Genomic DNA, 40,468 nt, shown 5'->3' on the forward strand with positions numbered 1-40,468 from the left:
GGATGGCCGCGAGTTGGACACTCATCACATCTGGAAGATCGCCCCACTGACCAGTATCCACGGCGGAATCGAACCGGGCCGCGCCTTCCGATGCCCACCACTGCCAGAACCCTGCAATCGGATGCACCGGGACCGGAGCGACCCTGCGCTTGAAGAATCCCATTTCTCCCCCTTTTCGGCGCTCTATGTGCGCCTCGCATGAATCTACCCGAGGCCCGCAAGAGGATCCTCGACCTGCCAAGGCATTTCTGGCCAAGCGATGAACGTCGACGGGGATGGTGATCCTTATTGGGCCGGCGGCACCCGCGCGTTCAGGGACTCATTCACGGGGGCGAAGGCGACCCGATCCAGGACGAGTTCGATCTCACGGATCTTGTCTGCGTTGATGGTCAGTAGCTCGATGCACCTCACGGCACCAGCAGCCGTATCGGTGATGAAGTCGTACACGACGCAGGCACGGTCCTGCGCGGTGAAGACCTCCCGGATCTCGTTGTGCACCAGCACCGGGAGAAGGCGCTTGAGCGCCGTGGTCCACCCAGCCTTGTCGAGAGTCGTGCCGACGAAGGTCGCCACGAGATCCTCACCGAGCAAGTTTTCAAGGGCGTCCATGTCGTGGGAGCCAACGGCCTGAATGTAGGAGCGTGCGATCCCTTCGACGCTGGAGTCCGACATGAGAGATCCTTTCTGGAGCAGCGGAGTGCCCGGCAGGGAGCCACGGGCAAGCCGAAAACTCGCGGGTGGTCACATCGTTTTCCCGAAGCCTAGCGGCCGGGGACAGGGACGGGAAGCTCCGCACATGACCGCGGGCGACCACTCGCCGGCCGTGTCACAGTCCGCCACCCGGCTGCTTTAGTGACAGATCGCGCTAAAGTGTCCGTATGCCCAGGATTTCGGCCGCGAGCAACGCCGCCCAACGTGCCGAGACCCAGCGCCGCATCCTGACCGCGTTCGGGGAACTCCTCTTCACCCACGGGCTTCCCGGCCTGACCATGACAGACGTCGCGCGCCACGCCCAGATCGGCCGGACCGCCGTCTACAACTACTACGCGGACATCGAAGAGCTCCTCATCGCCTACGCCCTGGATGAGACCGAGCGGTTCCTGCTCGACCTGCGCGAATCCCTCGACGCACTGGAGAACCCGGTGGAGCGGCTGGCAGTCTACGTCCGGGCCCAGGTGGAGGACCTGAGCCGGCGCCACCTGCCGCCGGGCCCGGCCATGGCGGCCGTGCTCTCGCCGTCGTCGTTCGCCAAACTCGCGGACCATGTGGGTGAGCTCAGCGTGCTCCTGCGGGGAATCCTGCGCGACGGCATGGCCCAGGGCTACCTGCCCGAGTCGGACATCGCCCAGCTCGCCCAGCTCATCCACGGCACGCTCTCCTCGAGCGCCGCCCGGGGCGACGGCGCGGGCCAGGATGCCGAGGCTGAGGCACGGCTCGCCCGGACAGTGCGGTTTGTCCAGCTGGGTGCCGGGGCCAGGTTTGACGACGCCGGCCAGCCGGTCCGCGCCATCAGATAGGCCGCGGCGCCACGACTGCGTGCGCCGAAGTGCGGCGCCCCAGCTACGGTGCCACGCCCGCCGTCGTCGTGGCCGTCGGCAGGATGGGCAACGTGGCCTCCTCCACGATGCGCCGGGTCTCGCGGGGGCAGCTGAGCTGGCCCGGCGTCTGGTCCACGAGTTCCGGCTTGGCCAGTTCCTTGAAGTCGCCCGTAATGATCACGTCCACGCTCGGGTCCGTGCGGCCGTCCTGGACATAGTCCGAGCCGGGCACGTTGCGCTGGACGCTGAAGGCGGCCGACTGGCCGGCGGCGCCGGAGACGACCAGCGCCACGCCGCGGTAGCTCGACGTCGTGTTCCCCACGCCACCCACCAGGAACTTCCGGGCAGCAAGCTGGTCGGCCACGCTCCGGGCCAGGCCCGGCCGGCTCGTGGAGTTGTAGATGTTGACGTGGACCTTATCCGGCGGTGTGTAGTCGTAGGTGGCCGCCGGGCACACCGATACTGCCGCCGCCCTGCTCCGCTCCGCCCCGGGAATCTTGATCTGGCCGTTCATGATGGCGAGGGCCACCGCGATCGCCGCCACGATCAGGCCGACAAGCATCACCAGGACAACGCCGTGCAGGATCCTGCGCCGCAGCCGGATGGGGTTCTCTGCCGTATCGTCCTGCTCCACGAACGTGGCCCGCAGCTCTGAGCCACTGATAACGCGGTGCCCGTGCAGGACTCTGACGTCTGGCGGCTTCCTAGCCATTTATCACGAGGACCCGCGCGTGGATTGCGGTGCGCTGGTGCAGCGCGGTGCGGACTGCCCGGTGCAGGCCGTCTTCAAGGTAGAGCACGCCGCGGTACTCCACCACGTGCGGAAAGAGGTCGCCGAAAAACGTGGAGTCCTCGGCCAGCAGGGCTTCAAGGTCCAGCGTGCGCTTGGTGGTCACCAGCTCATCAAGCCGGACCGGACGCGGCGGCAGGGCCGCCCAGTCCTTGGGCGTGGTGTAACCATGGTCGGGGTACGGGCGTCCCTCGCCCACAGCTTTGAATATCACCATGCCAGCCTAGGGAACTTGGGCGCCCGAAGGAATGAAAGTCCCCGGGCGGCGTCAGGTTGTGGCCAAACGGTAACCATTTGTCACACGACGCCCTGCCGTCTGTCACATCCAGCGCCGGGCCGTCGATCTGCTGCACGGTTCATGCAAACGTCCCGTGCGGCTGACAGAATGGCCGTATGACTTCACCCGAGACTGTCCCTGTTCCGTCGCCGTCGGCCCCGGTGCTGGCGCTGCTGCTCGACGTCGACGGTCCGGTCGCGAGCCCGGTCACCCGCGAGGTGCAGCCCGGCATCATCGCCGATCTGGTGGCCCTGGCCGCCGCCGGTGTGCCCGTCATCTTCAATACCGGCCGGTCGGACGCGTTCATCCGCGAGCAGGTCATGGAACCGATGATCGCCGCCGGGATGCCCGCCGGCACCGTCATCCACGCCATCTGCGAGAAGGGCGCCGTCTGGTTCAGCTACACCGCGGAAGGCCCCGGCCCCGTCCACGTGGACCATCAGCTCGCCATTCCGCAGGCCTTCGGCGACGACGTCCGCCGCCTGGTGGCCGAGGACTACTCCGCCCACATGTTCTATGACGAAACCAAGCGGGCCATCGTCTCCGTGGAGCAGCACATTGCCGTCGCCAACCCTGACTACCGGGCCGAGCAGGAACTCTTCGACGCCGACGCCATGGACATCATGGCCCGACACGGGCTCGGCGTGGTCCGGCTGGACCACCACGTCCCCGATTCGGACGACCAGATCGACTTCCGCGTCGATCCGACCATCATTTCCACCGATATCGAATCGGTCCGGCTCGGCAAGGACCTGGGCGCGAGCCGTGCGGTGGAGTTCCTGGCCGCGCACGGCATCACGCCGCAGGCCTGGCGCACGGTGGGCGATTCCCGCACGGACTACGCCATGGCCGACTGGCTGCACCACAACGACCACGCCGTGAAACACGTGGACGTCCGGCCCGCGGACGGCATCCCGGTCAAACCCTACGAGGTTCTCACCGCCGCCGATCTGGGGCTCGGCGAGGACGTGATCCACGACGACGCCGGTGCCGCCTTCCTGCACCACTGGCTGGCCGTCGTCACCGGCTGAGGCCCGTTCCGCCTGAGGCCCGTTCCGTCGTCACATTCCGTCGTCTTGCACGCTGCGCGCCGGCCGGTTTTTCGCGGCAATTTTGAGGCCCGCGTTATCATGCAAGTAGAAGCCAACGCACTCAAAGAAGCCGGAGATCAGACATTACCGAAGCAGCGATCCAAGACGAGATTTACTATGGCAGCCAGGCATCCGCGGACGCCCACGCCGAGATCACGTCGGCGGCCGCCGTCGCCAGATTCCGGACCCGCTCCGATGTTGTCCGCCGCCGCGGCCGCTATGCGCTGATCAACGAGAACCGCACGCCGTACCAGGCCATGGTCGAGGACCTGATGTTCCTGCGTTCCGTCCTGGCCGGGGCCGGCATCAGCTACCTGCTGGTCCGCGGCAACAACCACCGCCCGGTCGTCGCAGTCGACTGGAAAGACCGCAAGGAACTCCGCGACGCCCTCGTGGAGGCGTGCCGCGACGAGCCGTTCTACTCCATGAGCGTGGACGCCAAGAAGAAGTCCTCCGTGCTGGTGGCCGACGGCGAGCTTTCGCCCAACCGCCAGTCCCGGATATTCCGGCTGTACCGGCCCAGGGTGGAGCCGGAGGGCGGCTTTGAATTCGGTGCTTCCGCCGGCGTCCAGCTGGAGCTCTGGAGCTTCGAAGGCGACCAGCTGATCCTGCCGATCGAGAACTCCCTGACCCGCCGCACCATGCTGGCCCAGGACGCAGTGCGCGGCACCGTGGAACGCTACGGCCACACTTGGCCCACCATCGAGAACATGTTCGCGGACCATGCCAGCGACATCAGCTTCGACATCGACCTGGTGTTCTCATGGGTTGACGGCAGCTCCCCCGAGTACATCGCGGCCCGCCGCGCCCGCATGGCCGGCGTGGTTGTGGGCGAGGGAGATGACCACGAGGCCCGCTTCCGCCAGATCGATGAACTCAAGTACGCCCTGCGTTCGGTCTACATGTTTGCGCCGTGGATCCGCCGAATTTTCATCGCCACGGACTCCCCCACGCCGTCATGGCTGGCAGACCACCCCGCCGTGACGGTCGTCCGCAGCGAAGAGTTTTTCGCCGACACCTCGGTTCTGCCCACGCACAATTCCCAGGCCGTGGAGTGCCAACTGCACCACATCGAGGGGCTCTCCGAGCACTTCCTGTATTCGAACGACGACATGTTCTTCGGCCGCGCCGTGGGACCGGACATGTTCTTCACCCCCGGCGGCATCACGAAGTTCATCGAGGCCGAGACCCGGATCGGGCTGGGCGACAACGACGCCGAGCGCAGTGGCTTTGAGAACGCCGCCCGGGTGAACCGCAAGCTGCTCTGGAACCGCTTCGGCCGCATCACCACCCGGCACCTGGAGCACACGGCGGCCCCGCTGCGGCGCAGCGTGGTCGAGCAGATGGAGCAGGAGTTCCCGGCCGAGTTTGCCAAGACTGCCGCGAGCACGTTCCGGGCCGCGGACAACATCTCCGTGACCAACTCGTTCTACCACTACTACGCGCTGCTCACAGGCCGGGCCGTGACCCAGACGGCTGCCAGGGTGAGATATGTGGACACCACGGCGCGGGCCGGCCTGAACTACCTGCCCAAGCTCCTGGCCAAGCGGAACATGGACTTCTTCTGCCTCAACGACGGCAGCTTCCCGGAGGTCCCGGCCGAAGAGCGGGCCGAGCTCGTCACGGATTTCCTGGAGAAGTTCTACCCCATCAAGGCGCCCTGGGAGAAGTAACGAACCGTGACCAAAGCGGGCGCCGCCTCGGTCAGGGAGTGGATCAGTTCAGGGTGGTGAACCTGCGGTGCGCCGGCGTCTGGGCCGGGGCCTCGCGCTTGGCCTGCTCCGGGATGGAAATCCCTGCGGCCGCGATCCGGCGCTGGGCTTCCTCCGGAGAGACAAGCTCGCCGACGGCCGGGGTGTCGCCGAGCAGCGCCACGGAGTGCACAATTGTGTGTTCGTAGACGTGGACCAGGTTGAACGCCTGCCCGCCGTCGCGTCCGCGGGTGCCGCCCACAGGAACGTTCAGATCCTGGGTGTAGCACGTCGCTGAGGCCACGGACACGGGGATGCCCGCGAATGTTGCGGTGGTCGAGTAGTGCAGGTGGCCGCCCAGGATGGCACGGACATCGGAGTTGCGCAGGACGCCGGCAAGCGCCGACTGGCCCCGGAGCTCCACGAGCACGGCAAGATCCAGCACGGACGGCACCGGCGGGTGGTGCAGGGCCAGGATGGTCCCGTCCGGGGCCGGGGTGGCCAGTTCAGCAGCGAGCCATTCCAGCTGGTCGTGGCTCAATTCGCCATGGTGGAAGCCGGGCACGGAGGTGTCCAGGGTGATGATCCGGAGCCCGTTGACGAAGTAGCTGTGGTCCACCGGCGCGTCATTGTCGGCCTGGTCCAGGAGCCCGGCCCGGAAATTGGCCCGGTTGTCGTGGTTGCCCATCGCCCAAATGACCTTCGCCCCCAAGGCTTTGCACGCCGGATCCACGATTGCGCGGAGCTTGGCGTAGGCTTCCGGTTCGCCGAGATCAGCGAGGTCGCCAGTGAAGATCACGGCTTCGGGGCGTGCACCCGAGGCGTGGACCTCCTCGAAGAGCTGCCTGAGCAGGGCTTCGCTGTCCACGACGCCGTGCAAGGGTTGCGGACCCCCCAGCAAGTGGGGGTCACTCAGGTGAAGTAGGAAATGACGTGGCCGGGGGTGCTCGGCCTCCATGCGCTCCATTGCTGCCTTCTTGGTTGGGTGGAAGCGGTGCCTCCAGTGTCCCTCTCAGTAAGAACTATCCAACCAGACATTAGGCAAACAATGTAAAAACTGGGACAGGCATATTGGAAAATCGCGCGTTAACAGGTGGCGGACCCTCATATGCTCCTGCAGGCATATGCGGGGCGCGGCCGCCCGGCGGCACGCCCGGAACCGCAGGTCAGCGGGGCGGGACGGGCAGTGCCGCCGGGTTCGGGTTTTCCGCTAGCTCAGGTAGCCGTTCGGGTTGAGCACGAACTTCGTCGCCGCGCCGGCGTCGAATTCGGCGTACCCCCTCGGCGCGTCCTCCAGGGCAATGGCCTTCGCGTTGACGTTCTTGGCGATGTGTACCTTGTCGTGCAGGATTGCCATCATCAGCTGCCGGTTGTATTTCATGACCGGACACTGTCCTGTGGTGAAGCTGAGCGACTTCGCCCAGCCCGTTCCGAGGCTGAGCGAAAGCGAGCCTTTCTGTGCTGCCTCGTCCACGCCGCCCGGATCCCCCGTGACGTAGAGCCCGGGGATGCCCAGGGCGCCGCCGGCGGCCGTCACTTCCATGAGGGAGTTCAGGACGGTTKCCGGGGCTTCCTGGGCTCCGGCACCGTGACCCTTTGCCTCGAAGCCCACCGCATCAACGCCGCAATCGACTTCCGGGACGCCGAGGAGCTGCTCGATCTGCTCCGCCGGGCCGCCCTTGCTCAAGTCGACGGTCTCGCAGCCAAAGCTGCGAGCCTGGGCCAACCGGTCCGCGTTCAGGTCCCCCACAATCACGACGGCGGCACCCAGCAGTTGCGCGCTGGTCGCCGCGGCCAGGCCTACGGGGCCGGCCCCGGCGACGTAGACGGTGGAGCCGACGCCGACGCCCGCAGTGACCGCGCCATGGAACCCGGTCGGGAAGATGTCCGAGAGCATGGCCAGGTCCATGATTTTTTCAAGGGCCCGGTCCTTGTCCGGGAACTTCAACAGGTTCCAATCGGCGTACGGCACCAGGACGTAGTTGGCCTGGCCGCCTACCCAGCCGCCCATGTCCACATAGCCGTAGGCGCTGCCTGGCCGGTCGGGGTTGACGTTCAGGCAGATGCCCGTCTTGCGTTCCTTGCAGTTCCGGCAGCGCCCGCAGGCGATGTTGAACGGGACGGAACAGATGTCCCCCACTTTGATGAATTCAACGTCCGGCCCCACTTCCACCACTTCGCCGGTGATCTCGTGCCCAAGCACCAGGTCAGTGGGGGCCGTGGTGCGCCCGCGGACCATGTGCTGGTCCGAGCCGCAGATGTTCGTGGCAACGGTTTTGATGATGGCGCCGTGGCGCACTTGCCGGCCCACGTTGGCGGGGTTGACCCCCGGACCGTCCTTGAGTTCAAAAGTGGGGTAGTCAATGTCTATCAGTTCGACTTTTCCCGGCCCCTTGTAGGCAACGGCTTTGTTCCCTGTCATCTCATTCCTCCTGCGTTCACGGACCCGCACGGGCCCTGCTGTGATTGACGAAGTTGTTTGATGCGCCCTCCGCAGGGACACCTTGACCGCACTGCTGCAGGGCGGTCGTCAGGGACGACTGCGCAGGGTGTGCCCGCAATGCTGGAGGGTTCGGTCAGTCTAGGCGGGAAGCATGCTTAGGGGTAGAGGCTGCGGGTTCGGAAAGCCGCGCGGGCAGGTTTAGGCCAGTGCGGACTGAACGGCTTCGATGATCTCCGGCGCGTCCGGCTCCACGGTGGGCGCAAAGCGGGCGATGACCTCGCCGTCACGGTTCACGAGGAACTTCTCGAAGTTCCACTTCACCAGGCCGGGCAGGATTCCGTTCTTGAACTTGGTGAGCTCGGCATAGAGCGGGTGCTGGTTCTTTCCCCGGACCTTGGTCTTGGCCGTAAGCGGGAAGGTCACGCCGAAATTGCGCTGGCAGAACTCGACAATCTCGGTGTCGCCGCCGGGCTCCTGCCCGCCGAACTGGTTGCAGGGGACGCCGAGGATCTGGAAGCCTTGGCCGCGGAATTTGTTGTGCAGCGCCTCGAGCCCTGCGTACTGGGGCGTGAAACCGCACTCGGACGCCACGTTGACCACCAGAACCACCTCACCCTTGAAACGGCCAAAATCGGTCTCGGTCCCGTCGATGAGGGTCAGGGGAATGGAGTGCAGAGCAGTCATGGGGCGCGTCCTCGCGATGTCGGTGGTCCGGAGCAGGGAATCCGAACTGGTCACTCCCCTATTCTGCACCCCGGGGCGTCCGGGTGTTCTGCACCCGGGGCGTGCGGGCATGGGTGGGCCTCCCGGACAGGCCGCCGGACCGGTGGCCTGTCCGCCGCGGGGGCTAGCGGCTCGGCGTCGCCGTGGGCGTCGCTGTGGGTTTTGTTGTCACTGCTTTGGTGGCCGACTGCGTGGCCGCCGTTGGCTTCGGCGTATTGACCGGCGCGGTGACCGGGTCCGGCTCCACAGTCAAGATCGGGGCCGGCGCCAGGGGTTGGCGCGAAGGCGTCGGGGTGGCCGTCCTGCCGGCAGCCTCCGTCGCGGTCGCGGAGGCAGACGCAGGCGCGGAGGGCGGCGGTGCCACCGGAGGCGGGACCGACAACGGTGCTGACGGCTTGGCGGAGGCTGTTCCCGACGGGGTTGGCGTGGGCGTCGGCGTCGCGGTGGCAGTTGCCGACGGGGTTGGCGTCGGCGTGGCGGTGGCAGTTGCCGACGGCGTCGGCGCCGGCGCGGCAGGTGTGGTTGTCGATGCACTGCCGGTCGGCGTCGGCGTCGCGGAGGCGGTCCCGGTCGGCGACGGCGTCGCGGAGGCAGTCCCGGTCGGCGACGGCGTCCCGGAGGCATGGCCGGTCGGCGTCGGGGTCGCGGAGGGGGTGCCGGAAGGCGTTGCCGACGGTTTGTCGGCGGCGGCTTCGGTGGCCGCAGGTGAGGCACTCGCTGACGGCTTGGCGGCCACAGCGGCGGGCTGTTCCTGAACGCCGCCGGCCACCACGTGGGTCAGGTCCTCCCGGACAGGAATCGCCCAGCCAATCCCGGTATTGGATGGCTTGCCGGCGTCGGGTGCGTAGCTGGTCATCTCTATCGGGCCGAGTTGATCCGTTTGCTTGATGGGGATGAACTTCCAGCCCAGGGGATCGGTGTGGGAGCCGTTGAGGATGGTTTCGAAATGAAGGTGGCAGCCGGTGGAGGATCCGGTGGTACCCACGCGGGCAATGACCTCCCCCACCCGCACGGAATCGCCCTTCTTGACCGCGATCGCCTCCAGGTGGTTGTACGTGGTGATAAGACCGTTGCCGTGGTCGATTTCCACCCGGTTGCCGCCGCCCCACGGATGCCACCCGACGGCGCGCACCACACCGGCGTCCGCGGCGTAGACCCGGGTGCCGCAGGGTGCCGCGAAGTCCTGGCCCCAGTGGAATTCGCCCGCGAATCCCGTCAGGGGGCTGGTGCGCAGCCCGAACGGGGACGAAGGCACGAGCGATTCCAGCGGGGCCATGAGGAAACCCGCAGCGGGACGGCTCAGGGACGCCGAAGCCACATTCAGCTCGCCATGAACTCCCGCCCGGGTGGCCGTGTCCACCGTGCTCCGGCTGAAGGCCAGGAGCGCCTGGGCGTCGGCGGTGACGGCGCCGGGAGTCGCCGAAGGCGCCGTCGCGGTGGAGTGGGCCAGCGGGTCCAGGGCTTCAGGTCCCACGTCGCCGGAGGGCGGCATGGCGGCCGTCGGGACGGCGGTGGGCGCCCCGTAGGTCGCGAAGGCGCTCAGTCCCTGAAAGCCACCGAATGCCAGAACGGCCAAGGACAGGCACAGGCCTCCGGACACGCAGCGCACGGCAATGGTCCGCGCCCTCTCTGACTGCTCACTCGATGAGTTTCCCCAGTGTTTTCCCACGATGTGACTCCCGCAATATGTCCGCCAGACCCCAATCTTCACGAACTTACCTCCCTATGTGACCACAGACGGCCGGGTCTGTGAACCGTCAGCGCGCTCATTTTGTGGGACCAATCGGAGATCCACGGATGTCCCCAGTAGCTTGCCGGTGGCGGCCCAGTAGTTCTCCGCGGAGTTGCAGGTGCCGGGCGCCGCCGGGCCGGGTAAGAATAAAGGATGCGCAATGTCCTCAGGGAATGGCAGGCCGAACTCAAGCAAACATTCACGGGGACGCGTGATTCCGTGCCCGAGTGGGTGCCAAGCCTGGCCGAGGGGGACGACGCCGGTTACCACTTGCCCGGCTCGGCAGTGTGGGCCGTGCACGGGGACATGCCAACCATCGTGGCGGGAATCCGGGCACTGCTGATGCAGGCGCTCCATCCCGGCGCGTTGGCCGGAGTCCACGATCATTCCCGTTTCCGCGAAGACCCGCTGGGCCGGTTGGCGGGCACGATCCGCTGGATCTTTACCGTGACGTATGGCTCCACGGACACGGCCAAGGCGGCGTCGGACTGGGTGCTTCGGCTTCACCGGACGGTGCGGGGAGAATTCGTGGACGGCCATGGCATCCGGCGCAGTTACGCGGCCAACGATCCCGAACTGCTCCGCTGGGTTCACATTGCCTTCACTGACGCGTTCCTCTCCGCCCACAAACTGTGGGGACGGCCGATTCCCGGCGGACCCGATGCCTACGTCCGGGAGTGGGCCCAGGCCGGCCGGCTGATGGGCGTCGAGGCCCCTCCGCTGAGCGAAGCGGAAATGCGGCAGCAGTTGGACCGCTGGTACGACGACGGCGAGCTCCGCTGTGACGAACGGGTCACCGAAACGGTGGCATTCATCCGCGACCCGCCCCTCCACCCCGCGCTCAGGCCTGGCTACCGGGTGCTGTTCGCGGCCGCCGTGGCAAGCCTCGAGCCCAAGTACCGCGAGCTTCTGGGCCTGCGGACCGCGCGGCTGGGCCCGATTCCGCTGCCGATAACCCTGGCCACCCGGGTCACGCTCGGCGTGGTGCATCTTGCCCTGGGCCGGATGGGTCCGAGCGAGCAGGCTGCCCGGACCAGGCTGCGCCGGCTGGGCTACAGGGCCTGAGGCTGGGGTGGGGCTGGGGTGGGCCGAGCTCGGGTGGAGCTGGGGCGGGCCGGGCGCGCGCGCACTCTCTGGGAATAACCTTCCGAGGATACAAAGGCCCGGGGACGCAAAAAGGCCCCGGTCCGAGGACCGGGGCCAACCGCGGAGAATGGGGGATTTGAACCCCCGAGGGCGTTAACCCAACACGCGTTCCAGGCGTGCGCCATAGGCCGCTAGGCGAATTCTCCAGTTGCTTCTGAAGCAGATACTAGAATACCTGAACTTTCCAGCTTCGCCCAATTGGCCCTCCCCGCCCCGGCCTGCGGCTCCTCGGAGGGACATGCCCCACGGCCTGCACGAAGGCTGGACATAGGCCCAATGCGCCCACTCCTCCCCGCGAAAAATGGGCATGCCCCACGTTGCCCACGCCCACCACCGGACATGCCCCGCGGCCCGCACGAGCGCCGGACATAGGCCCAACGTGCCCACTCCTCCCCGCAAAAAACGGGCATGCCCCACGCTGCCACGCCCACCACCGGACATGCCCCCCCGCTGCCCATGCCCACCACCGGACATGCCCCACGGCCCGCCCGAGCGCTGCACATAGGCCCAACGTGCCCACTCCTGCCCGCGAAAAATGGGCATGTCCCACCGGGGATGAAGGGCCAAACCGGGCCAATTCGAGGCACACCCAATCGTCAGGTAAACTTGCTGACGGCCCCTCATGTGGCGTCATCCTGTTGAACTCCCCCAGGACCGGAAGGTAGCAAGGGTAAGCGGGCTCTGGCGGGTGCATGAGGGGTCTTTTATGTCTGTGCCGATTGGTAGGGTTTATCTGTGACTGTTACTACCGCCCTCTACCGTCGATACCGCCCTGATTCTTTCGCGGACGTTATCGGGCAGGAACACGTCACCGACCCTCTCATGACGGCCCTGCGCAAGAACCGCGTCAACCACGCCTACCTCTTCTCCGGCCCCCGCGGCTGTGGCAAAACCACTTCGGCCCGCATCCTGGCCCGCTGCCTGAACTGCGCCGAGGGCCCCACGGACACCCCCTGCGGCAAGTGCCCCAGCTGCGTGGAACTCGCCCGCGGCGGCTCGGGCTCCCTGGATGTCATCGAGATCGACGCCGCCAGCCACGGCGGCGTGGACGACGCCCGCGACCTCCGCGAACGGGCCACCTACGCCCCGGTCCGGGACCGCTACAAAATCTTCATCATCGACGAGGCCCACATGGTCACGTCGGCCGGATTCAACGCCCTGCTCAAGATCGTCGAAGAACCGCCGGAACACATCAAGTTCATCTTCGCCACCACGGAACCGGACAAGGTCATCGGCACCATCCGCTCCCGGACGCACCACTACCCCTTCCGGCTGGTGCCGCCGGAGCCTCTCATGGCGTATCTGGAGCTGCTCTGCACCCAGGAGAACGTCCCCGTGGCGCCCGGCGTGCTCTCGCTCGTCATCCGCGCGGGCGGCGGTTCGGTTCGCGACTCCCTCTCCGTGCTGGACCAGCTCATGGCTGGCGCCGGACCCAACGGCCTGGACTACGAACTCGCGGTCGCCCTGCTGGGCTACACGCACGCCTCCCTGCTCGATGACGTCGTCGAGGCCGTCGCCGCGTCGGATTCCGCCACGGTGTTCCGCGCTGTGGACCGCGTCATCCAGACCGGGCACGATCCGCGGCGCTTCGTCGAAGACCTGCTGGAACGCTTCCGCGACCTCATCATCGTCCAGGCCATGCCCGAAAGCGCCCAGTCCATCCTCCGCGGCATGCCCGCAGACCAGATTGCGCGGCTGCAGAACCAGGCGCACAACCTCGGGGCGGCCGAACTCTCCCGCGCCGCGGACGTCACCAATACCGCTCTCACCGAGATGACCGGGGCCACCTCGCCGCGCCTGCACCTGGAACTGCTGTGCGCCCGCATCCTGCTGCCCAGCTCCGAACAGACCGAGCGCGGCATCGCGGCCCGGATCGACCGCGTCGAGCGGCGTTTGAACTATGCCGGGAACGACGTCGGAACTCCCCTTACCGGTGCCCCCGCAGCTGCCGCCGTTCCGCCTGCGCGCCCAGAACAGATGGCTTCTCCACAGGCGGCTTCGCCCCAGCTGCCTGCCGCACAAGTACCCGCCGCGCCGTCGCACGCGGCCCCGGCTGCCGCAACCGCCAACGTCCCATCCACCCGGCCCCAGGCCGATCAGCCGCCGGCCACAGCCCCCGCGCCCCCTCGGCGGGACGAGCCGGTCCGGGAACCGCTGACGGCACCGCGGGTAAGCACCAGCGACTGGCCGGTGGACGAATCCACTGCGGCCAGCCGGTCCGCGCCCACCCCGGTTCCCTCCGCCGCGCCTCCGTCCCTGCCGGCTTCAGAGACCGCCCCGGTGGCTGCCGCCCCGTCAGCGGAGCCCGCACCGGTGGCCGCGCCCGAGGCTGCCCCTGCGCCGTCCACTCCCGCACCGTCCACCCCTGCGCGCCCCGAGCAGGCCGAGGCCGGAAGGGCGCCCGCCGTGGTATCCAGCCCCGCTCCCGGCACCGCCGCCGGCCCCGGAGCGGGAACCGGAGCCGACGTGGAGGTTTTGCGCCGTGCATGGCCCGAAATCCTGCAAACACTCACCAAGATCAAACGCAGCACCTGGGCACTGGTGGAACCCAACGCCCAAGTCGGCCATTTCGAAGACCACGTCCTGACCCTCGCGTTCACCACCACGGGGCTGGCGGGGGCCTTCGGCCGGGCCGACCACGCCGAGAACCTCCGGCAGGCGATCCACAAGACGATCGGCATCGATTGCCAGATCCGGGCCGTGGCCGGCAGCAGCAGCAACAGCAACAGCCCAGCGAGCTCTGAGCCAAACCCAAAAGCGCCGCCGGCTAGCCCGGAGACCCCGGCATCGTCTGCAACCCAGGCGTCGTCGGCCGACGTCGCCTGGGGCCTGAGCCCGGCTCCCCAGCCGCCCACATCTCCCGCCCACGAAACTGCTGAAGCCATCCCCGCGGGGATAGCCGAGGCGCAAGTTCCCGCTGCCTCCACGCCGGTTGCGCAACCTGCACCGCCCGCCACGGGAGACGCGCCGGCCATCACGGTCGAGGCGTCCGCCGCCACCGCCGCGCCGGCAGCGGAACCCCAGGCGCCTGCCCCCGCGATCCAGACTCAGGCCCGCGGGGCCGAGCCGGCAGCCGAATCGGACGGCCCTTCGGAGCCTTCCGGGTCCTACGCCGACCCCGAAGACGACTGGGGACCGCCCCGGGACGAGGACGCCCCTCCGCTGGACGAGGAGCCACCCCTGGATTGGGACCCGTCGCCCGCCGCCGCGACGCGGCGCCCCGAGCCCGCGCCCGCGGCGACCGCTCCGGCCCGCAAGTCCCCTGCCGCGCCGGCATCCAAGACCGTCGGCTCCCCGGCCGGGACACCGAACGCAGACCAGGACGCGTCGGCTGACGCGTGGGCCCGCGCCGTCGAGCAGTCACCCGGCGTCTGGACGGTCGGCGCAGACTCAAACCTCGGCCGGTACACGAGTCCCGATGTCGAGCCCGCGGCACCCGAGCCCGAGCCGAAGCCTGTGCACTACGAGCCGGCGGCGGCACAGATCCCGGAGTACGCGGGCGTCGTCTCCGCACCGTCCGGGCTGAACGTGGACCACCCTGCCCGTGCCGAAGCGGCTCCGGCGCCGGCCGTTGCGAAGTCTGTTGCGCCGCGTGTGGCCGCCGCTGCCGCCGCTGCCGTTGCGGAGGCTGTTGCGGTGGCCGCCGTTCCGGAGGCTGATGCCCCGACGGGCCGGCAAAGCCTGTACCAGCGGCTGTCGAACAGTCCCGAGGCCGAGGCCGGACGGGCCAAGGCCCCCGCCCGAGCTGCTGCCGCGACCACCGTCTACGTACAGGACATCCCCAGCGCCGACGACGAAACGATCGAGGAGTCGGGCGTCTTCGGCCGGGCCGCCGTCGAGCGTATTCTGGGCGGGAAACTGGTGGAAGAGCGCTCCCTGGATGGAAGCCCGCTGCCGCCCCGCTTCTAGCAAACCCCCTGCCGGCTGGCCCCGGCCCCATTCCAAACGAACGAGGACATTGTGTACGAAGGCGCAGTTCAAGAGCTGATCGACGAGCTCGGACGCCTTCCCGGAGTCGGGCCCAAGTCAGCCCAGCGGCTGGCGTTCCACATCCTCGAGGCGGATCCGCAGGACATGAAACGGCTCGTCGATGCCATCACCACAGTGAAGGAACGGGTCAAGTTCTGCACGGTTTGCGGCAACGTCACGGAGCAGGAACTGTGCAACATCTGCCGCGACCCGCGCCGGGACCCCTCAGTGATCTGCGTGGTCGAAGAATCCAAGGACGTCCTGGCGGTGGAGCGCACGCGGTCCTTCCGGGGCAGATACCACGTGCTGGGTGGCGCGATTAACCCAATCGCCGGGATCGGTCCGGAACAGCTCCGGATCCGTGAGCTGCTGACCCGGCTCAACGATGGCGCCATCCAGGAAATCATCATCGCCACCGACCCCAACCTGGAGGGCGAGGCGACGGCGACGTATCTGGCCCGGATGCTCAAATCGATCGGCATCGCCGTCACCCGGCTCGCGTCCGGCCTGCCCGTGGGCGGGGACCTGGAATACGCCGACGAAGTCACGCTCGGCCGGGCCTTCGAGGGCCGCCGCAACGCGCTGAGCTGAGCTGACGGATTCGTGGCGGCCACCGGCAGCGGCACCCCGGACCCGCTCCTCACCGAGCGCTTGCTGTTGCGTCCGTTGACAGCGGACGACGCCGGCGCCCTGCTCCGGTTCCGGGCCCATCCAGCGGCCACGCGGTACCTGTCCCATGGTCCGCTCACCCCCGCGCAGAACAGCGCCCGGCTCGAGCAGACGCTGTCCGCGGCGGCATCCTCCACGGCCGAGTGGTTTCACTTCGGCTGGGCGATCGAGCTCCGGGCCACCGGTGAAGTCGTTGGGGACGCCCGGACCTGGAACACGCAGGATCCCCCGGCGCCCGGCCGGATTCCTGCAGACTCAGCCAGCCTGGGCTACATTCTTCACCCGGACCACCACGGGCTAGGGCTCGGCCGGGAGGCGGCCGGCGCCCTGGTCGACTGGCTTTTCGACGCCCGCGGCAGCGCGACCATTTTCGCGGGGGTCTACGAGCCCAATCTCCCGTCCCGCAAACTGCTCGAGGGCCTGGGCTTCCGGAAGGACCGCTTCTTCCCCGTCGCCGAGGATACAGCGGGAAAACAGCTCCCGTCCTGGCGCTACCGGCTGGACCGCGGCTAACGGACATGCCCCGCGCCCACACCCAGGAATGGACACAATGCCCTCATGCACACTCCCGCCCGGCAAGAATGAGCATGTCCCGCGGAACCGGTGAACATGTCCACTCCTGGCCCGCGCTCTCCCAGCAGACCCAGCGGACATGCCCCGCGCCCATGCCCAGGAATGGACACAATGCCCTCATGCACACTCTCGCCCGCGAAGAATGAGCATGTCCCGCGGAACCGGTGAACATGTCCGCTCCTGGCCCGCGCTCCCCCACCATGCCCAGCGGACATGCCCCTCGCCCATGCCCAGGCATGGACACCATGCCCTCATGCACACTCTCGCCCGCGAAGAATGAGCATGTCCCGCGGAACCGGTGAACATGTCCGCTCCTGGCCCGCGCTCCCCCACCAGGCCCAACGGACATGCCCCGCGCCCATGCCGAGGAATGGACACAATGCCCTCATGCCCACTCCCGCCCGCCAAGAATGAGCATGTCCCACGGAACCGGTGAACATGCCGACTCCTGGCCGGCAGCACGGGGCATGTCCGGTGGAGAGAGGCACCGCGTGTCTGCCATTCGGTCATAATTCAACGGCGCGGGCGGCACGGCGATAAACTGGGGTGAGAAGTTACGCCGTCGCGCCGTTTGGTTGCTTGGCCCAGAACCCCGATGATCCAGTGAGGGTGCGCGAATGAGTTTGCCCACTACCGAAGTCCAGCCCGGATCGCAGCCGCAGACGCTGCCCGCCTCGGCCGCCGCCACCAAGCACCTTGTCGTGAAGAAATTTGGCGGTTCCTCGGTGGCGGACGCAGAAGGCATCAAGCGCGTCGCCCGGAGGGTCGTGGACGCCCAGAACGCCGGCGACGAGGTGGTTGTGGTGGTTTCCGCCATGGGCGACACCACCGACGAACTCCTTGACCTCGCCGGCCAGGTGACCGATTCCGCCCCCGCCCGTGAGATGGACATGCTCCTCTCGGCCGGCGAACGAATCTCCATGGCGCTGCTGGCCATGGCCATCAACAAGTTCGGCGCCTCGGCCCAGTCGTTCACCGGGTCCCAGGCCGGCATGATCACCGACGGCATCCACGGCAAGGCCCGGATCATCGACGTCGACCCGCACCGCATCCGCACCGCCCTGGACAAGGGACACATCGCGATTGTGGCCGGGTTCCAGGGCATGAGCCACACGACGAACGAGATCACCACGCTCGGGCGCGGCGGTTCGGACACGACGGCGGTGGCCCTCGCCGCGGCGCTCGACGCTGATGTGTGCGAGATCTTCACCGACGTCGACGGCGTCTACACGGCCGATCCGCGCGTGGTCGCGTCGGCCCGGAAGATCGACCGCATCTCCAGCGAGGAAATGCTGGAGCTGGCCGCTTCCGGCGCTAAGATTCTGCACCTGCGCTGTGTCGAATACGCCCGCCGCTTTGGGGTGCCCCTGCACGTCCGTTCCTCATTCAGCCAGAACGAAGGCACCTGGGTCCTGCCCGGCGCCGACGACAAGATCACGACTCAAGAGGGAGTTGCCTTGGAGCAGCCAATCATCTCCGGCGTTGCACACGATCGATCCGAAGCCAAAGTCACGGTTGTCGGCGTACCTGACATCCCTGGCAAGGCTGCGGCGATCTTCCAGGTCATCGCGGACGCCCACTCGAACATCGACATGATCGTCCAGAACGTCTCCACCCACGGCACGGGCCGGACCGATATCTCCTTCACCCTGCCGATCGTCGAGGGCGCCGAGGCCCTGGCCGCCCTGCACGCCGCGCAGGACCGGATCGGTTTTGAGAGCATCGAATACAACGAGAAGATCGGCAAGCTTTCGCTGATCGGCGCCGGCATGCGCTCGCACCCGGGCGTATCCGCCCGCTTCTTCGCGGCCCTCTCCGAGGCCGGCATCAACATCAACATGATCTCCACTTCGGAGATCCGCATCTCCGTGGTCACCCACGCGGATCTGCTCGACGACGCCGTCCGCGCCATCCACAGGGCGTTTGACCTCGACAGCGAGGACGAGGCCACGGTCTACGGCGGCACGGGCCGCTAAGCCGCACCTCAGCACCCGGGCGGAATCCCGGATCGCATAGGAAGCCACACAGGAATGGGGAAGGGAACGGCGCCTGCCGTTCCCTTCCCCGTCTCCGCCCGTCTTCGGCCGCGTCCCCACATCTCCGGCCAAATTCCCACGTTCCGGCCGCGTATTACGCGGCCGCCCCGGATGCCCCCGGCACCCGGGATCCCCCGGAACCGTCGGAATCGGCGAAGCGGGCCTCGTCAGATCTCTTCTTTCCAGAGATCCGTTTTCCGGACAGCGTAGTGGTGTCCCTGCGCGTCCGTCTCGACCTCGAAGCCGGCCAGGTCGTCTTCCGAGGCGTGCTCGAAGTCGTCATGCCGGTGAATTACAGGCGCCGCCGTGTCGCCTCGATTTGCGGGCCCGAACAGGAGCCTCAGCTTGTCGGTCTTTTCCATGAAAGCCCTAACAGCACGTGTCACTAGTCCCACCCCCTTTCCTCGTCCCGATGGTTCAGGATGCTGCACTGCGGTGTGTCAGTGCCCTCATTTTACGCCCGACGGCGGGAAATGGCCCGGGTGGGGTGCCGCCAAAAGGATCTAGCGCAGGGACTTGTCGTCAGGGTTCCGGGGCACCACATAGGTGCTGCCATCGGGCCGGTGCAGGGTCTCCCACTGTTCCGTTTCGGCCTGCCGCATCGCCAGCAGCCGCCGGTTCTGGTCGGTCATCGCGTGGCCGAGCGCACTGCGGTTGGCCGGCCCGAACACGGCCCGGAGCTTCCCGGTTGCCCGCATGAACCTCTCGGCGGCATTTTCCTTGGCCATGGCTATCCTTTCCTGGGAACAAGACAATGCTCCCAGTGTACGCTAATCATTAGTGCACTAATCATTCGAAGGAGTCGGTGTGACCGAAGGTACCCCAGCAAGCCAGGACGGACGCGGCACCCCCGGTGCGCACCGAGCGCCCGGAACACAGGACTCCCAGGCAGCACAGGATGACCTCCTGCTGGAACAGCAGCTCTGCTTCGCCCTGACGGTGGCCTCCCGAAGCGTCGTGGGTGCCTACAAACCCGTCCTGGACAGGCTCGGCCTAACCCACCCGCAGTACCTGGTCATGTTGTGCCTGTGGGAAGCGAGCCCGCGCTCGGTCCGCGACATCAGCGAGGCCCTGGCCCAGGAGCCGGCAACCATCTCGCCGCTGCTGCGCCGGCTCGAGACTGCCGGTTACATCACCCGCCAGCGGATGGAAGGCAACGAGCGCACCCTGGATGTCCGGCTGACGCCGCGCGGGGCCGCCCTGCGGGAGCAGGCCACCGAAGTCCCGGGCATCATGATGGCCCGGCTGGGCCTGACACGTGAACAGGTCGGCCAGCTGCACGCGTCCATGATGGACCTCATCGCCGCCACACGGCCAGGCACGGTCGACGCGCCCCGGCGGTAGACTGGGCAAAACAGAGGAGGACTGCTGATGCGCACGCAATCGGGCCGCCCGGCACTTGTTCTGGCGGCCATCCTGATGGCCGTGGCCGGATTGACCGCCTGCACGCCGAACGGCGGGCCCACACCTTCTCCCTCCACCGGCACGACGACGGGCACCCCCTCCAGCCCGTCACCCACAGCGCCGTCCGGCTCCCCGTCGCCGGAGACGGAGACGACGTCACCGGCACCGTCACCCACCGCCGCCCCGCTGCCGTCCGGCCCGGGCCAGGGCAACGCCGAGCTCGCCATCATGGTCAAGCCGTCCGAAGCCGGCACCGCGGCCAACTTCACGCTCGTCTGCCAGAACGGGGTTCCGGCGGCCGAAAGCCAGCACCCCAACGCCGCCGCGGCGTGCATCGCCATCAAGAACAATCCGGCCATCCTCAGCCCCGCCCCGCCGGGCAAGACCCAGACGTGCACCCAGCAGTACGGCGGCCCGCAGGTGGCCACCGTGACCGGCGTCGTGGACGGCCGGGCGGTTCAGGCGAGCTTCAGCCTGACAAACGGCTGTGAAATCGCCGCCTGGAACGCCGCCAAGGACGTCCTGGGCTCATCCGGCGGGGCGAGTTAAGCCCTTGCATCTCCAGCAGGAAGAGTGGCTGCCGCGCCAGGCCGCCCACGTCCAACGCGTCCGCCGTTACGCGGATCCCTACCTCGAGCGGCGTTCCGCCGGCCGGAAGCACCCGGTGGAGGACTTCCTTTTCACCTATTACACCCAGAAGCCCGGGCAGTTGCTGCGCTGGCACCCGGGCGCCGGCGTCGTGCTCTCCGGCCCCGAGGCTGCGGTGCGGAGCGGGTGGAAGTATTACCGCGCGGCCGATGCCGCGGAACGCGCGGCAGCCGGCCTGCCGGCAGGGTCACCGGCGGTGACTGTCGACGTCGACGCCTTCCTGAGGGAGCGCCGGGAGGCACTGCAGTTCGCCGGGATCATCCTGGCCGGGACGGCCGCGCGGCCGGCCCAGTTCGGCTGCTTCGGGCTGCACGAGTGGGCCATGGTCTACCGGCAGGACAAGTTCGACCTCCGGCATGAGTACCTGCAGTTGCGGCTGGGGTCCGGGCGTACCGACGAGGTGGTGGAGGAGAACCGGATCCGGTGCTCGCACTTCGACGCCTTCCGCTTCTATACGCCGGACGCCGTTCCGCTGAACAGCATGGTTCCCAGCAGGGAGAACCAGCGGGCCATGGAGCAGCCGGGCTGCCTGCACGCCAACATGGACCTCTACAAGTGGGCCTACAAGCTTTCCCCGCTGCTGCCCAGCGAGCTCGTCATGGACTGTTTCGAACTCTCATGGCGGATCCGGGCCATGGACATGCAGGCCTCGCCCTACGACCTCGCCGGCTGGGGCTATCCGGCGATCCGGATCGAGACACCGGAAGGCAAGGCCGAGTACGTTGGCTATCAGCGGGCGTTCGCGGCCGAGTCGCAGGAATTGCGCCAGCGGCTGCTGCACGAACTCACACCACTGCTGCGGGCCACTGCATCCCACGAAAGCACGGAAGGACGGCAATGACCGACCCCCATGACCGGCGCAGCCGGCACGACATCGACCTCACGATCCGCCTGACGGAGGCACCGGAAGAGCCGGAGTACACCTTCCATCTGGCGGCCGACGGCGGCAGCGTCGCCCCGGCGTCCACGCTGCCGGACCCCGCCGCGGCCCTGGCGGCCGTGCAGCGGTTCGGGGAGGACATCTTCTTTCCCAAGCCGGGACCGCCGAAAATGTGCACGCAGCAGTACGGCGGACCTCAGGTGGCCGTGGTCACGGGCTGGTTCCTGGGCCGCGAAGTGCACAGCGTGTTCAGCCGCACCGACGGTTGCGAGATCGCCCGCTGGCGGGCCATGGCGCCGCTGCTCGGCGGAGTGGCGGGCTCAACCGGCGCGATCTAAGTGCCGGGGCCGCCGTGCTGCCAGGCTACCGACCGGGCCGGACCGGCCGGCGGGACTGTCCTTAAATAGCGATGGCCGGCGGTGGGAACCGCCGGCCATCGCCGTCACTTCGGCGTTGAGTTTCCGCCTAGATGGCGTTGTTGGGGCGCTCAAGCTCCTGGTTCTGGAACTTGGACTGCGCGGCCGAGCCTTCCGAGGTCGGCGCCACCGAGGCACCGCCTGCAGCGTTCACGACGACGCTGACGAACGTCGGTTCGCTGGCACCGGCAAAGGTGATCCGTCCGATGTAGGAGCCGGGCTTAAGACCGGTCCAGTTCAGCGTGATCTTGCCCGTTTCACCGTTCGGCAGCACCAGAGGGTTCGGCGTGATGGTCGCATTGTTCTCGTTGGCACCGAGAACCGCGGCATCGACGCTTGCCTTCGCGGCCTTGCCGCCCGGGCTGGAGTACAGGTTCGCGTAGATCGTGTACGTGCCGGCAGCCGGATTCGCAATCGAGAGCGTCTCACTGGACGACGACGTCGCCACCTGCTCGACACCCCGTGGCGTGACGACCCACATGTCGAAGTCCGAGGCCGGGTCAGAGGAGATGACCGAGAACTTGGCCAGCGGAGCACCGGCCGGGACCTTCACAGTCTTGACGAAGGTCGAGGCATCGGCGCGGCCCGCGAACGGCCCGGGGACCAGCTCCACGGCAGAAGAATCCGCCTTGGACAGGCCGTCCAGCGTCATGTTGACGGGCGAGTTGGTGCCGGACACTACGCTGATGTCGCCCGAGCCGGTGCCGGATTCGGTGCTCAGGAAGACATCCTTCGCGGCGACCACAGACTGCGGCCGGACTGCGATCGGCGAGGTGGCGGTCTTGCCTGCACCCTCCCAGCTTAGTGAACCCATGGCGAACTTGCCCAGGGCAGCGCTCTTGTTCTCAAAGCTGACCTTGAAGGTCTTCTTCTCGCCAGCGGCCTTGAAGTTCAGTGCCGCCGGAGCAACGTTGACCTGAATTCCGGGCACATCGGCTTTGACCTTGTAGACGCCCGGAGTCAGGGCGGTCAGGGTCCGGGTCACGGTGATCTTGCCGGTGAGGTTGCCCAGCGAGAAGGACGGGACGTTCATGTCCCTCGGCAGGGTGCTGGACGCCAGGCCGAGGTTGATCCCCGTACCCTGGATGAATTTCCAGTAGTCCTCTTCGTTAGCATCGTAGACAAGACCCGGATCGACCATGCGTGCCGGATCCACCTGGCCCGCGCCGGTGGCGTGGACGTCGGTGTTCTTGGAGCCGTCGGCGTTCACGACATTGCCTGCCGTGGTCATCATGGCGGACTTGACCGTTGCCGGGGACCAGTTCGGGTTCTTGCCCAGGAGCAGCGCGCCGAAGCCGGCAACGTGCGGTGCGGCCATGGAGGTGCCGGACAGGAAGCCGAACTTTGCACCGTCGGCGCCAATCGGCGACACACCGGCCAGGACTGCAACACCCGGCGCGGTGACGTCCGGCTTCAGCAGATCCGAATCGGTGGCCAGCAGCGGGCCCCGGGAGGAGAAGCCGGCGATCTGCGGCTGCGCCTCCAGCGGCAGTCCGGTGGTGTCCTTGTTGACCAGGGAGACCTTGATGGCCGGGTTGGCGGTCACCTTGGCCTTGATGGCCTCGGTGGCCGGCGGGTTCACGTGGACGGTCGGGACAGCGTGCTGATCAGTGTCCAGCGAGGAATTGCTCAGGTTCACCAGGATCATGCCGACGCCGCCGCCGCGCTTGACCTCGGCGCTCTTGGCGACGCGGTCGACAACGCCGCGGTCACAGACCACAACCTTGCCGGCGACCTTCGCCGGGTCCAGGGTGCCGGGGCCGCACAAGGCCGGGCTGGTGCTCCCGGCGGCTGCAGCGTTGGCAGCCAGTACAACGCCGGCGTCCTTGACTTCATTGTTCATGATGCTGGCGCCGCGGAACTTGGTGCCGTCGGCGAATTCAACGGTGCCCTGAAGCTCCTGGGAGAAGCTGCTGGCGGCCACAGTGGTGACCCAGGGGCCGCCGTGGTTGACAGTGCTGGCCGTCGGACCGGAGTTTCCGGCTGACGCGGCGACGAAGATGCCCGCGGTAGCAGCGTTCAGGAAAGCAATCGAGACCGGGTCGATAACGGACGTCGCAGAACCGGAGATCGAGTAGTTCAGCACGTCCACTCCGTCTTTGACGGCCTGGTCGACGGCGGCAACGGACGAGGAGCTGTAGCAGCCGCCCGTGTTGGGGTCGGTGTCTTCCCAGCAGACCTTGTAGACGGAGAGCTTGGCAGCCGGCGCGATGCCGCTGGTCAGGCCGAAGCTGCGCCCGTCGACGAAGGTCTCGACGTTGGCGTTGCCCGCCGAGGTGCTGGCCGTGTGGGTGCCGTGGCTGGCGACATCGACCGGGGACAGCAGTTCTTCCGGGGCACGGTCGCCCGGGGGTACGAACTTCAGGAAGTCCTCGGCGAAGTAGTGCGCGCCCAGGACCTTGGAGTTGCAGGCAGAACCGTCGAAGTCCTGTCCTTTCTGGCACTCACTGGTGAATGTGTCGCCGTCGGACTTGAGCATTGCGATCTTGCCGTCCGCCGTCTTGTACGGCACACCGACGACAGGCTTGCCGACGAGGGGCTTGACCTCTTCCCCGGCGAAGAACGCGCTGGAGGGGGTATAGCCGGTGTCGATGACGCCGACGACGACGCCCTTGCCGGCGCCGTCCTGGCCGCCGAACTTCTTGTTCCAGGTTCCGTTGGGTCCGCTGAGCTTCAGGAAATCGGTGCTGGAGTAGTCCGGAGCGTTTTCCGTGTCAGGGGCAACCGTCAGCACGCTGGAGTCCTTGGCCAGCTTGATGGCCTGATCCGCGGTGAGGTTTGCGCTGAATCCGTTGAGGGCAGCGGTGAACTGCCGATTGATCTGGACGTTCTGCTTGCCTGCTACGTCGGCCTGCTTCTTTTTGAGGTGCGCCTCGTACTGCTTGACTTCAGCCCTGCTGCCATCCAGCTTCTTGCCCGGCGCAGGCTTGGTTGCCGCGAGTCCGGGCGTGCCGCCGTCATACGTGGCTGCCGGCTTGTCGGTCAGGACAACGATGTAGCGGCCGTCCTTGTAGTTGTTCGGGTCCAGATTCTTCTGTGCGACGCCGGTTACGGCCGGAGCTTGCCCCGGGGCCGCGTTGGCGGGTGCGATCGCGATGCTGGACAGAAGAACCGGCAAGCCCAGGGTCAGTGCCGCGGCCCTCCGGAGTCCCCCGCTTCGAAGGAAGCTCTTTCCTGGTGATGTCACGAGTGTTCGAACCTTTCGTAAAGGAACGGCCCGGCTTCATTGCCGGGCCCAACGGACTGGCGGGAACTCACCGGGCGATCGCCCGGCCTGCCCCGACGGATACCAGCCGATTCATACAGTACAGACTGAGAGCGAGATATGACATAGACCACAAGGAGGTATTTAAAATTTGTCACGCAACACGACATGATGCGATGGCGAGGCTGCTGAACTGCGTCAATGGGAACCTCAGGCCCGCACGGGCGCACCCCCACTGCGGCGTCTCAGCGCGGGGGACGCGGCCCCTGATGGTCCGCGGGCGTACCGCCGGCCTACCGGCGTCCTACCACCGGCTTACTTTCGGGGAGTCCGGACCACGTCGCTGATCCATGCGCGGGTCTTCTCATCCAGGGGCCCGGCCACCTTGGTCGCCTTCGCCGCACGGTCGGCCTTGATCTTCTGCAGGACCATCCGGCCCAGCCCGGCGAACACTGCAACGGCGACAACAGACAACACCACAGATTTCGGATTCTCAGCCATGCGCACATCCTACTGACCCGCAGCAGCCCCGACCATAGGGCGCAACCGCCCCACGGCGCCATTTCTCCAGCTCAAGGACCTGCCGGGGAGGCCTCGTTCACACTCACAGCCCGAATACGGCCGCACGCACCGTGGCCGGTAGAATGGGCATGCAAGCTCGCGGAGCGCCCTTTCACGCTGTATTCACCAAGCAGTCCTCAACACACAGCGGATCGGCGTGAGACGGCACCACTCCGCTGCGCCCTTACCCAACGCTCACGCACAGGAGTTACCGGATGCCCCGGATCGTTGTCGACGTCATGCCCAAGCCCGAGATTCTGGACCCGCAGGGGAAGGCCATCGTCGGTGCACTGCCCCGGCTGGGCTTTACCGCTTTCAGCTCTGTCCGCCAGGGCAAGCGCTTTGAACTCACGGTCGACGGCGAGGTGACCGAGGAGATCCTGGCCCAGGCCCGCGACGCCGCGGAGACCCTCCTGTCCAACCCGGTCATCGAGGACGTCGTCAACGTCGAGGTCGTTGAGGCCTGAAATGACTGAACTCCCCCTGATCGGCGAGGCTGTCGCCGTCGCCGCGCACCCCAGGCTCGCGGGTGCGAAGATCGGCGTCGTGACCTTCCCCGGCACACTGGATGACCGCGACGCCGCCCGTGCAGTCCGACTGGCCGGCGCCACCCCGGTGGAGCTCTGGCACGCCAGCACCACCTTGGGCGACGTTGACGCCGTCGTGATTCCCGGCGGTTTCTCGTACGGCGATTACCTGCGCGCCGGCGCGATCGCCCGCTTCGCGCCGCTGATGTCCAAGATCATCGACGCCGCCAATTCCGATGCCAAGCTGCCCGTGCTGGGCATCTGCAACGGCTTCCAGATCCTGACCGAGTCGCACCTGCTGCCCGGTTCCATGATCAAGAATGACCACCTGAAGTTCATGTGCCGCGACCAGGTGCTGCGCGTGGAAAACAACGCGACGGCCTGGACCGGGGACTACGCCGCCGGTCAGGAAATCACCGTGCCGCTGAAGAACCAGGACGGCCAGTACATCGCCGACGAGAAGACCCTGGACGCGCTCGAGGCCGAAGGCCGCGTCGTGTTCCGCTACGTCGGCTTCAACCCGAACGGCTCCCGCCGCGACATCGCCGGCATCTCCAACGCCGCGGGCAACGTGGTGGGCCTCATGCCGCACCCCGAGCACGCCGTGGAGGCCGGCTTCGGCCCCGAGCTCGGCTCCGGCACTGAGGGCCTCGGGTTCTTCACCTCTGTCCTGAACAAGATCGTGGGAGACAACAAATGACGGAGACACCCGCAGTGGCGGCGCCCGCGGAGACCGCCCGGAAGTTCAACATCGACACCGTCGAGAACGCGGCCAAGACCCCGGACACCGATCTCCCCTGGGCCGAACTGGGCCTGAAGCAGAACGAGTTCGACGAGGTCGTGAAGGTCCTGGGCCGCCGCCCCACCGGCGCGGAACTCGCCATGTACTCGGTGATGTGGAGCGAACACTGCTCCTACAAGTCCTCGAAGAACCACCTGCGCCAGTTCGGCGACAAGGTGACCGAGGAAATGAAGAAGGACATGCTCGTGGGCATCGGCGAAAACGCCGGTGTCACCAACCTGGGCGACGGCTGGGCCGTAACGTTCAAGATCGAGTCCCACAACTCGCCGTCGTTCGTGGAGCCCTACCAGGGCGCCGCAACCGGCATCGGCGGGATTGTCCGCGACATCATCTCCATGGGCGCCCGCCCCGTAGCGGTGATGGATCCGCTGCGTTTCGGGGCCATCGACCACCCGGACACCGCCCGCGTCATGCACGGCGCCGTGGCCGGGATCGGCGGCTACGGCAACTCGCTGGGCCTGCCCAACATCGGCGGCGAAATGGTCTTCGACTCCGTGTACCAGGGCAACCCGCTGGTGAACGCGCTGGCCGTCGGCGTGATGCGCCACGAGGACATCCGCCTCGCCAACGCCTCCGGCAAGGGCAACAAGGTGGTGCTGTTCGGTGCCCGCACCGGCGGCGACGGCATCGGCGGCGCCTCGGTGCTGGCCTCGGAGTCCTTCGATGACACCAAGCCGTCCAAGCGCCCCGCGGTCCAGGTGGGCGACCCGTTCGCCGAGAAGGTCCTGATCGAGTGCTGCCTGGAGCTCTTCAAGGGTTCTCTGGTCGAAGGCATCCAGGACCTCGGCGCTGCCGGCATTTCCTGCGCCACGTCCGAGCTCGCCTCCAACGGCGACGGCGGCATGGAGGTCGAACTGACCTCCGTCCTGCTCCGCGACCCCACCCTGACCCCGGGCGAAATCCTGATGTCGGAGTCGCAGGAACGCATGATGGCCGTGGTCACGCCGGAGAACATCGCCGCATTTGAAGCGGTCATGGACAAGTGGGCCGTGGAGTACTCCTGGCTGGGCGAGGTGACCGATACCGGCCGCCTCATCATCACGTGGGAAGGCGACGTCATTGTTGACGTCGACCCGCGCACGGTGGCCCACGACGGTCCGGTTTACGACCGCCCGTATGCCCGCCCCGAATGGCAGGACGCCGTCCAGGCCGACTCCTTCACCGGGTCCGTGCAGGACGCCGGCCGACCCTCCGCCCCCGCGGACCTGGCCGCCGCGATCACCGAACTCGTCGCCTCACCGAACATGTGCGACAAGTCCTGGATCACCAAGCAGTACGACCGCTACGTCGGCGGCAACACCGCCATGGCGTTCCCGGACGACGCCGGCGTGGTCCGGGTGGACGAGGAAACCGGCCTGGGCGTGGCCCTGGCCACGGACGCCAACGGCCGCTACACCTACCTGGACCCGTACCACGGCGCGCAGCTGGCACTGGCCGAGGCGTACCGCAACGTCGCCACCTCCGGCGCCGTGCCGATGGCCGTCAGCGACTGCCTGAACTTCGGCTCCCCCGAGGACCCCGACGTCATGTGGCAGCTCGCCGAAGCCATCCGCGGCCTGTCCGACGCCTGCATGGTGCTCGGCATTCCGGTCACCGGCGGCAACGTCTCGCTGTACAACCAGACCGGGACCACCCCCATCCACCCCTCCCCCGTGGTGGCTGTGCTGGGCAAGTTCGACGACGTCGCCCGCCGCACGCCGTCGGGCTGGAAGGAAGACGGACAGGCCATCTACCTGCTGGGCACGACGGCGGCAGAGCTGGACGGTTCGGAATGGTCCAACATGCGCGGACACCTCGGCGGCCTGCCGCCGAAGGTTGACCTCGAAGCCGAGCGCGAGCTGGGCCAGATCCTGATCAACGCCTCCCGCGACGGCATGGTAGATTCCGCCCACGACCTCTCCGAAGGCGGCCTCGCCGCGGCCCTCGTGGAGTCGTCCCTGCGCTACGGCGTGGGCGCCCGGATCGCGCTGCAGGACGTCCTGGACCGCGACGGTGTGGACCTGTTCACGGCCCTGTTCTCCGAAACCCAGGGCCGCGCCGTCGTCGCTGTGCCCCGCTCGGAGGAAATCCGCTTCACGGACATGTGCACCGCCCGCGGCTTCGCGCACGTCCGGATTGGTGTGGTGGACGCCGAGGGCGGCACGCTGGAGATCAACGGCGTCGAAACCATGAGCCTCGAGGCCCTCCGCGAAGCCCACGAGGCGACCCTGCCGAAGTACTTCGGCTAGTCCCCACCCACCGGGGCCCTAGTCCCATCGGTTGCTTCGCAACTGCCGTTTTGAACCCTCAAAACGGCAGTTGCGGAGCAACCGTTCGTTAAGGGGTGAGATCACCGCCGACCCGGGCGACGAAGTTCGTTAGGACCATCCGGTGGTTTGCGTCCAAGACATGCTGGGGCAGGGCTTTGCCGAGGTCCGCCCACACGAGGCCGAAGCTGCCGCGCATCTGAAGCTGGCCGGCCGGGCGGCCCATGAACCAATAGTGCAGGTGCGCGCCGCCGTCGCCCCAGCGGTTGATGTGGGCCCGGCCTACAAACTCCTGAGCCTCGATGGCCGCGGTGAGGTGGTTCATCAGCACGCCGAGTTCGGCGGCTAGCTCATCCGGAAGTTCCCCGGCGTCGTAATGATCGACCGGCTTGAGCATGAGCCCCACCGGCATGAGCATCGGGAAAAGTGGATGGATCCGCCAGCGGCCGTTCTGCCACAGGGTGGTGGCTCCGTCCGTGCAATCCGAGCAATCTGCGCCGTTCTCGCCGCGACGGGGCGGTTCCGGCAGCTCCGGCGCAGTAAGCGCCTTCGTGGTCAGTGGCCCCGCGAACGGGAACGACGGCCAGGCGGCAAACTCCGCCGCCGTGTCGTCGTCATGCGGCTGGGAGGCGAATTCGAAGTATTCGTCCGGCGTCATGGTCTGCGTCATGGCACCAGACTAGTGCCCGCACGGATTCCGTCCCTGAGCCTGCGGGGTTAGTCGTCGCTGCGGAGCTCCCGTTGCCGGGCGCTGAGGAGTTCGAGTTCGGGCCGGGCTGCCACGAAGCGTTCGACGGCGGCCAGCACGTCCACGAGGTGTGCCCGGTCTGCTGCCACCAGGCCGGCGCCCAACTGCGTGCGCCGGTGCTGTTCGTGGTCCCCGACCTCGGCCACGGAGACATCAAAGCGGCGCTTCAGCTCCGCCAGCAGCGGCCGCACCACGGAGCGCTTCTCCTTGAGGCTGTGAACGTTGCCTAGGAGGAGGTCGAATTCAATCCAGCCGATCCACATGCCATAAGCCTATCGATTGCTCCCTACCTGCCCCCTCGCCTCGCAAGCTCGGCCAGGGAACCCTGCCGGAGTGGGCCCACGGCCGTTTTGAGGCCTCAAAGGGCCGTTACGGAGCAATCGACGGGGTTAGAGGCGGTCCTCGGCGATGGTGAGCTCGCCCATCCGGTCCCAGCCGTCGCCGTCGAGCTGGCGACTGACGATGCGCGGCGTCTCGGCCAGCGCCTGCGGCATGTCCGCCATGGCCTGCTTGAAGTGGGCGCTGTTCACATGGTCTCCGGCGGCGTCGTCCTTGAAGGCCTCAACGAGGACGAATTCGTTGGGGTCCTCCACACTGCGGGACCAGTCGAACCAGAGGTTCCCGGGCTCCTGCCGGGTGGCCTGGGTGAAATCGTCCACGAGGCCCAGCCAGCGCTCGGACCAGTCCGGCTTGACCTTGAATTTGACGACGATGAAGATCACGAGCTGTTGCCTTTCATTCGGATTTCCGGAGGTTCCATTCTTGCAGGCGGTCAGCAGGCCTTGATGGCCTCGCGGGCCAGTTCCTGCTGCCGCGGCGTGCCGATCCTATCGGCCCACTGTTCCGCGAGCTGGAACTCCACCATGGCCTCGGTGCAGCGGCCGGCGTCGTGCAGCGTCCAGCCGAGGTTGTTGTGCAGCGAGATCATCCACCGTTTGGTCCGTTCATCGTGGACCGTGGAGGCATACTCCAGTGCGCTCCGGGTCCAGGTCTCGGCGTGGGCGGAGTCGGCAATGGCGAGCATGTGCAGCGCGTCCACGGCCAGGAATTCCTCGACCAGGTAGTCTGCCAGTTCCGCCGCCTGTTCAAAGAGCGGCACGGCCATCTCGGGGTGGCCGCTGGAATTGAGCACCCGGCCGCGTTCGAGCAGCACCCGCACCGCGACGGTGGGCTCGTCGGCGTCGACCGCGTCCAGCAGGGCGTCGGCTTCTTCGAAGCGGCTTTGCAGCCCGATGGCCCGACCCAGCTGGGTGGTGAGTTCGGCGCGTTCGTCGGCGTCGTAGCTGTCATCTGCGGCGGCCGCCCGGAACCGGGCTTCGGATCCGGCGGGATCGTCGAAGTTCCACAATTGGTCAAGGGTTTTCTGTTCCAGCATCCATCTGCTCCTGATCAGCTTTCACCTGCGGCCAGTTCGTGTGCACTCCCAATGTATCGGGAAGTGACATGCCTTTGTGCGCGTCCCGTCAGGGCGCTGCCGGCCGCGTAGAACCAGTTGGAAGGCCTGCTGAAGGCGGTGATTTTCAGGAACACCCGCCCGGCGTCGTCGATCTCCACTTCGAAGGCTTCCTCGCCCCTCACTGGATGGCCGGGCAGTGTGCCGTACCCGAAGCCGGCACGCTGCGGCCCGTCGCCGGACGCCGGCTGGCACACCCACACCACCTCGCAGGGCGCGTTGATCCGGAAAGGTCCGACGCCGAATCCGTTCACCACGCGCGCGCCGGGCACGACGGCGTCGGAGTCGGTGCGGATGCGCAGCCCGGAGCGTTTCTGCAGCTGCCAGGAAAGAATTCCCTGCGCCACCCTCCGGTACAGTGCCAGTCCGTCGCCGAGGTACGCCTGGGACACCAGACAGGGAAAGCCTTCGGGCGCCTGCCCGTGCTCGGTGGAGCCGATGCCCGGATAGTTCAGCCCGGCCCGCGCCGCGCGGCCGGTGCCGGGATCGCCGCTCATGTGCCCTCGCCCCTGGCCAGTCCCGCCCAGCCCAGCTGCTCGCGCTGCTTTCGACTGAACGAGGCGACCACCAGGTCATAGGAATCCTCCACCATGTCCCGGATCATGTCATCCGGCAGCGCACCGTCCAGCCGGACCCCGTTCCAGTGCGTCTTGTTCATGTGCCAGGCGCCGGTGATTTCCGGATGGACGGCCCGCAGCTGTTCGGCCAGGGCCGGCTCGCATTTGAGGCTCACGGACCAGTCCGCCGGGTCCATGGCGGAAGCCGCGAACATCTTGGCGTCCTGCCGCGCGCCGCCGGAAATACCCGCCCGCACCTTGAAGACGGACGTCTCCGGGCCGAAGGGAAAGTCCTCAAAGGCGCCGGGGAAGCTCAGACAGATCTCGCGGAGGGTGGCAACGTCCATGGCACGAGCCTATCCGGCTGCGGGCTACGGGCCGCTAGAGGCCTACGCGCCAGCCTTCGCGGGCGGGGCACTCGTTCACGACGACGTCCAGCCCGGCGGCCTTGGCGCGGTCCACCGCGGCGTCATCGAAGACACCCAGCTGCAGCCAGACGGCCTTGGCGCCCACGGCGATGGCCTCGTCGATGACGGCCCCCACCCTGTGGGAGTTGACGAAGCAGTCCACGACGTCGATCGGGTGCTTCCCCGCCGGGATATCCGTCAGGGAGCGGTATCCCTTCTCCCCGTGGACGTCGTCGCCGGGCAAGTTGACCGGAATGATTTCCATGCCCATCCGGTCACGGACAAACAGGGAGACTTCATACGCCGAGCGCCATTCGTTGGTGGTCAGTCCGACCACCGCCCACGTGCCTTTGGTTCGCATGAGGCGGTCAATCACTGTCGGATCGTTAACGTGGGCCATGCATCAACATTACTCCTGCAATCTTTCCCGGCAATCATCGAATAAATGAATGATCTGCCCCGTCAGGCGCAGCCGTGAACTTCGAGCGAGGTTTAACGAGCGGCTTATGGGTTGACGGGGGCCTTGGTCGGAACGACGCCGGGCAGGGTTGGGGTGGTGCGGCCCGGAACGCGCGGCAGGTCCCTGTCTCCGTTTCGCCCGCCGCCCGGAAGTCCGGGCGCTTCGGGCCTCTGGCCTGGGGTCGGAAGGATGCCGTCGCGGCCGACGGCGGGCGGCGAGGCGGGCCGCCCGTGTCCGGCCGCCGGGGAGCCCGGAGTTCTTGAGCTGTTTGGCGTTCCCGCGCCAGTAGGTGCAGGCCCGGGCGTTCCGGGACGGGACGTGGCGGCCGGCACGGGAAGGACCGGGACCGAGGACGGCGACGGCTGGACATGCTCAGGGGCCGGTGCATCTTGCCCCGCGGGCTGGAATATGACGCCGACGGTTTGGCTGACGTTATGCCGGAAGTCCTCGCTGGATGCCGCCACGGCGCCGGCACCCAGGGTCATGGCACCCACGACGGCGCCACCGACGATTGCCAGCCGACGCTTCCGGCCGCGGCGCTCGGCGAGGCTCGTGACCCGGGTCGGCAGCGATTCATCGGCGGCATCCGTCACGGTCGTGACCGTGGGCAGCGCCGTCGTCATGGCTGATTCACGGGTGGCGGGACCGGCTGCTCCGGCTGCGAGCAGGGCCGCGAGGTCGGCGCGGGGCGCGGGAGCCGCATCCGGGACCAAGTCGCGGAGCTGTTCCAGTGCGCTCCGGAGCTCGGCCGCGGTTTCGAGGCCGGAGTCGCTCAGCATCACTTGGATGCTGCCATCCTGCTGGGGGTCGCGGGTGCCGGTCATGATGCTGCGTGGTCCTTTTCGGTTACGAGTTCGCGCAGGGCACTGAGCCCGCGGCGCTGAAGCTGTTTGATGGCACCCGGCGTCTTGTCCATGATGCCGGCCACCTGTTCGATGGAAAGGTCCGCGACTATCCGCAGGACCAGAACTTCCCGTTGCTCCTCGTTGAGCCTCGCGAGAGTGTCCGAGATACCGCCCAGGGATCCGAGCACCTCGTCCTCGGCCGACGCCGAGTAGCGTGCGTCGTTCAGGGGGTCGTATTCGGCCAGGTACGGCGTGCGTTCTGCCCGCCGCCTGTAGTCGACCAGCCGGGCGTGGGCGACGGAGAAAATGAACGTCCGCAGACCCGTGTGGCCGCCGCGGACGCCGGCCAGTTTCGGCAGAACGTCCACGAACACGTCTTGGGTCAGGGCCTCGGCGTCGTCCACGCCGCGGGCCCGGAAGTAGCCCAGCACGGCCGGGGAAATGACCGCGTACACCGCGCTGAAGCCAGAAGGGTCACCAGCTAAAGCGGCTGACAATTCGTCGTCGCTTAGCTGCTGTGCCAAGAGGCTGTCCTTCCGTTTACTGCTGGGGTGCGGCCCCCGCAAGTCTAGCGGCCGCACCCCGGAGCCCTTCAAAATGAAGGGCTCCCTCCTTGCTTTCAGACCCGTGCCGGGTCCAGGCTAAACAGCCAGAAATTACTTGTCGTGCTGGGGCAGCTCGACGGACGGCTGGGCCGGAATGGCCGGGGTTGCCGGGACGCCGTGGCCACCGGGGACCGCGGGGGTCGCCGGAACTGCGGCCTTAACGTTGGCGTTGGCGTGTGCCTCGCCCGCAGCACCCTTGACGCTGACGCCGCCCTTGACGGTGGCGCCGTCCTGGTCAGCGTCGACGGAGCCTTGGCCGGAGCCTTCGGTGCCGTCAACGTCGGCGTCGGCGTCGCCCTTGGCGGAGCCATCAGTCGACGGTGCCGCCGGAACTGCGGGGACGGCCGGCTTTGCCGGAAGCGTAGGCGTGGCCGGGACAGCTGGCGTGGCGGGCGTAGCGTGGTTCACTTCAGCCTGCTCGGTGCTGGACATCTGGGCCGCGTTGGCCAGTCCGATGCCGGAGAAACCTCCGACTGCCAGGATGGCGGCGCCGACAACAATCTTGGTGGTCTTGCTAACACTCTTCATAACAGCAGTACATCCTTTGTTTTTTTGGTGGAAGGCGGGCTGAGGCCTCATGGGGGCAGTCGACAGCCCGCTCTCGCCGTGGAAGGCTGGCCGGCGCCCATGGGGGCAGGCGCCGGCAAGCGCTTACGGTAAAGGGCCGACCGGAGACCAGATGGGGGGAAGGCGCCGGTCGGCACTTACAGTGGAAGGCCAGCCGATGTCTGGTGGGGGGTCCAACACTCCGGCGGCGCTTACAAAGAGGTAATCGCTGGGCGGGCTCGAAAGGTTACGCACCATCCGGAAATTTCTTGATTTCTTTTTTAGGGCCGGTGCTGCCGGGGCTTAACGACGACGGCGGCGGGTCCCCCGCCAGGGAACCCGCCGCCGGAGCATGCCGTGTCAGGACCGGAAGAGCCCACTGTAGGCGTTGAGGGCGATCTGGCCGCCGAGGTGGGCGTAGAGGACATTGCTGCCGGCCGGAATCTCCCGGCTTTTCACGAGGTCGATCAGCCCGGCCAGGGACTTGCCCTCGTAGACGGGGTCCGTGATCATGGCCTCGAGCGAGGCGCCCAGGCGGATGGCGTCCAGGGTGGAGTCGACGGGGATCCCATAGAGGTCCCCGGCCCAGCCCTCCATGACGTTGATTTCGTCGTCACGGAGTTCCCGGCCCAGGCCGATCAGCTCAGCGGTGTTCCGGGCGATGCGTTCAACCTGGTCGCGGGTCTTCGCCAGGGTCGCCGAGGCGTCGATCCCGATCACGCGGCGGGGTTTGTCCTGGCCGGCAAAACCCGCGATCATCCCGGCGTGGGTGGACCCCGTGACCGTGCAGACGATGATCGTGTCGAAGAAGATGCCGAGCTCCCGTTCCTGCTCTTGCACCTCGTAGGCCCAGTTGGCGAAGCCCAGGCCGCCCAGTCTGTGGTCGGACCCACCGGCCGGGATCGCGTAGGGCTTGCCGCCGGCGGCTTTGACCTCTTCGATCGCGTTCTCCCAGCTGCTGCGGATGCCGATGTCGAAGCCCGCACTGTCCAGCCGGACGTCGGCGCCCATGATGCGCGAGAGCAGGATGTTGCCTACCCGGTCGGACAGCGGGTCCGGCCAGTCGACCCAGTTTTCCTGGACCAGGCGGGCTTTGAGGCCGAGTTTCGCGGCCACCGCCGCGACCTGGCGGGTGTGGTTGGACTGGTACCCGCCAATCGAGACCAGGGTGTCCGCACCCTGCGCCAAGGCATCCGGGACGAAGTATTCGAGCTTGCGGGTCTTGTTGCCGCCAAACGCGAGGCCGCTGTTGACGTCCTCGCGTTTCGCCCAGATCTGCGCCCCGCCCAGGTGCGCGCTGAGTCGCGGCAGCGGGTGGATGGGGCTCGGCCCAAACGTCAGGGGGTAGCGTTCGAAATCGGTGATGGCCATCGTCGGTCCTTCGCTCGCGGTGGAAACGGCTTAGCAGTAGGGCTTGCTTAAATGCGACGGCGGCGGGCCGCCCTCTCCAGGGTGGCCCGCCGCCGTCGTGCGCCAGTTGGTGAAGCGTCAGCCGATACTAGTCGTTGATGAGGTCGTTGACCACGATCGTCTGGTCGCGGTCCGGGCCGACGCCGATCGCGGAGAAGCGCGTTCCGGAGAGCTTTTCCAGAGCCAGGACGTAGTTCCGGGCGTTTTCCGGCAGGTCCTCCAGGGTGCGGGCGCCGGTGATGTCCTCGGTCCAGCCTTCGAAGTATTCGAAGATCGGCTTGGCGTGGTGGAACTCGGTCTGGGTCATGGGCATTTCGTCATGCCGCACGCCGTCAACGTCGTAGGCCACGCAGACCGGGATCTGCTCGATGCCGGTGAGGACGTCCAGCTTGGTCACGAAGTAGTCGGTGAAGCCGTTGACCCGGGAGGCGTGGCGCGCCAGCACGGCGTCGTACCAGCCGCAGCGGCGGGGACGGCCGGTGTTGACGCCGAACTCGCCGCCGGTCTTCTGCAGGTACAGGCCCATCTCATCGAACAGTTCCGTGGGGAACGGACCGGCGCCCACGCGCGTGGTGTAGGCCTTGATGATGCCGATGGAACGCGAGATCCGGGTGGGGCCGATGCCGGAGCCCACGGAGGCGCCGCCCGCGGTCGGGTTCGAGGACGTCACGAACGGGTAGGTGCCGTGGTCAACGTCCAGGAAGGTGGCCTGGCCGCCCTCCATGAGGACCACCTTGCCCTCGTCCAGGGCGGTGTTCAGGACATAGGTGCTGTCGATGACCAGCGGGCGGAGGCGCTCGGCGAAGGAGAGGAAATACTCCACGATCTCGTCCACCTCGATGTCCCGGCGGTTGTAGACCTTGACCAGGAGCTCGTTCTTCTGGCGCAGCGAGCCCTCTACCTTCTGGCGCAGGATCGAGGCGTCAAAGACGTCCTGGACGCGGATGCCGAGGCGGGCAACCTTGTCCATGTAGGCAGGGCCGATGCCGCGGCCGGTGGTGCCGATGGCGCGGCTACCGAGGAACCGCTCGGTGACCTTGTCCAGCACCTGGTGGTAGGGCGCCACCAGGTGCGCGTTGGCGGAGACACGCAGCTTGGAGGTGTCCGCGCCGCGGGCCTCCAGTCCGTCGATCTCCTGGAACAGGGCTTCCAGGTTCACCACGCAGCCGTTGCCGATGATCGGAACCGCGTTCGGGCTCAGGATGCCGGCCGGAAGGAGCTTGAGCTCATACTTCTCACCGCCTACGACGACGGTGTGCCCGGCGTTGTTGCCGCCGTTGGGCTTGACGACATAGTCAACGCGGCCGCCAAGCAGGTCAGTGGCCTTACCTTTGCCTTCGTCGCCCCATTGGGCTCCGACGATCACGATTGCTGGCATGGGATCCTCCCCCATTCGTTCGGGCCGAACCACAGTCATTCCCGCAGCTCAGCGCCGTTCATGAGAATGCCCCGAATCTACCGCTGTGTTCGTATCCAACGCCAGAGTTCCGGGGCTCTTACCACCCAAGTTTAGCCGAAAACGGTGAACGGCATCGCTTTGGGTCCTTGCTTGGACGCGCCGTCTAGCCTGCGGTGAACGCCAGGGCCGCTTCCGCGAGTGAGGGCCACGCGTCCGCCGCCGCCACAGGCACTTCCACCCAGTCCTTGAAGGGGCGTTCCATCCCGGACGGATCAAAGAACCGCGCGCCGGGCAGTTGGAGGGCGCGGGCGTGATCGGCCGAATCCCTGCCCAGCTTGAAGGCCATCGCGTCCCCGGTGAGGCAGGCCATCGCCTTGCGGTTGACCATCAGGGCCCGGGAGCCAAAGGTCTGGCCCAGTGCGACGCCTGCACCGGCGAGGTCTGCGGCCACGCCTTCGAAGGCGTCGACGGCGGCAGCGGACGATTCTTTCTTCTTCATGGCGTTCGTCATAGCTGCATCATCCACCAGGTCAGACTCGACACATAACGGGAACCACTTGCGGGACAGCGCGGCGTGGAATTGAGTGGGAGTGAGAATCCCGAGCGGCCGAAAGGAAACCACGCCATGTCCCGGAACACCGACCACATCCGCGTGACCCATGCCGGCTCCTTGCCCCGCACGCCCGAGCTGATCGCCGCGAACGAGGCCAGGGAAACAGACGGCATCACGCCAGAATTCCTGGACCTGCTCGAAACCTCGGTGGTGGACGTCGTCCAGCGCCAAAAGGACCTGGGCATCGACATCCCCAATGACGGCGAGTACGGGCACACGATGTCCAGCTCCGTGGACTACGGCGCCTGGTGGAATTACTCCTTCTCAAGGCTCGGCGGCCTGGAACCGACCGATGTGGACCGCTGGGCCGACGCCAAGGTGCACCGCTCCTCGCCGGGCCACATCGTCCTGACCTCCTTCCCCGACCGCCGGGACCGGCTGAAGTTCGATGACGCCTACAACGACCCCTCCTCTGGGATCCTGGCCCACCGCAAGGCCGTCACCCAGCCGAAGATCGCCGGGCCGCTGACGTACACGGGCCAGGAGCTCGTGGCCGCGGACATTGCCAACCTCAAGACCGGCCTGGCCGCGGCCGGGCTCGCCGAGGGGTTCGTCGCCTCCCTCTCCCCCGGGTCGTGCGCCCGGGTGGCCAACGAGTTTTACGGCAGCGACGAGGAACTCCTCTTCGCCTGCGCCGACGCGATGCGCGAGGAATACAAGGCCATCATCGACGCCGGCCTGACAGTCCAGCTCGACGATCCCTCCCTGGCCGAGAGCTGGGACCAGATCAACCCCGAGCCGAGCCTGGCGGACTATCTGAAGTTCATCCAGCTCCGGGTCGAAGCAACAAACTGGGCGCTGCGCGGTCTTCCGCAGGAGCGGATCCGGCTGCATGTCTGCTGGGGTTCCTGGCACGGCCCGCACACCACGGACATCCCCTTCGCGGACATCCTCGATTCCGTCCTGCAGGTCAATGCCGGCGGCTACTCTTTCGAGGCGGCCAACGTCCGGCACGAGCACGAATGGCGCGTCTGGGAGGATGCGAAGCTCCCCCAGGGGAAGGTCATCATCCCCGGCGTCGTCTCGCACGCCACCAACGTCGTGGAGCATCCGGACCTCGTGGCCGACCGGATCGTGCGCTTCGCCGAGCTCGTGGGTCGTGAAAACGTGATTGCGTCCACCGATTGCGGGCTGGGCGGCAGGGTGCATCCCGAAATTGCGTACGCCAAGCTGGAGGCCCTCGGCGATGGGGCCCGCCGCGCCACCAAGCGGCTCTGGTAACTGCACCGGACGGCAGAGCCGGGGGCCGGCGCTGCATTTCGCGGGGCTTGATAGACTGATAAGGATCGACCAGGAATCGGTCCACACCACATTTTCACACCACACCATTGCTCCGCATGCCCGGTATTCGGCGTGTCTGCATCCGGTGTGGCAGCTTTGCCAATCCCGCAGGAGACCCAGCAACATATGACAGCCCTGGCCACCGAAAATTTCCGCGAAGAGCTCCTGAGCCGCCGGTACGAACCTAACGTCGCCCCCGTCAACGAGCTCCTTGACGTCCTCCAGGCAACCAAAGCTGGCACCGCTGTCCCCTATGTGGACCCCATGCACGACGTCGATGAGTGCCGCATCATCAGCCTGTACTCCAACATCGGCACCGCGGACGCGTCAGGCTTCATCACCGCCGGCGATGATGAGGCGGCCACCCGCATGCTGGGCATCCAGTGGAAGCTGGGCCTGCGCCCCGAATTCGTCATGCCGTGGAACGTCCACCCGTGGTACGTCCCCGGCGAGCCCAATGGCAAGTTCACGCCGGACCAGATTTCCGCCGGCCTCAAGCCGCTGCTGAAGTTCCTGGCACTCGTGCCCCGCGCCTCCGTGATCGTAGCCCACGGCACCGAGGCCAACCGCCTGGCCAACCTGCTGCTCAAGACCGAAGTGCCCATGATCTGGCGCCGGGGCCTGAAGACTTACAAGGTCCGCTCGCTCAGCGGCCGGGCGTTCGCCGGCACCCCGGTCCGGCAGGAAGAGTACCTGGCCGAGATGCACACCGCGTACGCGGATGCCATGGCCCGCACGGGCCTGGCCAAGGCCAGCTGATACCCAGCCGCACCTTGA

42 protein-coding genes, 1 tRNA gene and 1 other RNA gene (1 of these 44 cut by a window edge) are annotated in these 40,468 nt (G+C 67.2%); 18 read left to right on the forward strand and 26 right to left on the reverse strand.

What is annotated here, in order from left to right:
• Together AC1DZQ_RS17910 and AC1DZQ_RS17915 are read right to left on the reverse strand one after the other, a co-directional pair.
• Positions 1-163: the start of a DUF695 domain-containing protein gene (locus tag AC1DZQ_RS17910; RefSeq protein ID WP_476964761.1), read on the reverse strand. 863 nt of this gene lie to the left of the window's left edge; 163 of the gene's 1,026 nt are visible here — the first part of the coding sequence; the start codon lies at positions 161-163; its stop codon lies beyond the left edge, outside the window.
• A 122-nt stretch (positions 164-285) separates the two neighbouring features.
• Positions 286-672, reverse strand: a complete 387-nt coding sequence (locus tag AC1DZQ_RS17915) for a nuclear transport factor 2 family protein (RefSeq protein ID WP_476964762.1) — start codon at positions 670-672, stop codon at positions 286-288.
• Between the two features lie 206 nt (positions 673-878).
• Here AC1DZQ_RS17915 and AC1DZQ_RS17920 point away from each other — a divergent pair, with 206 nt between their 5' ends.
• A complete protein-coding gene (locus AC1DZQ_RS17920; RefSeq protein ID WP_476964763.1) occupies positions 879-1,517 on the forward strand; it encodes a TetR/AcrR family transcriptional regulator in 639 nt (212 codons plus the stop codon).
• Between the two features lie 43 nt (positions 1,518-1,560).
• Here AC1DZQ_RS17920 and AC1DZQ_RS17925 read toward each other — a convergent pair whose 3' ends face one another.
• Both AC1DZQ_RS17925 and AC1DZQ_RS17930 read right to left on the reverse strand, forming a co-directional pair.
• On the reverse strand, positions 1,561-2,250 hold the full coding sequence (locus tag AC1DZQ_RS17925; RefSeq protein ID WP_476964764.1) for a LytR C-terminal domain-containing protein: 690 nt from the start codon (positions 2,248-2,250) through the stop codon (positions 1,561-1,563).
• The gene (locus AC1DZQ_RS17930; protein WP_026266597.1) at positions 2,243-2,542 is read right to left on the reverse strand and encodes a type II toxin-antitoxin system VapB family antitoxin; all 300 of its coding nucleotides are present in this window, start codon (positions 2,540-2,542) and stop codon (positions 2,243-2,245) included. The genes AC1DZQ_RS17925 and AC1DZQ_RS17930 overlap by 8 nt, the downstream gene beginning before the upstream one ends.
• 179 nt (positions 2,543-2,721) lie before the next feature.
• Between AC1DZQ_RS17930 and AC1DZQ_RS17935 the strand changes: the two genes are divergently transcribed.
• Complete coding sequence (locus AC1DZQ_RS17935; RefSeq protein ID WP_476964765.1) at positions 2,722-3,636, forward strand: Cof-type HAD-IIB family hydrolase; 915 nt, start codon at positions 2,722-2,724, stop codon at positions 3,634-3,636.
• A gap of 317 nt (positions 3,637-3,953) precedes the next feature.
• On the forward strand, positions 3,954-5,369 hold the full coding sequence (locus tag AC1DZQ_RS17940) for a stealth family protein (protein WP_476964766.1): 1,416 nt from the start codon (positions 3,954-3,956) through the stop codon (positions 5,367-5,369).
• A gap of 43 nt (positions 5,370-5,412) precedes the next feature.
• On the opposite strand, the gene AC1DZQ_RS17945 is transcribed toward AC1DZQ_RS17940, so the two are convergent.
• The 4 genes from AC1DZQ_RS17945 to AC1DZQ_RS17960 all read right to left on the reverse strand — a co-directional run bounded on the left by AC1DZQ_RS17945 (position 5,413) and on the right by AC1DZQ_RS17960 (position 10,129).
• Entirely contained in the window at positions 5,413-6,354 is a 942-nt protein-coding gene (locus AC1DZQ_RS17945) for a phosphodiesterase (RefSeq protein WP_476964767.1), read from the reverse strand.
• A gap of 243 nt (positions 6,355-6,597) precedes the next feature.
• Positions 6,598-7,809 (reverse strand): formaldehyde dehydrogenase, glutathione-independent, encoded by a 1,212-nt coding sequence (fdhA, locus tag AC1DZQ_RS17950; RefSeq protein ID WP_476964768.1) that lies wholly within the window; start codon positions 7,807-7,809, stop codon positions 6,598-6,600.
• A 219-nt stretch (positions 7,810-8,028) separates the two neighbouring features.
• On the reverse strand, positions 8,029-8,514 hold the full coding sequence (locus AC1DZQ_RS17955) for a glutathione peroxidase (protein ID WP_476964799.1): 486 nt from the start codon (positions 8,512-8,514) through the stop codon (positions 8,029-8,031).
• 163 nt (positions 8,515-8,677) lie between these two features.
• Positions 8,678-10,129, reverse strand: coding sequence for a M23 family metallopeptidase (locus AC1DZQ_RS17960; protein ID WP_476964769.1), 1,452 nt, complete (start codon positions 10,127-10,129; stop codon positions 8,678-8,680).
• A gap of 309 nt (positions 10,130-10,438) precedes the next feature.
• Between AC1DZQ_RS17960 and AC1DZQ_RS17965 the strand changes: the two genes are divergently transcribed.
• A complete protein-coding gene (locus tag AC1DZQ_RS17965; RefSeq protein ID WP_476964770.1) occupies positions 10,439-11,350 on the forward strand; it encodes an oxygenase MpaB family protein in 912 nt (303 codons plus the stop codon).
• Positions 11,351-11,492: 142 nt separating this feature from the next.
• Here the strand turns inward: AC1DZQ_RS17965 and AC1DZQ_RS17970 are convergent.
• Positions 11,493-11,577: transfer RNA gene (locus AC1DZQ_RS17970), tRNA-Ser, on the reverse strand.
• Positions 11,578-12,042: 465 nt separating this feature from the next.
• Between AC1DZQ_RS17970 and ffs the strand changes: the two genes are divergently transcribed.
• From ffs to AC1DZQ_RS17995, 5 genes are all read left to right on the forward strand, one after another.
• Positions 12,043-12,139, forward strand: an RNA gene (gene ffs, locus AC1DZQ_RS17975) — signal recognition particle sRNA small type.
• 27 nt (positions 12,140-12,166) lie between these two features.
• Entirely contained in the window at positions 12,167-15,340 is a 3,174-nt protein-coding gene (locus tag AC1DZQ_RS17980; protein ID WP_476964771.1) for a DNA polymerase III subunit gamma and tau, read from the forward strand.
• A gap of 51 nt (positions 15,341-15,391) precedes the next feature.
• Entirely contained in the window at positions 15,392-15,991 is a 600-nt protein-coding gene (gene recR / locus AC1DZQ_RS17985) for a recombination mediator RecR (protein WP_090579574.1), read from the forward strand.
• A gap of 12 nt (positions 15,992-16,003) precedes the next feature.
• The gene (locus AC1DZQ_RS17990; protein ID WP_476964772.1) at positions 16,004-16,582 is read left to right on the forward strand and encodes a GNAT family N-acetyltransferase; all 579 of its coding nucleotides are present in this window, start codon (positions 16,004-16,006) and stop codon (positions 16,580-16,582) included.
• A 677-nt stretch (positions 16,583-17,259) separates the two neighbouring features.
• Complete coding sequence (locus AC1DZQ_RS17995; protein ID WP_476964773.1) at positions 17,260-18,618, forward strand: aspartate kinase; 1,359 nt, start codon at positions 17,260-17,262, stop codon at positions 18,616-18,618.
• Between the two features lie 227 nt (positions 18,619-18,845).
• On the opposite strand, the gene AC1DZQ_RS18000 is transcribed toward AC1DZQ_RS17995, so the two are convergent.
• Positions 18,846-19,040, reverse strand: coding sequence for a hypothetical protein (locus AC1DZQ_RS18000; RefSeq protein ID WP_476964774.1), 195 nt, complete (start codon positions 19,038-19,040; stop codon positions 18,846-18,848).
• Positions 19,041-19,181: 141 nt separating this feature from the next.
• Positions 19,182-19,406, reverse strand: a complete 225-nt coding sequence (locus AC1DZQ_RS18005; protein WP_476964775.1) for a hypothetical protein — start codon at positions 19,404-19,406, stop codon at positions 19,182-19,184.
• 178 nt (positions 19,407-19,584) lie between these two features.
• Here AC1DZQ_RS18005 and AC1DZQ_RS18010 point away from each other — a divergent pair, with 178 nt between their 5' ends.
• The 4 genes from AC1DZQ_RS18010 to AC1DZQ_RS18025 are packed head-to-tail and all read left to right on the forward strand — an operon-like array spanning position 19,585 to position 21,948.
• On the forward strand, positions 19,585-20,022 hold the full coding sequence (locus AC1DZQ_RS18010) for a MarR family winged helix-turn-helix transcriptional regulator (protein ID WP_476964800.1): 438 nt from the start codon (positions 19,585-19,587) through the stop codon (positions 20,020-20,022).
• Between the two features lie 27 nt (positions 20,023-20,049).
• Positions 20,050-20,631, forward strand: coding sequence for an SSI family serine proteinase inhibitor (locus AC1DZQ_RS18015; protein ID WP_476964776.1), 582 nt, complete (start codon positions 20,050-20,052; stop codon positions 20,629-20,631).
• 4 nt (positions 20,632-20,635) lie between these two features.
• Entirely contained in the window at positions 20,636-21,571 is a 936-nt protein-coding gene (locus tag AC1DZQ_RS18020; RefSeq protein ID WP_476964777.1) for a 3-methyladenine DNA glycosylase, read from the forward strand.
• The gene (locus AC1DZQ_RS18025) at positions 21,568-21,948 is read left to right on the forward strand and encodes a serine protease inhibitor (RefSeq protein ID WP_476964778.1); all 381 of its coding nucleotides are present in this window, start codon (positions 21,568-21,570) and stop codon (positions 21,946-21,948) included. Before AC1DZQ_RS18020 ends, AC1DZQ_RS18025 begins: the two co-directional genes overlap by 4 nt.
• 127 nt (positions 21,949-22,075) lie before the next feature.
• Here the strand turns inward: AC1DZQ_RS18025 and AC1DZQ_RS18030 are convergent, their stop codons facing one another.
• Entirely contained in the window at positions 22,076-25,213 is a 3,138-nt protein-coding gene (locus AC1DZQ_RS18030) for a S8 family serine peptidase (protein WP_476964779.1), read from the reverse strand.
• A gap of 333 nt (positions 25,214-25,546) precedes the next feature.
• Entirely contained in the window at positions 25,547-25,732 is a 186-nt protein-coding gene (locus AC1DZQ_RS18035; RefSeq protein ID WP_018776109.1) for a hypothetical protein, read from the reverse strand.
• 275 nt (positions 25,733-26,007) lie between these two features.
• Here AC1DZQ_RS18035 and purS point away from each other — a divergent pair, with 275 nt between their 5' ends.
• From purS to purL, 3 genes are read left to right on the forward strand one after another with little or no spacing between them, the layout of a single operon-like run.
• Positions 26,008-26,259 carry a phosphoribosylformylglycinamidine synthase subunit PurS gene (purS, locus tag AC1DZQ_RS18040; protein ID WP_018776110.1) on the forward strand — a complete coding sequence of 84 codons (252 nt, stop codon included), beginning with the start codon at positions 26,008-26,010 and terminating at the stop codon, positions 26,257-26,259.
• A 1-nt stretch (position 26,260) separates the two neighbouring features.
• Positions 26,261-27,019 (forward strand): phosphoribosylformylglycinamidine synthase subunit PurQ, encoded by a 759-nt coding sequence (purQ, locus tag AC1DZQ_RS18045; RefSeq protein ID WP_476964780.1) that lies wholly within the window; start codon positions 26,261-26,263, stop codon positions 27,017-27,019.
• Positions 27,016-29,349: a phosphoribosylformylglycinamidine synthase subunit PurL gene (gene purL / locus AC1DZQ_RS18050; RefSeq protein ID WP_476964781.1), complete on the forward strand. Its 2,334-nt coding sequence runs from the start codon at positions 27,016-27,018 to the stop codon at positions 29,347-29,349. Before purQ ends, purL begins: the two co-directional genes overlap by 4 nt.
• Before the next feature lie 88 nt (positions 29,350-29,437).
• Here the strand turns inward: purL and AC1DZQ_RS18055 are convergent, their stop codons facing one another.
• The 13 genes from AC1DZQ_RS18055 to AC1DZQ_RS18115 form a co-directional block, all read right to left on the reverse strand.
• Positions 29,438-30,037, reverse strand: a complete 600-nt coding sequence (locus tag AC1DZQ_RS18055; RefSeq protein ID WP_476964782.1) for a hypothetical protein — start codon at positions 30,035-30,037, stop codon at positions 29,438-29,440.
• A 47-nt stretch (positions 30,038-30,084) separates the two neighbouring features.
• Complete coding sequence (locus AC1DZQ_RS18060) at positions 30,085-30,378, reverse strand: DUF503 domain-containing protein (RefSeq protein ID WP_476964783.1); 294 nt, start codon at positions 30,376-30,378, stop codon at positions 30,085-30,087.
• 126 nt (positions 30,379-30,504) lie between these two features.
• A complete protein-coding gene (locus AC1DZQ_RS18065) occupies positions 30,505-30,837 on the reverse strand; it encodes a putative quinol monooxygenase (protein WP_476964784.1) in 333 nt (110 codons plus the stop codon).
• A gap of 50 nt (positions 30,838-30,887) precedes the next feature.
• Positions 30,888-31,490, reverse strand: a complete 603-nt coding sequence (locus AC1DZQ_RS18070) for a hypothetical protein (protein WP_476964785.1) — start codon at positions 31,488-31,490, stop codon at positions 30,888-30,890.
• Between the two features lie 14 nt (positions 31,491-31,504).
• Entirely contained in the window at positions 31,505-32,065 is a 561-nt protein-coding gene (locus AC1DZQ_RS18075; RefSeq protein ID WP_476964786.1) for a DUF1990 family protein, read from the reverse strand.
• The gene (locus tag AC1DZQ_RS18080; protein WP_476964787.1) at positions 32,062-32,472 is read right to left on the reverse strand and encodes an MmcQ/YjbR family DNA-binding protein; all 411 of its coding nucleotides are present in this window, start codon (positions 32,470-32,472) and stop codon (positions 32,062-32,064) included. Before AC1DZQ_RS18080 ends, AC1DZQ_RS18075 begins: the two co-directional genes overlap by 4 nt.
• A 34-nt stretch (positions 32,473-32,506) precedes the next feature.
• Positions 32,507-32,932, reverse strand: a complete 426-nt coding sequence (locus AC1DZQ_RS18085; RefSeq protein ID WP_476964788.1) for a CoA-binding protein — start codon at positions 32,930-32,932, stop codon at positions 32,507-32,509.
• 104 nt (positions 32,933-33,036) lie between these two features.
• Positions 33,037-33,816 carry a hypothetical protein gene (locus tag AC1DZQ_RS18090; RefSeq protein WP_476964789.1) on the reverse strand — a complete coding sequence of 260 codons (780 nt, stop codon included), beginning with the start codon at positions 33,814-33,816 and terminating at the stop codon, positions 33,037-33,039.
• Positions 33,813-34,361, reverse strand: coding sequence for an RNA polymerase sigma factor (locus AC1DZQ_RS18095; RefSeq protein ID WP_476964790.1), 549 nt, complete (start codon positions 34,359-34,361; stop codon positions 33,813-33,815). Before AC1DZQ_RS18095 ends, AC1DZQ_RS18090 begins: the two co-directional genes overlap by 4 nt.
• 132 nt (positions 34,362-34,493) lie before the next feature.
• The gene (locus tag AC1DZQ_RS18100; RefSeq protein ID WP_476964791.1) at positions 34,494-34,970 is read right to left on the reverse strand and encodes a hypothetical protein; all 477 of its coding nucleotides are present in this window, start codon (positions 34,968-34,970) and stop codon (positions 34,494-34,496) included.
• A 378-nt stretch (positions 34,971-35,348) separates the two neighbouring features.
• Positions 35,349-36,359: a 1-aminocyclopropane-1-carboxylate deaminase gene (locus AC1DZQ_RS18105; protein WP_476964792.1), complete on the reverse strand. Its 1,011-nt coding sequence runs from the start codon at positions 36,357-36,359 to the stop codon at positions 35,349-35,351.
• Between the two features lie 127 nt (positions 36,360-36,486).
• A complete protein-coding gene (locus tag AC1DZQ_RS18110; protein ID WP_476964793.1) occupies positions 36,487-37,776 on the reverse strand; it encodes an adenylosuccinate synthase in 1,290 nt (429 codons plus the stop codon).
• A gap of 184 nt (positions 37,777-37,960) precedes the next feature.
• On the reverse strand, positions 37,961-38,323 hold the full coding sequence (locus AC1DZQ_RS18115; RefSeq protein ID WP_476964794.1) for a hypothetical protein: 363 nt from the start codon (positions 38,321-38,323) through the stop codon (positions 37,961-37,963).
• A gap of 99 nt (positions 38,324-38,422) precedes the next feature.
• Here AC1DZQ_RS18115 and AC1DZQ_RS18120 point away from each other — a divergent pair, with 99 nt between their 5' ends.
• Together AC1DZQ_RS18120 and AC1DZQ_RS18125 are read left to right on the forward strand one after the other, a co-directional pair.
• Positions 38,423-39,631, forward strand: a complete 1,209-nt coding sequence (locus tag AC1DZQ_RS18120) for a cobalamin-independent methionine synthase II family protein (protein ID WP_476964795.1) — start codon at positions 38,423-38,425, stop codon at positions 39,629-39,631.
• A 186-nt stretch (positions 39,632-39,817) separates the two neighbouring features.
• Entirely contained in the window at positions 39,818-40,450 is a 633-nt protein-coding gene (locus AC1DZQ_RS18125; protein WP_476964796.1) for a uracil-DNA glycosylase family protein, read from the forward strand.
• Positions 40,451-40,468 lie beyond the last annotated feature (18 nt).

Source organism: Arthrobacter sp. P1_C12_2, from assembly GCF_056406415.1.

Bases quoted from the DNA above. Each gene is read 5' to 3' on its own strand.
- AC1DZQ_RS17915 (WP_476964762.1), bottom strand. From the start codon at position 672: ATGTCGGACTCCAGCGTCGAAGGGATCGCACGCTCCTACATTCAGGCC.
- AC1DZQ_RS17920 (WP_476964763.1), top strand. From the start codon at position 879: ATGCCCAGGATTTCGGCCGCGAGCAACGCCGCCCAACGTGCCGAGACC.
- AC1DZQ_RS17925 (WP_476964764.1), bottom strand. From the start codon at position 2,250: ATGGCTAGGAAGCCGCCAGACGTCAGAGTCCTGCACGGGCACCGCGTT.
- AC1DZQ_RS17935 (WP_476964765.1), top strand. From the start codon at position 2,722: ATGACTTCACCCGAGACTGTCCCTGTTCCGTCGCCGTCGGCCCCGGTG.
- AC1DZQ_RS17940 (WP_476964766.1), top strand. From the start codon at position 3,954: ATGGTCGAGGACCTGATGTTCCTGCGTTCCGTCCTGGCCGGGGCCGGC.
- AC1DZQ_RS17945 (WP_476964767.1), bottom strand. From the start codon at position 6,354: ATGGAGCGCATGGAGGCCGAGCACCCCCGGCCACGTCATTTCCTACTT.
- AC1DZQ_RS17955 (WP_476964799.1), bottom strand. From the start codon at position 8,514: ATGACTGCTCTGCACTCCATTCCCCTGACCCTCATCGACGGGACCGAG.
- AC1DZQ_RS17965 (WP_476964770.1), top strand. From the start codon at position 10,439: ATGCGCAATGTCCTCAGGGAATGGCAGGCCGAACTCAAGCAAACATTC.
- AC1DZQ_RS17995 (WP_476964773.1), top strand. From the start codon at position 17,260: ATGAGTTTGCCCACTACCGAAGTCCAGCCCGGATCGCAGCCGCAGACG.
- AC1DZQ_RS18000 (WP_476964774.1), bottom strand. From the start codon at position 19,040: ATGGAAAAGACCGACAAGCTGAGGCTCCTGTTCGGGCCCGCAAATCGA.
- AC1DZQ_RS18005 (WP_476964775.1), bottom strand. From the start codon at position 19,406: ATGGCCAAGGAAAATGCCGCCGAGAGGTTCATGCGGGCAACCGGGAAG.
- AC1DZQ_RS18015 (WP_476964776.1), top strand. From the start codon at position 20,050: ATGCGCACGCAATCGGGCCGCCCGGCACTTGTTCTGGCGGCCATCCTG.
- AC1DZQ_RS18025 (WP_476964778.1), top strand. From the start codon at position 21,568: ATGACCGACCCCCATGACCGGCGCAGCCGGCACGACATCGACCTCACG.
- AC1DZQ_RS18035 (WP_018776109.1), bottom strand. From the start codon at position 25,732: ATGGCTGAGAATCCGAAATCTGTGGTGTTGTCTGTTGTCGCCGTTGCA.
- purS (WP_018776110.1), top strand. From the start codon at position 26,008: ATGCCCCGGATCGTTGTCGACGTCATGCCCAAGCCCGAGATTCTGGAC.
- purQ (WP_476964780.1), top strand. From the start codon at position 26,261: ATGACTGAACTCCCCCTGATCGGCGAGGCTGTCGCCGTCGCCGCGCAC.
- purL (WP_476964781.1), top strand. From the start codon at position 27,016: ATGACGGAGACACCCGCAGTGGCGGCGCCCGCGGAGACCGCCCGGAAG.
- AC1DZQ_RS18055 (WP_476964782.1), bottom strand. From the start codon at position 30,037: ATGACGCAGACCATGACGCCGGACGAATACTTCGAATTCGCCTCCCAG.
- AC1DZQ_RS18060 (WP_476964783.1), bottom strand. From the start codon at position 30,378: ATGTGGATCGGCTGGATTGAATTCGACCTCCTCCTAGGCAACGTTCAC.
- AC1DZQ_RS18070 (WP_476964785.1), bottom strand. From the start codon at position 31,490: ATGCTGGAACAGAAAACCCTTGACCAATTGTGGAACTTCGACGATCCC.
- AC1DZQ_RS18075 (WP_476964786.1), bottom strand. From the start codon at position 32,065: ATGAGCGGCGATCCCGGCACCGGCCGCGCGGCGCGGGCCGGGCTGAAC.
- AC1DZQ_RS18080 (WP_476964787.1), bottom strand. From the start codon at position 32,472: ATGGACGTTGCCACCCTCCGCGAGATCTGTCTGAGCTTCCCCGGCGCC.
- AC1DZQ_RS18085 (WP_476964788.1), bottom strand. From the start codon at position 32,932: ATGGCCCACGTTAACGATCCGACAGTGATTGACCGCCTCATGCGAACC.
- AC1DZQ_RS18090 (WP_476964789.1), bottom strand. From the start codon at position 33,816: ATGACCGGCACCCGCGACCCCCAGCAGGATGGCAGCATCCAAGTGATG.
- AC1DZQ_RS18100 (WP_476964791.1), bottom strand. From the start codon at position 34,970: ATGAAGAGTGTTAGCAAGACCACCAAGATTGTTGTCGGCGCCGCCATC.
- AC1DZQ_RS18105 (WP_476964792.1), bottom strand. From the start codon at position 36,359: ATGGCCATCACCGATTTCGAACGCTACCCCCTGACGTTTGGGCCGAGC.
- AC1DZQ_RS18110 (WP_476964793.1), bottom strand. From the start codon at position 37,776: ATGCCAGCAATCGTGATCGTCGGAGCCCAATGGGGCGACGAAGGCAAA.
- AC1DZQ_RS18120 (WP_476964795.1), top strand. From the start codon at position 38,423: ATGTCCCGGAACACCGACCACATCCGCGTGACCCATGCCGGCTCCTTG.
- AC1DZQ_RS18125 (WP_476964796.1), top strand. From the start codon at position 39,818: ATGACAGCCCTGGCCACCGAAAATTTCCGCGAAGAGCTCCTGAGCCGC.